This is a genomic window from Mesorhizobium sp. M0898, from assembly GCF_040319695.1.
GTDB lineage: Bacteria > Pseudomonadota > Alphaproteobacteria > Rhizobiales > Rhizobiaceae > Mesorhizobium.
The window spans coordinates 1-57671 of record NZ_JAMYOE010000028.1 but is presented as its reverse complement, the minus strand read 5'-3'; the positions used below and the strand labels follow the sequence as shown (position 1 = coordinate 57671).

Sequence of the window (57671 nt, the reverse complement as noted above, 5' to 3'; positions counted from 1 at the left end):
GGGATGCCAGTTCAGGGGATGGCAGGCTGATTGCGGCCATGCCGGCGACATGCCAATCTGCGCCGCAACGTTAGGCCTTCGCCTCCGCGGGCAATGGAAAAGGCGCTCGAATGGGCTCCTTTATGCTGTCCGTGATCTGGCATTCTGCCCGTGATTTGGCCTCATCGGACGACCCTGCAGGCCTTTGCGAGACATCCACATAGCGTGGCGTCGCCATCACCGAGGCATAGCAATGTGCGTCGGCGGAGAAATGGGACGGTTCGAGGTTTTCTGAACCTGCCTCACGACGACTGCGTCGTGTCGACGATCCGTTGGAACAGATGGCCTGGTGCTGGAACGTCAATCGTATTTGGCCAGGAAGCGCCCGACGGCGCTGAGGCAGTCGTGCTTTTCCTCCACATGCGGCATGTGGCTGGAATTCGGGAAGACCAGGCCTTCAACGCACGGGATAAGATCCAGAAAGGGCTGGACGCAGGCCTCGGTCGCTTCGTCGTAGAAGCCGCGGAAAACCAGGGTCGGCGCCTCGATCCGATGCAGGCGGTCAACGATGGTCCAGTTCCGCATCGTGCCGATGACGTGGAACTCATTCGGACCGTTCATGGTGTGATAGACGGTCGGATCTTCCTCGATTGCCGCAAATGTCCGGGCGACCTCTGGCGGCATCGGAACGACGCGACAGACATGACGGTCGTAGAAAGCCTTCGTCGCCGCAACATATTCGGGCTGATCGGTGGTTCCCGCCGCTTCGTGCCGGTCGAGCGCACTTTGCACATCGGCTGGCAACTCGGCGCGCAATTGCCGGGCTCCTTCCACCCACAGCGCCATCGAGGCCAGCGAATTGGCCAGGATCAATGCCTTCAGCCCCTCAGGGCGGCGCACGGCGTGCTCGGCCGAGAGTATGCCGCCCCAGGACTGGCCGAGCAGGGCATAATGGCCGGCAATGCTGAGATGGGCGAGCAACGCATCGAGTTCGCCCAGGAAGAAATCGACGGTCCAGAAGTCGCCGCCCTTGTCCGGCAGATGGGTCGATTTGCCGTTGCCGATCTGATCGTAGTGGATGACGGCTCGCCCGGTTCCGGCAAGCTCCTTGAATGAGTCCACATAGTCGTGGGTGCAGCCCGGTCCACCATGAGCGACGACCAGGGGCACCTTGCCCGACCCGATGTCCCCGGTCACACGGTACCAGGTGCGATAGCCCTTGTAGTCGCTAAATCCTTCGGTGATCGCATGTGCCGTCACAGTCCAAGCTCCGCATCATGGCGCGGCAGGAGCCACTTTGGTGCACCCCTCCCAAGCCTTGTTTGCGGCCGACGGTACTAAGCGGCCCAGCGCATTTACAGCTAGCACTATTTATAGGTTCGCCGGTTATGGGTTCGCCCGAGGCAAGGCCGATCGCCCGCAGGTCGCGAGCCTCAATGCTCCGGTTCGAGCAGCCGGTAATGGGCGGCGAGCGCGATGGCATGGAAGCGGTTGCGCGCGCCAAGCTTTCGCGTCGCCGCGTTGAGGTGCAGCGTTGCGGTAGGCACCGCGCGGCCAATCTCACGCGCAACCTGCTTGGCCGTCAGTCCGGCAGCGGCCAGGCGCAGGCACTGACGTTCGCGCGACGTCAGATGGACATGTTGGCAGGTGCGGATTCCGGCGTCGAAACCGGCGTAGGCGGAGTCATGCAGCAGATGACCCAGATCTCCGATCTCGGCGATCAAGGGTCTGGCTTCGAGCTCGAACCCGGCCTCCGGATCGGCACGGATCGCAGTGAAGGTGGCGAGATCGCCGCCGGCAAGGCGAATGGGTACGGTGACGCCGCAGGTCATCCTGGTGTCAAGCAAATAGCTGACCACAGGATCGTGCTTGGACTGGAGCACGCGCTGCATGACGGTGCTCTGAACGCCGCTGTGCGACCAGAGAAACGGTCTCGATACGGTGAGCGCGGCCTCCTGCACCGGGTCAAGCTGATAATATCCGCCCTTGCACCAGAGATCCTGCATGTCGCGCGGCACGTTGCGCAGAGCCATCAACGAGGGCGTGATAAGCTCGCCCTTGTGACTGACCGGCACGGGCGTATAGTCGTAGATGAATGCGGTGAAACCGATAGGCTCCAGCACCTCCGTTGCCACCGCCATGGCAGCGTCGATGCTCATTCCGGTTTGGAACCGGCTCTCTAGATCGCCTGGAAGGCTTTGCATCGGGCAAGCTTACCCGCTGATGATTGCTTGTCAAATAGCCATGTCGGCCGGCTGCTCAACAAATAGGCGGGGATAAGCCTGTCCGACCCTATCTATCTTAATAGCTATCCCGTCCGGCTTCGCTCGCCGTAGTCTTTTGCGATTGGGCCAAGTAGCGGACACCGTTCGCAAACCCAGACTGTTTCAGCCGCGCAATGGTCGATCGACCGGGCTCAGCGCGGCAAAAGCCGAGACGCCTCCATGAGGGAACAAATATGCGACCCCAAAAAGCATTTGCAGCGTTGATGCCCTGCCTGGCTCTGCTCGGCGTGTCCATGATGTCGCCGGCAAACAGTGCCCTGGCCACCGAGGGCAAGCCAGGCGGCACACTCCGACTGCTGGCCAATGCCGCGGCAGGCACCGCCGATCCGCACATCAACTACACGCTGCAGTATTTCCAGATCAATTATGTCCTCTACGATGGCCTGGTGACCTACAAGAAGGCCGGGGACAAGACCGGTTTCGAAGTCGTCGCGGACCTGGCGGAAAGCCTCCCGCAGGTCGAGAACGGCGGCAAGACCTACGTCTTCAAGCTGCGCAAGGGCATCAAATTCGCGGATGGCTCGGATGTCACCACGAAGGACGTGGTGGCTTCGTTCCAACGCATCTTCAAGATCAGCGGGCCGACGGCCGGGACCTTCTACAAAGGCATCGTCGGCGCGGATGCGTGCTTGAAGACGCCTGCGACGTGTACCCTCGAAGGTGGCCTGTCAGTCGACGACGCCGCCGGAAACATTACCTTCAATCTGGTCCAGCCGGATGCCGAGTTCCTGCAGAAGCTGGCTGTTCCGCATGCGTCGATCCTGCCGGCGAGCGCGCCGCCGAAGGACGCCGGCACCGATCCGATCCCGGGCACCGGACCCTACATGATCGCCAGCTACGATCCCAACAAGCTGATGAAGATTGTGCGCAACCCTCATTTCAAGGAATGGAGCAAGGAAGCGCAGCCGGCCGGATATCCGGACGAGATCGACTACGAATTCGGCCTAACCGACGAGGCGGCGGTGACCGCTGTCGAGAACGGCCAGGCGGACTGGATGTTCGACCCGCCGCCGTCCGACCGTCTCGCTGAACTCGGCACCAAATATGCCAAGCAGGTCACGGTTCATCCGCTGACAGCGATGTGGTACGCGCCGATGAACACCAATCTGGCGCCGTTCAACGACATCCGCGTTCGCCAGGCAGTGAACTTCGCGATCGACCGCGCCGCGATCGTCAAGCTGTTCGGCGGCAGCAATCTGGCGCAGCCGGCCTGCCAGATCCTGCCACCGGGCTTCCCGTCATTTGCGGCCTATTGCCCGTTCACCGCCAATCCAGGCGAGAAGTGGTCAGCACCGGATATGGACAAGGCCAAGCAATTGGTCGCTGAATCGGGAACCGCAGGTCAGGAGGTGACGATCATCACCGAGGACACCACGGTCTCCAAAGCGATCGGCGTCTACCTGCAGGATGTGCTCAACCAGCTTGGCTACAAGACGTCGGTCAAGCCGATCTCGCAGAACATACAGTTCACCTACATCCAGAACACCAATAACAAGGTGCAGATTTCGATCTCGCAATGGTTCCAGGACTACCCGGCGCCATCGAATTTCCTGCAGGTCTTGTTCAGCTGTGCCTCGTTTACGCCGGGCTCCGACGCCTCGGTCAATATTTCGGGGTTCTGCGACAAGTCGATCGACGCATCGATGGATGAGGCAGAGGCAGCCACCATCGCCGATCCGGCCAAGGGCGCGACACTCTGGACCGCCATCGACAAGGCTGTGACGGACAAGGCTCCGGTCGCTGTCCTGTTCACGCCAAAGCGCGTCGATGTGATCTCTTCCAGGCTGAAGAACTTCACCTTCAGCCCGCAATTCTACTGGATTGTCAGCCAGTCCTGGGTGGAATAGCCGACCGGAGCCAATGCAACGGAGTGCCGCTGGCTCTCCGTCGCATTTCCTTTTCCGGCGGATCAGCGCATCTTCCAGGCCGCGATTTTTCCCAGGCAATCCTGTTCATGGTCAATGTCATTGCGGATCAGCCTGCCATCCCGGTTCGCCGGGCCACCGATGGCCCGTGGCGCACCGCTTGGCGCAAGCTGAAAGGCGATCGTTCGGCAATATCTGCCTTCGCCGTGCTCGTCGTCATCGTGATCGCCTCGCTCGCGGCGCCGCTTTATGCGCGATACGTCTCCGGCACCGATCCATTTGTGACCAATCTCAATGGCGAGATCGTCGTCGATGGGGTGACCCAGCCGGTGCTGCAGCCCTCCACCGAAGGCCTTGGCCTCGGCATGACGCCGGTCGGGCCGACCTGGCGCATCGGACCCTATATGCTGGGTGCCGACAACCAGGGCCGTGACGTCGCGGCGCGGCTGCTTTACGGCGGACGGGATTCGCTGTTGATCTCGGGTGCTGCAGCCGTGCTGTGCCTTGTCCTCGCGACATTCCTTGGGGTCGTTTCCGGCTTCTTCGGCGGCATCGTCGACATCGGCCTGTCGCGCATTCTCGACGTGCTCTGGGCTTTTCCGATTTTCCTGTTGGCAATTTCATTGTCGATCGTGCTGATTGCGCAGAGTATCCAGATCGGTCCGTTCGAAATCCGCTCCGGCAGCCTGTGGCTACCGGTCTTCATCATCGGCATCGTCTATGTGCCCTATGTGGCGCGGCCGATCCGCGGCCATGTCCTGACCTTAATGCATGCCGAATTCGTCACCGCTGCGATCGGCCTTGGCGCATCGCCCTGGCGCATCCTTTTGCGCGACATCATGCCCAATGTGGTGACCCGCATCATCGTTTTCGTGCCGTTGATCCTGGCGCTCAACATGATGACGGAATCCTCGCTGTCGTTCCTGTCGATCGGCGTGCAGCCGCCGGATGCCAGCTGGGGCACGATCATCCAGGACGGCCAGGGCCTGCTCTATTCGCGGCCGGTCGTGGCACTGGCGCCGGGGCTAGCCATTGTGATCACGGTGCTGGCTCTAAACATTCTGGGCGACGGCGTGCGCGACGCGCTCGATCCGAAATCCTCGCCGAGGGGCGTCTAGTGGTTGCCGCGCTCGGCTTCCGGCTTGGCCAGATGGTGCTGGTTATGTTCGGTATCAGCGTCGTCGCTTTCCTGATCTTCTTTGCGACGCCTGGCGCTGATCCATCGGCGCGCATTGCTGGCCGCAATGCTTCGCAAGAGACGCTGATCCAGGTGCGCCACGATTTCGGTCTCGACCGGCCATTGCCGGTGCAATATGGGCTGATGATGAACCGGCTTTTCGTCAGCCGCGATCTCACCTCCTTCGTCAATCGCGGGCAGCGCGTCATTCCGACCGTGATAAGCGCCATTCCCGTGACGCTGTCGCTGGTCGGCGGCGCGGCAGTGCTGTGGGTGCTCGGCGGATTGATCGTCGGTGTGATCGCAGGCGCAACGCGCGGTACATTCATTGATCGCGCGCTGATGATCCTGAGCCTGGTAGGTGTGTCGATCCCGGTCTTCTGGCTGGGCGAGGTCGCCAACCTGCTGACGCAAAGCCGCTGGCACGACAACTGGCTGTTTTCCTGGGTTCCTCCGCTCGGCTACATCCCCCTGACCGAGAATCCCTGGGGCTGGTTCAAGGCGCTCGTCATTCCGTGGTTCACGCTGGCAACCCTTTATGTCGGCCTCTACGGCCGGGTGCTGCGGGCAAGCCTGATCGAAATGATGCAGGAGGATTTCATCCGCACCGCCCGGGCCAAGGGGATCGGCGAACGCCGGGTGCTGCTGCATCATGGCCTCAGGACCTCTTTGGTCGCATTCGTCACCATGTTCGGCCTCGATTTCGGTGCCTTGGTCGGCGGCGGCGCGCTGTTGACCGAAGTGGTCTTCGGATTGCAGGGTGTCGGAAAACTGACGTATGAGGCGCTGCAGACCCTCGATCTGCCGATGATCCTGGCCACGGTGATTTACGCCGCCTTCTTCGTGGTGATGGCAAACTTCGTCGTCGACGTCGTCTTCGTCATAATCGACCCGAGGGCGCGCAATGTCGGCTGATGCTCCCCTTCTGGTGGTCAAGGACCTCACTGTCTCCTTCCGCAGCGACGAAGGCCTGGTGCGGGCGGTGGGAGGTGTTTCGTTCTCCGTCGAGCAGCGCGAGATCGTCGGTGTGGTCGGCGAATCCGGTTCGGGCAAAAGCCAGACCTTGCTCGCCATTATGGGGTTGATCGACAGCCCCAACGCTATCGTCTCCGGTTCCATCCGTTTCATGGGACAGGAGCTGATCGGGCTCAAGCGGCGTGCGCTCGATGCCATCCGCGGCCGCCAAATCGCGATGATCTTCCAGGATCCGATGTCTGCGCTCACCCCGGTGCATACGATCGGCAACCAGATCGGCGAGCAGGTCCGCGCGCATGAAAAGGTGTCGGCGAAAGCGGCACGGGCGAGGGCCGTGCAATTGCTGGATGCGGTCGGCATCGCAAATCCGGATCGGGTCATCGACAGCTACCCGCACCAGCTTTCCGGCGGTATGCGCCAGCGCGCGGTGATTGCCATGGCGCTCTCGTGCAACCCGGCGCTGCTCGTCGCGGATGAACCGACTACAGCCCTCGATGTTACCGTGCAGGCGCAGATCCTCGAACTGATCGGACGATTGCGCGACCAGTTCGGTTCCGCTGTGATCCTGGTCACGCATGATCTTGGCGTCGTCGCCGAAGTCGCGGACCGGGTACTGGTTATGTATGGCGGACGCTTTGTCGAGGAGGGCGGCAAGAGCAGCGTGTTCCGGGCGCCGCTGCATCCCTACACATGGGGCTTGTTCGGCTCGATCCCGCCGATGGAGGGACCACGTCCAGCCCGGCTCGCTGCCATTCCGGGAATTCCGCCGTCGCTCTCCAACCTGCCGAAAGGCTGCGCCTTCAGCCCCCGCTGCGCCTTTCGCCACGACGCCTGTCTGGTTCAACTGCCGATCATGCAAGGCGAGAGCCATCGCGCCGCGTGCCTGTTGCCGGAGCCTACGCGCAGACAATTCGCTGCCCAGAGGCCTGGCGGCGTGGTGGAGATGCAACGATGAATGCCATGCCACGCGAACGTCCGCTGCTTCGTGCCGGCGACCTGTCGAAGCGCTATAGCGTCGGCCGCTCGATCTTCCCGGCGCAGCGCCGGACCGTGCATGCGGTTGATACGGTGTCGCTAGACATCTGGCCCGGGGAGACCCTCGGCATCGTCGGCGAGTCCGGTTGCGGCAAATCCACGCTTGGCCGGTGTCTGGTGCGTCTGACCGAAATCAGCTCGGGGTCGCTGGAATTCGAGGGCCGCGACATCAGCGACGCCTCCCAGCGCCAGCTTCGTCCGTTGCGGCGGCAGATGCAGATGGTCTTTCAGGATCCCAGCGCTTCGCTCAATCCGCGCCGGCGGGTCGGCGATCTGCTGGCCGATCCGTTCCGCATCCATGAACGCCTCTCGGCATCGGAAATGGCGGACCGCGTGGCCGAGCTCCTGCGCCGGGTCGACTTGTCGCCCCAGCACGCATCGCGCTACCCGCACGAATTCTCCGGCGGCCAGCGCCAGCGTATCGGCATCGCCCGCGCGCTGGCGCTGCGGCCACGGCTGATCGTGGCCGACGAGCCGGTCTCGGCGCTCGACGTGTCGATCCAGGCGCAGATCGTCAATCTGCTCGCCGACCTGCGCGAGGAGTTCAACTTGACCTATGTGTTCATCGCCCACGATCTTTCCGTGGTGCGTCAAATCTCGAGCCGTGTGGCGGTGATGTATCTGGGGTCAATCGTGGAGAGCGGGCCGACCGACGAGGTCTTTGCGGCGCCCAGACATCATTACACCGCGGCGCTGCGTTCCGCCGTGCCGATACCCAGCATCGACCGGGCGCGGCGCGGCCGGCTGGTGCTCAAGGGTGATCTGCCCAGCCCGATGAACCCACCCTCGGGGTGCCGGTTCCACACCCGTTGCCCAGCTGCCACCCCGATCTGCCGCAGCGAGCGCCCGCTTCTCCAAAGCATTGGCGAGGGCCGCCTGGTTGCTTGCCATCATCCAGCCGGCGGTTGACGAGGGAATTCTCGTTCAACGATATCCGGACCGTCAGCCGTGATCATTGCTTCGGCGAGAATAGAGGCCGATCTGGACTCCGCACGATCCGGCGCTATGTTGCGCTTCGGCGGCCGGGCATCGCGGATGCCTAATACTAAAGTAACTGTTCTCGCGTTGCCGAGCGATGCTACGATTTGAAGGACGGCGGCCGTACAGCGCTGCGTGATTTTGCGCCGGCGAGGACGGAATGTGGGAGGCCACTCTTCGTGCTGCAGCAGGCTGCCGCCGACATGTTGCTCGGTTGTCGACCATAAGGGAGGAAGTCACCAATGAAGATATCGTACCTGGTCTCGGCCGCGCTTCTGGCAGCGACCGCGATGCCTGCCGCAGCCGCCGAGATTTCCGACGGCAAGATCAAGATCGGCATTCTCAACGACCAGTCGGGCGTCTATGCCGATTTCGGCGGCAAGTGGTCGGTCGAGGCCGCCAAGATGGCGGTCGAGGATTTCGGCGGCAAGGTACAAGGCTCGCCGATCGAGATCGTCAGCGCCGACCACCAGAACAAGCCGGACATCGCCTCCAACATTGCGCGGCAGTGGTATGACACCGAACAGGTCGATTCCATCATGGAACTGACCACCTCCTCGGTGGCGCTCGCCGTCCAGGGAATTTCCAAGGAAAAGAAAAAAATTGACATCGTCACCGGCGCCGCGACCACCGAGCTAACCGGTAAACAGTGCTCGCCCTATGGCTTCCACTGGGCCTACGACACGCATTCGCAGGCAGTGGGGACTGGTGGCGCTCTCGTCCAGCAAGGCGGCGACAGCTGGTTCTTCGTCACAGTCGATTATGCATTCGGCTATTCGCTGAAGGAGCAGACCGCAAAGTTCGTCGAGAGCCATGGCGGCAAGGTGGTTGGCGAGGTGCGTTACCCGCTCGGCTCGACCGACTATTCATCCTTCCTGCTGCAGGCGCAATCGTCGGGCGCCAAGGTTATCGGCCTGGCGAATGCCGGCCTCGACACCTCCAACTCGATCAAGCAAGCGGCCGAATTCGGTATCGTGCAGGGTGGTCAGCGGCTTGCAGCACTTCTGTTCACGCTGGCCGAGGTGCATGGGCTCGGTCTCGAGGCGGCGCAAGGCGTGGTGCTGACCGAAGGTTTCTACTGGGATCGCGACGACAAGAGTCGCGAGTTCGCCCAGCGCTTCTTCAAGCGCACCAACCGCATGCCGAATATGATCCAGGCCGCCACCTATTCAGCGGTGACCCAGTATTTGAAGGCGATCGACAAAGCCGGCACCGATGGAACCGAGGCGGTCGCAAAGGAATTGCATGCGATGCCGGTGAACGATGTCTTTACGGCAAACGGCAAAGTGCAGGCCGACGGCAACATGGTTCATGACATGTATCTTTATCAGGTCAAGTCGCCGAGCGAGAGCACCAAGGAGTGGGACTATTACAAACCGCTCGCTACGATCCCCGGTAACGAGGCGTTTCTGAGCCCCAAGGAGAGCGGCTGTCCCATGGCAGGCGAGTGATTGGCGGACCGATGGCGCCGCCTGAACCGGATCGGCCGCGGGTGGTGCTTTCCGCCCGCGGCCTGCGGCGTGACTTCGCCGGCTTTGTTGCGGTCAGGAATGTCGATCTCGACCTCTACCACGGCAACATCCACGCGCTGATCGGACCCAACGGCGCCGGCAAGACCACCGTCTTCAACCTGCTCACCAAGTTCCTGCCGCCGACCAGCGGCAGGATCGAACTGCTCGGCCACGACATCACCCGCACCTCGCCGGCCAAGGTCGCGCGGATGGGCCTGGTGCGCTCGTTCCAGATCTCGGCGGTGTTTCCACATCTCAGCGTGCTCGACAATGTGCGTGTTGCGCTGCAGCGGCCGGGCGGGCTCAGCGTTCAGTTCTGGCGCTCGCTGTCTGCGCTCGATCGATTGACGCCGCGCGCCGAGGAGCTTTTGCGGTCGGTCGGCCTCGACGATGCCAAGAACAGGCCCGCCGCCGATCTCTCCTATGGCAGGAAACGCGTGCTCGAGATCGCCACGACGCTGGCGCTCGACCCGAAAGTGCTGCTGCTCGACGAGCCGATGGCCGGCATGGGGCACGAGGATGTGCGCACGGTTTCCGACATCATCCGCTCGGTCGCCAGGGAGCGTGCGGTGCTGATGGTCGAGCACAATCTGACTGTTGTAGCCGATCTTTGCGACTGGATAACCGTCATGCAGCGCGGCGAAATCCTTGCCGCCGGCGACTACTCCACGGTCAGCCGCGACGAGCGGGTGAGGATCGCCTATATGGGCACCGCCGATGAGTGACGCCGCGCCGCTTCTCGCAGTCCGCGGCCTCAACGCCTGGTATGGCGAGAGCCATGCGCTGCACGGCGTCGATCTTGAGGTCTTTCCAGGTGAAACTGTGACGTTGCTGGGCCGCAACGGCGTCGGCAAGACTACGACATTGCGCGCCATTATCGGGCTGATCCGCCAGCGGACCGGCCAGATTTTTTTCGACGGCAAGGATCTGATGCGCCTGCCATTGCACCGGACCGCGCATCAAGGCATCGGCCTGGTGCCGGAGGAACGCGGCATCTTTGCGACGCTGACCGTGGACGAGAATCTGGTTCTGCCGCCGATCGTCGCCGAGGGCGGCATGAGCGTGCAGGAAATATTCGATCTTTTCCCCAATCTGAAGGAGCGCCGCAACAGCCCGGGCACCAGGCTGTCGGGCGGCGAGCAGCAGATGCTGGCGATCGCGCGCATGCTCAGAACCGGCGTGAAAATGCTGCTTCTCGATGAGCCGACCGAGGGCCTGGCTCCGGTCATTGTGCAGCGCATCGGCGATCTGCTGGCGACGATGAAAAAGCGCGGCATGACGATCCTGCTGGTCGAGCAGAATTTCCGCTTTGCCAGCCGCGTCACCGACCGTTTCTACCTGATGGAGCACGGCAAGGTCGTGGCGGGCTTTCCGGTCGGCGAACTGCCGGATCGCATGACGCTGCTGCATGAAGTGCTGGGTGTATGATGGCGCCATGACGATGATCTTCGGGATACCCGTTCAGGCATTCCTCGGCCAATTGCTGGTCGGCCTCATCAACGGCTCGTTCTACGCAATGTTGAGCCTGGGCCTGGCTGTCATATTCGGCCTGTTGCGCGTCATCAATTTTGCCCACGGCGCGCTCTATATGCTCGGCGCCTTCGTCGGGTACCTGCTTCTCACCCGGTTCGGCATCGGCTACTGGCCGGCTCTGATCCTGTCGCCGCTGATCGTCGGCGGCTTCGGCGTCGTGGTCGAGCGCCTGGCGCTGTCGAGGCTTTACGGCATCGACCCGCTTTACGGGCTGCTTTTCACCTTTGGCCTCGCGCTCGTGCTCGAAGGGGTGTTCCGTTACTACTATGGCGTATCGGGAAGTCCTTATTCCGTGCCGCCGCTGCTCTCCGGGGGAACCAATCTCGGCTTCATGTTCCTGCCCAATTATCGCGGCTGGGTGGTGGTCGCCTCGATGGTCGTCTGTTTCGGCACCTGGGCGCTGATCGAGAAGACCAGGCTGGGCTCCTATCTGCGCGCGGCGACGGAGAACCCCGGCCTGGTGCAGGCTTTCGGCGTCAACGTGCCGTTGCTGCTGACCCTCACCTACGGCCTCGGCGCCGCTCTTGCCGGACTTGCAGGGGTTCTCGCCGCGCCGATCTATCAGGTGAGCCCGCTGATGGGATCTGACCTCATCATCGTCGTCTTCGCCGTCGTCGTGGTCGGCGGCATGGGATCGATCCTCGGGGCGATCGTCACCGGTTACATGCTTGGCCTCGCCGAAGGCCTGACCAAGGTCTTCTATCCCGAAGCCTCCAATCTGGTGGTCTTCGTCATCATGGCAATCGTGCTTCTGGTCCGGCCAGCCGGCCTGTTCGGAAGGGATGCCTGAGATGGCCGAACTGACACTTCGCGAGACGCGTGCCAAGAATTCGGCACGGCTTGAATGGGCGCTGGTCGGGCTCGGCATCCTGGCGCTGCTGGTGGCGCCTTTCTTCGTCTATCCGATCTTCCTGATGAAGATGCTGTGCTTTGCGCTGTTTGCCTGCGCGTTCAACCTTCTGCTCGGCTACACCGGGCTGTTGTCCTTCGGCCATGCGACATTCTTCGGCGGGGCGGCCTATTTCACCGCATACGCGGTCAAGGTCTGGGGCTGGCCACCGGAAGCGGGCATCCTGCTCGGTGTCCTAGGTGCCGCGCTGCTCGGCCTTGTGATGGGCTTCTTTGCCATCCGCCGGCAAGGCATCTATTTCGCCATGATCACGCTGGCGCTGTCGCAGATGTTCTTCTTCTTCTGCGTGCAGGCGCCGTTCACCGGAGGTGAGGACGGCATCCAGGGCGTGCCGCGCGGCAGGCTGCTTGGAATGCTCGACCTGAACGTCTCGATGAACATCTATTATTTCGTGCTGGCGGTCTTCCTGATCGGCGTGTTCGCCATCTGGCGCATCATCAACTCGCCTTTCGGCATGATCCTGCGTTCTATCCGGGAAAACGAGAGCCGGGCCATTTCGCTGGGCTATTCCGTCGCCAACTACAAGCTGGCGGCTTTCGTCATGTCGGCAACATTGGCCGGGCTGGCCGGCGCGCTCAAGGCGATCGTTTTTCAGTTTGCCACGCTCACCGACGTCACCTGGCAGATGTCGGGCGAGGTGATCCTGATGACGCTCCTCGGCGGCATCGGCACCATGGCCGGGCCGATCATCGGCGCCAGTCTGGTCGTCGGCCTGGAAAACATGCTCGCCACCTCGAACTTTCCGGTGACCATCGCCACCGGCCTGACCTTCATGGTCTGCGTGCTGGTTTTCCGGCGCGGTATTGTCGGTGAGGTCTATGCGCGGTTTCTCGGGCCAAAGGGTGACGCGAAAGACTGAACGGCTCAGTTCCGCCTCGCTAGGCGATGCGTAAGCCTTGCGCGTCGAGAAGCACGCAGCCCAGCGGGTCGAAGCAGACATCGACCGCTTCGCCTTCACGCAGCGGCTGGCCGTCGATCAACGTGTTGGCGCGCACCAGCGTGCCGGCGCCGATGTCGATCTCGTAGACCGCATTGCCGCCGAGATAGGAGGTCGAGGCGATCCGTCCCGCCAGCCTGTTGGCAGCACCGGCGGTACCGACGGTAAGCTTCTGCGGGCGAACGACGACGGTGACCACGCTGCCGGTCGCGAGCGCCTTCGGCGCGGCCGCCTTTACGATATGGCCGGTGGCCAGCGCGATCGTCGCCATCTTGCCGTCCATCACGGTCACGCTGCCGGGCAGCATGTTGGCCTTGCCCAGGAAATTGGCGACGAATGCGGTGGCCGGCTGGTCATAGACCTGCGCGGGGGAGCCGATCTGCTCGATCAGGCCGGCGTTCATCACGACGATGTGGTCGGACATCGACAAGGCTTCTTCCTGGTCGTGCGTCACGAAGATAGCAGTGATGCCCGTCTCCCTCTGGATTTTCTTGATCTCGACGCGCATGTCCTCGCGCATATTGGCGTCGAGCGCCGACAAGGGCTCGTCCAGCAGCAGCACTTCCGGCTCGAAGACGATGGCGCGGGCCAGTGCGATGCGTTGCTGCTGGCCGCCCGAGAGCTGTGACGGCAGCTTTGTCTCACTGCCGGGCAGCCGCACCATATCCAGCGCCTTCTTGACCCGGCGCACGATTTCCGGTTTCGGCACGTTTCGGTATTTCAGGCCGAATGCGACGTTGTCGAAGACGTTCTTGTGCGGAAAGAGCGCGTAGTTCTGGAACACCAGACCAATGTTGCGCTTATAGATCGGGATGTCGTCGACCCGCTTTCCGCCGATCGAGATCTGGCCACTGGAGATGTCGACCAGGCCCGCGATCGAGCGCAGGATCGTCGTTTTGCCGCACCCGGACGGCCCCAGCAAGGTGACGAAACTACCTTTGCGGATTGCCAGTGAAAAATCGCGCACAGCGGCGAACTTGCCGTAGAAAATATCGATGTCGCGAAACTCGACCGCAGGCTTTCCTATCGGCTGCCGCTCGCTCTGGGCGAGCGGGTCGCCATCAGCCCCGGCCGAAGCCGGCCGGGGCTGCTGGTCGTGGCTGTTGTCGTCATGCACCTTTCGACACCCTGTCCCATTGCTTGGTCCAGGCGTCTTCGTTCTTCGCCCAGTAGAGCGGATCGGCGAAGGTCAGCGATTTCATCGATCCAGTCGGGTCGAAGGCCGGAAGCGCCGCGATCTTGTCGGTCAGCTTCACCTTGGTGGGGTCAAGCGATGGCGGATAGTTCTGGCCCTCGGCGACGGCGATCGAGGTGGCAGGATCCAGCATGAAGTTGATCAGTTCCTCGCATTCGGCCATCGGCGAACCCTTGAGCACCAGCATGTCCTCCATCCACGCGTATGAGCCGGCAGGGTCGAGATAGCCGATCGGCTGGCCCTGCTGCTGCAGGGCGGCGACACGTCCTGACCAGGCGTCGGTGACGACGATCTCGTTGCGCGACAGGAGGTCCATCAGTTCCGCGCCGGAACTCCAGAATTTCTTGGCCAGATCGCGGGTCTCGCGAACCTTGGCCCAGACGACGTCCATGTCCTGGATGTTGTTGGGGTCCTGTTTCGTCTGCAGCGCCGCATACCAGACGCGCGTCGTCATATCGGCGTAGCCGCCGATCTTGCCGGCATATTTCTTGTCGGTAAGCAGGTTGGCGCCCTTTTCCTTGGCTTCCTCCGGCGAGATGACCTTGTTGTTGTAGGCGATGCCGGTGGTGCCGTAATCATATGGCACTGCCGACAGCTTCGGCGTGATCTTGCGGAACGGCTCGATCATGGCGGTCAGGACATTCGCCATGTTCGGAATGTTTGCCTCGTTGATCTCCGAATTGAAACCGCCATTGACGTATTTGATGTAGTAGTTGACGCCGGAAGAATGGACGATCTGGAAGTCGCCTGGTTTCGACGTCTTGATCTTGGTGATGATCTCGTTCTCGTCGCCAAAGGTGCCCTGGACGACCTTGACCTTGGACTTGGCGGTATAAGGCTGGAACGCGTACTTATCGATCGCCTCCTGCACCACGCCGCCCCATCCGTCGAAGCGCACTTCCGAAACCGCGGCCAGCGCCCGTCCCATCCAAGGCATGGAAAGCCCGGTGGCGGCGGCAGCGGCCGCCGTCAGCGTCAGGAATGATCGCCGGCTGATGTCGCCATTGGCATAGCGTTCGTTGAGCCGTTCCAGTCGTTTGGTGGTTGTCAGTTTCATTTCCATTCTCCCATTTTCATTTTCACTTGCCTGCCTTGAACCAGGTGAGGCTTTGCAGGATGAGCCCGCCTGCCAAGGGAATGCCGACCGTCAAAAGGATCATGACGGTTCCGAGCGCGTTCACCTCAGGGCTGATCGAGATCTTCAGCATCGAAAGGATTTGCGTCGGCATGGTCTCGACGCCGGCCGGCCGCCAGAACAGGCTGGCCGAGGTGTTGTCGAACGAAATGGTGAAAGCGAGCAGAACACTGGCAAGCACTGCGGGAATGAGCAGCGGCAGCGTGATTTCGCGGAATGTCGACACGCGCGGCGCCCCGAGCGAAAGCGCCGCCTCCTCATAGGAACGTTTTATGCCGACCATGCGCGCCTGGACGATCAGCACCACGTAGGGGAGCGTGAGCATAATGTGGCCGAGCACCAGCAGCGTCATGCTGCGCGGCTGGTCGACGGCTTTGATCATGACCAGCAGGCCGACGCCGAGTATCGTTTCGGGGACCAGCGCGGGAAGAATGACAAGCGTGTTGATCGCCTGCTTGCCACGGAACTCGAAGCGCACCAGCGCCAATGCCGCCATGATGCCGAGCAGCGTCGTCACCGTTGCCGTCACCAGGGCAATCCACATCGATGTCCGGAAGGCGTCGAGAACCGGCTCGTTGGTGAGCAGCTTTTCGTACCATCGCAGGCTGAAGCCGGTGAGGGGAAAGCCGCCGAACATCGAGGCATTGAAGGAAAGCACGACCGTGGCGAGGATCGGCGCAAACATGAAGACGTAGACGCACACCGTGATCGCGCCGGTCAGCCGCCACACCCATCTGCCTTCGCGATCGGGATGATCCGCTCTCATGCACTGAGGCCCTTCATGATCTGCGATAGGCCCATATAGCGGCTATAGGCGGCCGCGGCCGCGCCGAGCAGGACGAACAGGACGATGGAAAGCGTGGCGCCCATCGGCCAATTGAGCTGCCCCATGATGGTGTCGTAGATCAAGTTGCCGAACAGCGCATCGCGGCTGCCACCGAGCAGCTGCGGCGTCACATAGGAGCCGGCCGCCAGCACGAAGCAGAGCAGCAGCCCGGCGCCCAGCCCCGGCATCGATAGCGGCAGGGTCACTTCGCGAAACGCCTGCGCGCTGGTACAGCCCATCGAGCGGGCGGCGGCGATCAGCGTGCGGTCGATGCTTTCCAGGCTGACATAGACGTTCAGGATCATATAGGGCAGCAGAAAATGCAGCAGCCCCATGATGACGGCGCCCTCGGTGTAGAGCATCGGCAACGGCTCGTTGATAATCCCCAGCCCGATGAGCACGACGTTGATCAGCCCCTGTTCGCCGAGAATATGGATCCACGAGAATGTCCGGATGGTGAAGCTGATCCAGAACGGCACGATGAGCAGCAGCAACAACAGCCATTTGTGCCTGAAGGTCGTGGCCCAGATGAAATAGGCGGGGAAATAGCCAAGGATCGCGCAGATCACAGCGGTGATGGCGCCGACGCGAACGGTCTTCCAAAGAAAACCGTGATAGTAGCTGTCGGTGAGGAATTCCTTCCAGTTGTCGAAGGTCAGCACCGCCGACTCCACCCCCGCGGTGACGAAGGTGAAAAACGTGTAGACCGTCATCATCGCGATCGGCAGCAGCAGAAGCAGGGTAAGCAGTAAAAGCACAGGCGCGACGAGGACCCAGGCCAGTCGCTGATCGTATAATTTCCACCCTTTGGTCACGACCCGTCCAACCGCTTTATGTGCAAGCCGCCATCACCGGGCTCGGCTCCGGACTAGATTGGGCGATCGGCGTTCAGGTGTCCACTCTGCATATGGCTCCTGCACAAATTCTGTGCAGGGCCCCCGCGCGACCCTCGCCCTGCCGGATTCAACAAATTGCCCGACGTTCCGCCTGCACATTGATTAAATCAGATATCCCGATATACAGGGTAATTTCGGATATGGATTTTACATGGGCCGGGCAATTTCATGAGTCGCAATTTTCTGGTGATTGAACCTGAGGAAGGCATTGCCGTGCTCAAGGGGCTTGCCTCCTCGGCGCGGATCTCGATGCTGAAACTGCTGCATGAGAAGGGGCCGATGAATGTCAACGAAATCGCCGCCGTGCTGTCGCTTCCGCAGTCGACCGTCTCGACCAACATCCAGGTGCTGGAGGATGCGGGGCTGATCCGCACCGAGAACCTGAAAGCGAAGAAAGGCAGTCAGAAAATCTGTTATCCGATGGCGGAAGAAGTGCTCGTCGTGTTCAAGAGCGAATATCGTGCGGTCAAGAACGACGCGATCGAAGTGTCGATGCCGATCGGGCTTTATACCGGCTTCGAGGTTACCGCGCCCTGCGGCCTTTGTTCGCCGGACGGCATCATCGGTCTGCTCGATGTGCCGAACACTTTCCTCGATCCGGACCGCATGAAGGCCGGTCTGCTATGGTTCACGCGCGGTTTTGTCGAATACCAGTTCCCCAACAATGCCAAGCTCGCCAATGCCGAGATCACCGGGCTCGAAGTTGCGATAGAGCTGTCTTCGGAAGTGCCGGGCACCAGCGCCGATTGGCCCTCGGACATCACGCTGACGATCAATGGCGTCGATGTCGGCACCTGGACGTCGCCGGGGGATTTCGGCGACAAGCGCGGCGTCTTCACGCCCTCCTGGTGGAAGCTCAAGGGCTCGCAATACGGTAAGCTGAAGAACTGGCGAATTGCCAATGACGGCACCCATGTCGACGGCCTCAGGATTTCCGAAACCGGCCTCGCTGCACTCGATCTGAAGAGCCATCATTCAATCCGCGTCCGTATCGGCGTCAAGGACGACGCCAAGCGCCCCGGCGGGATCAATATTTTCGGCAAGGGCTTTGGAAATTACGATCAGGACATCCTGCTCAGGATCAAAACTGGTTGATATCATGAAACCAGGTTCTGAAGATAACGCAGCGATTTCAACGATCTGGCATTCTGCTGTGCCAAGGCGTTCGTCTAATTGTCCTACATTTGGCTATTTTGGCTTGACGAAGGGCTGCCAATTCCTCTTTGATATCGGGCAAGATGATTTAAATCATCGTTTGTGATATCGATGGGAGGAATGCATGAAGGCAGCCGTTACGGCTCATCCGCACTATGTTGTCTCGGAAATCGATCCGAGGCTCTACGGATCCTTCATCGAGCATCTGGGGCGGGCAGTTTACACTGGCATCTATGAGCCCGGCCATCCGACAGCGGATGCCAACGGCATGCGTCAGGACGTCATCGACCTCGTCAGGGAACTCAATGTTCCGATCGTCCGCTACCCCGGCGGCAATTTCGTCTCGGCCTACAATTGGGAAGACGGCATTGGCCCCAAGGAACAGCGCCCAGTGCGCCTCGACCTCGCCTGGCACACGTCGGAAAGCAACGAAGTCGGCCTGCATGAATTTGCCGATTGGTGCACCTCCGCCAACACCGAGATGATGCTTGCCGTCAATCTCGGCTCGCGCGGCCTCGATGAAGCCCGCAACCTGCTGGAGTACGCCAACCATCCCGGCGGCAGCAAATGGAGCGACAGGCGCATCGCCAACGGCCGCAAGGAGCCGTTCGACGTCAAGCTCTGGTGCCTCGGCAATGAAATGGATGGCCCTTGGCAGATCGGCCACAAGACCGCGGACGAGTATGGCCGGCTGGCGCATGAAACGGCCAAGGCCATGCGCGCCTTCTCCAAGTCACTCGAGCTGGTGGTCTGCGGCTCTTCGAATGCCAAGATGCCGACCTACCCTGAATGGGAAGCGACGGTTCTCGACCATACCTACAACGAGGTCGACTACATCTCGCTGCACATGTATTTCGACAACGAAGCCAACGACGCTCCGAACTATCTCGCCATGAGCGAAAAGCTCGACGACTACATTGTCTCGGTCGCCGGCGTCATCGAGTATATCAAGGCCAAGAAGCGCTCCAACAAGCAGGTCTACATCTCGTTCGACGAATGGAACGTCTGGTACCATTCCAAGGAGCAGGACAGGAAGATACTCGGCGGCAGCAACGGCTGGCCGTTCGCCCCGCCGTTGCTCGAAGACATCTATAATTTCGAGGATGTGCTGCAGGTCGGCCTGATCCTCAACACCTTCATCCGCCGTTCCGATGTCGTCAAGATCGCCTGCCTGGCACAACTGGTCAATGTCATCGCGCCGATCATGACCGTTCCGAATGGCCCGGCATGGCGACAGACGATTTTTTATCCCTATCTGTTTGCTTCTAACTATGGTCGCGGCAATGCGCTGGATCTCAAGGTGGAAAGCCCGACCTACAAATCCAGCGTTGCGGGCGACGTCGCCTATGTCGATGTTGCCGGCGTGCACGACAGGCAAACCGGCCACGTCACCTTCTTCGCCGTCAACCGCCATTCGAGCGAGGCAATCGAAACAGTGGTCGACCTCACCGGCTTCGGCGCAGCGGAGATCGTCGATCACCAGGTGATGGCACACGCCGATCTGAAAGCCGTCAATTCGGCCGAAAACCCTGGCAATGTCGGCCTCAGGAAGGGTGAGGGCGCCTCGCTCGCCGGCGGCAAGCTGAGCCTGTCACTGCCGGCCTATTCCTACCAGGTCATACGCCTGAGGCTCTGAGTTCAGGCGGATCATCGAGAAAGCGCAAACGCTGAGGAGGAGCGTCGACGTGACGGCCGATATCGAGATCAGGAACGTGAGCAAGCAGTTCGGTGCCATGACGGTGCTGGATCATCTGTCGCTCTCCATAAGGGCACGCGAATTCATCGTGTTCCTGGGCCCGTCCGGCTGCGGAAAATCGACGCTTCTTCGAATGATTGCCGGGCTCGAAGCTGTCGATAGCGGCGAGATTGCCATCAACAACGAGCGCATCGATCATCTGCCACCGGGCAAGCGCGGCATTGCCATGGTGTTCCAGTCCTATGCGCTTTATCCGCATATGACGGTGCGCGACAACATGGCCTTCGGGCTTGCGAATATCGGCGTACCAGGCAAGGTCATCGAGGCGCGCATCAACGAAGCCGCCCGCATCCTCGAAATGCCGCATCTGCTCGATCGCAAGCCGGGCCAGCTCTCCGGTGGTCAGCGCCAGCGCGTCGCCATCGGCCGTGCGATCGTCAAGGAGCCGAAGGCCTTTCTGTTCGACGAGCCGCTTTCCAATCTCGATGCGGCGTTGCGCACCCGCACCCGCATCGAGCTTGCCCAGCTTCACCAGCGGCTGCAATCGACGATGATCTTCGTCACCCATGACCAGGTCGAGGCAATGACGCTGGCCGACCGCATCGTCGTCATGAACAATCGCAAGATCGACCAGATCGGTACCCCGATGGAGATCTACGAACGCCCGGCGACCAAATTCGTCGCGGGTTTCGTCGGCGCGCCGGCGATGAACTTCGTCGATGCGACGCTTGACAGATCCGGCGAGAACGCCACGGCCAGGTTTGCGGACGGCGTCTCGGTGCAGACCGAGATCGCCTCCAGCCAACTGACCGATGGCAAGTACACTTTCGGCATCCGTTCTGAAGACGTGCGCATCGTTGCCGCCGGACAGGGCAATGCCGGCGGCGTGGTCGATGTGCTCGAGCGGCTCGGCGAACGCACCCTGATCTACGCGCGGCTGGGCGATGGCCAGCAGATCGTCGGCTCGGATGCCGGCAACAGCCGCGTCGCCGTCGGCGACAGAATCGGGCTCGCCTTTGACGGCCAGAAATCGCATCTGTTCAACGAGACCGGCCGCGCCTGGCATGCGAGAGAGGCCTGAGATGGCTGACCGGCTGGCGATGTCCCCGACCGCGACGCTTGCTGTCGGCGTCAGAGCCCCTACCGCCGACATCTATGCGCCGCAATGGCGAAACGTCATTTTCGTTGCGCCATTCTTGTTCTTCTTCACCACGCTGCTGCTCTTCCCGCTGCTCTGGGGGATGTGGCTGAGTTTCCACAAGGCCGACACGTTCTCGTCCGGAAATTTTGTCGGTCTCGGCAATTACGCCAGGCTGTATCACGACAAGGTCTTCCTGCAATCGATCTGGAACACCTTCTATTTCGTGCTTCTGACGGTGCCGACGCTGGCGCTGATCGGCCTTTTCCTGGCGCTTTGCCTCAACCGCCGCACGCGCGCTGCCGCGGTTTTGCGGACGCTGTTCTTTTCCTCGTCGGTGCTATCGGTCACCATCGTCACGCTGATCTGGCGCATCGTCTTCATTCCGAATGTCGGGCTGTTGTCGACGATTTACGGATGGTTCGGCGCAACGGCTCCGGCCTTCATTTCCGATCCCAGCCTGGCGATGGCCGGCATCGCCATTGCCACCATCTGGTGGTGCATCGGCCTGCCGATGATGCTCTTTCTCTCAGCACTCCAGCAGATCCCGCAGGACATTTACGAGGCGGCAGCGCTGGACAATGCCAATCGCTGGCAAACGCTGCGGTCGATCACGCTGCCGTCGATCAAGCGGACCTTCATCCTGGTGATCATCATCCAGATCGTGCTGCAATTCCAGCTGTTCGGCCAGGCCTGGCTAATGACGCGCGGCGGTCCGAACAATCTGACCAAGCCGATCGTGCTCTATATCTACGATACCGCATTCCGTCGCTGGGATCTCGGCCTGGGCGCCGCCGCATCGGAAATCCTGTTCATCCTCATCCTGGTCGCGGCCATGGCCCAGTACCTGGTGACACGCAGCAGGGGAGACCAGGCATGAGCGCCCCAGCAGCTTCCATCAAGGGCCGGGCATTTGGCGACCATTTGTTATTGGCCCTGGTCATCCTGCTTTCGATCGTCATGATCGCGCCGGTTCTGTGGGTCGTCGGTCTATCACTCAAGGACAATACGGAGCTGATGGCCGATCCGAACTCGGTGTTTCACGCACCCTATACGCTGAAGAACTACATCAACACCGTCGGCACCTCGTCGGTGTTCATCTGGGTGCGCAACAGCATCATCGTCTCGGGCGGATTGACGCTCGGCACGTTGATCCTGTCATCGCTCGCCGGCTACGGCTTTGCACGGCTGAATTTCCCCGGCCGAGACGTGCTGTTCGTGATCGTGCTGTTCGGCCTGGCGGTCCCGGAACAGGCCGTGCTTGTCGCCCGTCACCAGATCTTCAGCATGCTGAAGTTCCACAACACCTATCAAGGGCTCATCCTGCCGGGCCTTTCAGCTCCGTTCGGCGTCTTCCTGATGACCCAGTATTTCAAGGCCATCCCGAAGGAGCTGGACGAAGCCGCCATGCTCGATAACGCCAGCCGGCTCAGGATTTTCTGGAAGGTGCTTCTGCCGCTCACGCTGCCTGCGCAGGCGACGCTCGGCATCTTCACCTTTCTCGGCGCGTGGAACGACTACTTCTGGCCGCTGATTTCGGCGACGAAGAAGGACATGTTCACGCTGACGGTCGGCATGGCCTCGACCCAGACCAACTTCGCCCAGTCCGAAGGCATCGGCTTCCTGATGGCGCAGGCGGTGTTCGCCGGTGCACCGATCCTGATCGTCTACCTGTTCTTCCAGAAATACATCGTCACGGCGGTCTCCGGCGCTGCGGTGAGATAACGAAGATTGCCTGACGGCCGGGGGAATGCGCAGCAATTGAAGCACGAAAGCCAATCCAGGGTGGAGCGGCGGAAACTCAGTAGGAGGAACTAATATGAAACTGAAGAAAATACTGTTTGCCGCAGTCTCTGCGGGCGCAATGATGCTCGCAAGTCCAAGCTTCGCGGCCACGGAGCTGAGCGTGCAGCGCTTTTTCGGCGCCTGCGATGCCGATTTCGGCACCAACACCGATGCCACCAAGGCCGTTGGCGAATGCGGCATCATCACCTCGCTAATCAACAAGTTCAACGCCGACAATCCCGATGTCCATGTCAACGTCACCACCGTGGAATGGCCCGGCTATGATCAGCTGACCGCGCAGTTCGCTTCAGGCGACGCTCCGGACATCGTCACGATCCATGAATCCGTACTGTCGGATTATCAGTCGAAGGGCCTGTTGATGCCGCTCGACGATCTCTTGAAGTCGGTCGGCGTGACACCCGACGCCTTCACCGACGCGGCACGCAATGGCGCCACCAAAGACGGCAAGGTCTATGGCCTGCCGATCGACAGCTGGACGATGCTCTATCACGTCAACATGGATCTTTTCAAACAAGCCGGCCTCGTCAATGCCGACGGCACGCCGATTTTTCCAAAGTCGCCCGAGGAACTGCTCGCCCAGGCCGAACAGTTCAAGCAGAAGACGGGCAAGCCTTATTTCGTTCAGAACCTGACCAATGAGACTGCACTCTACACACGCAACCTCTACACCTATCTTTTCCAGCAGGATTCCGATTTCTTTGCCGATCCGAAGCACGTGAAGTTGAATACGCCGGAAGCCAAGAAGGTCGTCGAGATGTACAAGGCGATCTTCGAGAAGGGCTACACCACCAAGGATCTCGATTATGGCGGCTCGATAAACGCCTTCCTTGCCGGCGAGGGTGGCGTCCACCTTAACGGCACCTGGGTGGTCGGCGATTACAACGCCCAGTCCGAGACCAAGGGTACGGCGCTCAACAAGGGCGGCTATGCGGTCTATCCGTATCCGCAGCTGTTTGGCGGCGCCCATGCGCAATATGCCGACGGCCACACTTGGGCCGTTTCGCAGAAAGACCGCACGCCTGAACAGATCGCGGCCATCGGTAAATTCCTGAAGTTCTTCGCCGACAACGACTTCGAATGGTCACGCACCGGTCACCTGCCGGCCTATAAGGCCGTCATCACCTCGGACGCCTTCAAGGCCCTGCCGCATCGCAACACGATCTCTGCGGTCGCCGATCTCGGCAAGCCGCTGCCGTCCGCCGTACAGCGTCAGTTTGCGATCCAGGACATTATCGGCGAAGAGATGAGTGCAGCAATCAGTGGCCAGAAGGACGTCGACACCGCCCTTGCCGACATGGAAAGCCGCGTCAACGAATTGCTCGCCAACATTTGATCACGGGTTTCGAAAGGCCCCTCCCAAGGCCCCCCGCGGCTGGAAACGGCCGCGGGTTTTTGGTGAGGCAGTGATTATTGTCCTCGAATTGCGCGACTTGCCGGTGGCGACCGGGTCAAACACGCCAACCACGGCGCCGCAACCTCGGCAGCAGCCGACGCAGGCCCTGGCCGGAGGATTCCGTTAGCTAGAACGCCGCGGCCATGGGCATTGCGACCTTGTTGGGGATCTGGATGTCGATCTCCAATCTCGACGTCGTTTCGCCGTGATCCATGCTCACCTGCAGGAAATCCTGGTCGACCTGAACATGCCGGGCGATCACCGCCATGATCTCCTCGCGCAACACCGAGACGAGATCGGGCTGGTTGCGGCTTCGACGCTCGTAAGCCAACAGCAGTTGCAAGCGTTCGCGCGCCACCGGCGCGCTGCCGCGGCGCTTGAAGATATCGAGCAGGTTCATGCTGCCCTCCTTCCCAACAGCCGGTCGAGGAGGCCCCTCCGCTCGAAAGGCAGAATGACCGGCAGGTCCTCGCCCTCGAGTCTTCTTGCCGCGTCGATATAGGCGCGTGCGGCGGGGTTGGTGTTTTCGCTGAGCGTAACCGGCGCGCCCACATTGGATGCGCGCAGTACGTCCTGGCTCTCGGGAATTATTCCCAGCAGAGGCGTGGACAGGATCTCGAGCACGTCATCGATGCTGAGCATCTCGCCGCGGGCAGCGCGGGCAGCGTCGTAGCGCGTGACGAGGACGTGTTTGGCAATCGATTCACCTTGCTCGGCTTTCATCGTTCTGGAGTCGAGCAGGCCAATGATGCGATCGGAATCGCGGACCGAGCTCACTTCCGGGTTGGTGACGATTACCGCCTCGTCGGCAAAGCGCATGGCAAGTTGCGCGCCCCGCTCTATGCCGGCCGGGCTGTCGCAGAAGACGTAGTCGAAAACCGAGCGCAGCTTGTCGATGACGTCGGCGACGCCTTCCTCGGTGAGAGCATCCTTGTCGCGCGTTTGCGAGGCCGGCAGCAGGAACAGCGTTTCGAGTCGCTTGTCACGGATCAGCGCCTGCGAAAGCTTGGCGGTTCCCTGAATGACGTTGACGATATCGAAAACAACGCGCCGCTCGGCACCCATGATCAGATCGAGATTGCGCAGGCCGACGTCGAAATCGACGAGAGCCACCCGCTTGCCGGTTTTCGCGACCGCGGCGCCGAGAGCGGCCGTCGAGGTCGTCTTGCCGACACCCCCTTTGCCGGATGTGACAACCACTACCTTGCCCATATTTGTGCCTCCAATGTTGTTAGTTGAGCGGTGCGACGCAAAGTGCGCCGTCCTCGAGAAAGGCCTGTACCGGCCTTCCTCGCGAGGAGGCGTCCATCTCCTCGGCAGTGCGGTACCAGCCGTCCACCGCCAGAAGTTCGGCTTCGTTTTTCCGGCAAAAGATGCGAGCCGCGGAATTTCCCGTGGCGCCGGCGAACGCACGTCCACGCAGCGTGCCGTAGACGTGGATCGATCCTCCGGCGACGATCTCGGATCCGGAACTGACGGAGCCGACAATGACCACATCGCCATCGGGATGAAAGATCGACTGGCCGGAGCGGATCGGTGCCTTGATCATCAATGAGTTCGGCGCCTGCGGCTCTTCCGTCTTGGCCTCAGCTGCGGCCTTCGGGTCCGGCTGCACGTAAAGCGCGTCGGCGGTGGCCTCCTTGGCGCCAACGAGGAGCGGCGGCAGATCGGCACCGAGAGCAACATTGCCATCGGCCTCGATCGCGTAGATCCGAATCCCGCGCTCCGCGAGTTGTAAGACCAGATCCCGCATCTCGCCCACCTCGGGCTTGAGTATATTCAGATCGAGCACGACCGGGCGGCCGGCAAAGAAGCCGGGAGAGTTTTCGGTCCAGTGATCGAGGCTTTGCAGCCATTCCCCTAGCGGGGCCTCAGGGGTGAGGGTGAAGGCTACAAACGAGCGCGCTCGAAAGCGTATGGACTTGTTTTGGATGGGGGCGACGCAGGTCACAGAGGCGAGTCCTTACTGATTGGTTAAGGCTAGCCCGGCATGGTTAACGAAAAGTTAATGGCGGCTTCCCGAGGCGTTGGCGGAGGCATTCTTTTTGCCCCTGATCGCCCCGCCGGCGCCCTGCTTCCGGTGCACACGAGGTGGTCCTCGCGGCTGCCTGGAGGCGCCTCCAGTTCACGAGGTCGGCCGACCGGTATATTGTTGTCGGAACGGCGGGCCTATTAAGGAGTTATCGATTTGACAAGTGTTGCCAAGGGGCCTGTGGCGGATCGCGGTCGCGCTACCTATGACCTTGGCGCGACCGCCATCTTTGCTTCCAAATCAGACGCGCGCTTTCACTATTGCCTGTATGTGCCTCCCGCGGTTGGGAAAGGGGCCAAAGTCGATCTGATGGTCGCTGTCCATGGCACCGGCCGCACCTCTTTTCTTGGATTCCGCGACGCGTTTTCCGAGTTCGGACGCTGGAACGGCTGCGCCGTTTTGTGTCCGCTGTTTCCAATCGGCGTTCTCGGGGATGATGCCCGCAGCGGGTACAAATATTTGCTCGAGGGCAACATACGCTACGATCAGGTGCTGCTCGCCATGGTTGAGGAGGTCAGCGCCAAATACAGTCAGGATTGGAGCCGCTTTGCCATGTTCGGATTTTCCGGCGGCGGGCATTTCACGCATCGTTTTGCTATCCTGCATCCCGACAGGCTCTGGGCGGCCTCAATCGGCGCGCCAGGCTCGGTGACCTTGCTCGATCCGAGGCATGACTGGTGGGTGGGCATTCGCGATCTGCCGGAGAAGTTCGGCATCACCTTCGATGCCGCAGCGCTGGCAAAAGTGCCTTTCCAGATGATCGTCGGCGACGCTGACCTGGAGACTTGGGAAATCACTCATGTCCAAGGTAGCATCCATTGGATGCCAGGCGCCAACGATGCCGGGCGAACACGGCCGGAACGCCTCATGGCATTGTGTCGATCGTTCGAGGAGGCGGGTGCGCGCGTGCGCTTCGATTTGCTGCCAGGCATATCTCATGAACGGGACGCGGTTCTCGATTCGGTCAAGGATTTCCTCGCCCAACAACTCAAGGAACGAGGGAACGCCTCACGATGAATTCGTTGCGCCCCAGCCCGTGAAGAGATTATCGCAATCAAAGCCCGACCACGTCGACCGCATCCAACCGCGATCTGCTGGCAGTGCGTAACGACTAGAGCAACGCTTCGTATTGATCGCCAATCTTGTCGACTGTGAAATCCACCGCCCTGTTTTTCAGCACGGCAGCAGGGGTGGGGTGGTCCAGCATCTCGGCCATCGCCTTCGCCAGGGCCGCGGCGTCACCGACCGGCACCAAGGTGCCGAAGCGGCCGTCACCGAGTATTTCGCGCGGGCCATGCGGAGCATCGGTGGAGATTACGGGGACACCGGCGGCCATGGCCTCGACCAGCACATTGCCGAAGCCCTCGCAGGTCGATGACAGAACGAACAGATCGGCCGCGGCATAGCAAGCCGCGGGATCGTTGACGTAGCCGGCAAAGAGTACGTCCTGGCCAATGCCGATCTGCTCGGCACAGGCGTGCAATTCGGCAGCCAGCGGACCTTCGCCGAAGATGACAAGCCGGGCAGGGCGGCCGGCGCGCAGGGCAGCGAAGGCCCGCAGCAAAGTCCGGTGGTCCTTGACCGGCACCAGGCGTCCCGCGGTGGCGATGACCGGGCCATCGCCCATCGCCGCCAACGCTGCCTGCCAGGCATAGGAATTCCTCTGCGGTGCTACAGCTGGCGGCAGCGGGTTATTGATGACGACAACCTTCGATTCGGGGAAGCCTCGGGCGATGATGTCACGGCCGACACCCGCCGAAACGGCGATGGCCTTGGTTGCGCGCGCTGCAACCAGCGCGGAAAGCCAGATCGCCAGCCTGGCGCCGAGGCCGCTGGCAGGCAGCGAGGCCGCGGCATGGAAGCTTGGAAAGAATTTTGCCCGGCTTCTGGCCAACATGAGTGACAGCGCCATCACCAGATTGGCGAATTCCGGGGCGCTATAGACCGCATCAGGATCAAGGCGGCGGAACAAATTTGCGCTTCGCACGATGCCTTTCAGCGTCGCCGACTTGGCGTAACCCTCGCCGCGCAAGGGAAGGCCGAAGTCGACCAGATGCACGGCAGCGGAACGCAGCGCGGCGTTAGGGCCTTCCGCGTTCCAGGTAAAAAGCGTGACCTCGTGGCCACGCGATGCCAGTTCATTTGCCATCAGGACGAAAACACGTTCGGCGCCGCCGCCCCTCAGGCTGGCGATGTGGAAAACGATGCGCTTCACCATGCCTTGCTTCAGGCTCGGCTGGCGGCAACGCCTGATCGGTTCGGCGGCCGGCGCATGTCGCGGATGATGCCCATGCCGATGGCCAGCAGCATCCCCAGGGCAAAGCCTGCGAACGCTCCGGCGCCTGCCACCAGGGCAGTGCGCGGGGGCCATGAGCGTGCGGGCGGGGGCACTGCGGTCGAAATCACCTGTACGTTTGTGGTGTCGATCTGCTCGCGCTCGCTGATTTGGCGCGCACGTGACAGGAAGCTCTCATAGACCGCTCTCTTCGACGCGGCATCGCGTTCAAGTTCACGCAGGGCGACTTCGGATTCGCTGTCGGTGAATACATTGCCCTTCAGATCGTTCATCCTGGCGTTGAGAGAAGCCAACGAGGCCCGGGCCTTGTCCAGGCTGGCCTTTGCCGTGCCGACGGTGCGGGAGAACTCGGCCCGGAGTTGCGAGTTGACGGTCTCGAGTTCCGTCCTGAGCCTGACAATCGTCGGGTGGCGCGGACCGAAGGTCATCGACTGTGAGTCGATCTGCTGCCGCAGGCTGTTTGACCTGTCGCGCAGCGCAGCGAGCGCTTCCGAAACCGTGGGGTCGGGATTGGCCCCGTTGATACCGGAGGCAACCAGGGCGTCGTAGCTTGCCTGCGCGGCGATGACACGCGATTGCGCATCGACGATTTCGCCATTGAGCTGCGTCAGCGTCTGCGAACTGACGAGCTGGCCATTGCTGGACGACAGGTTGTGGCTGCGCCTGTAGCTCTCGACCTTCTCTTCGGCTGCCTGCACGTCGCTCTTGAGTTGGCCAAGCCGGCTGTCAAGGGCAGCCGCGGCACGGCTGGCGCCGGCAGCTTCGGCCTTAGCCAGTTCTTCCTGGAAGTTTTTGACTATGGCCTGCGAGATCAGGATCGCCTTGGCGGTGGTTTCCGCAGATACCGAGAGGGTTGTGACAAACGAGGTCGGATCCGCGATGGCGTCTACCCGGTCCGCCAGGTTCTTCAAGGCGATGAGCCTCGGGTCGGGCTTCGCCACAGCGCCGGACGAGGATGTGCTCCGGTCCGGATCGAAAAACTCCGGATCGTGAGTCAGATTCAGTTCGTCCACCACACGGGAAAGCACGTTGCCCGAGGTCAGGATGCGCTGCTTGCTGCGCGTGCTGAGCAACTGGCTATCGACCTGGCCCGGTTGCGAGTAGAGGTCGTTTTCCACAACCTGCAAATTGGATGGGTTGATGAGGACCTCGGTCGTGACGGTGTAACGCTGCTTGCTCAGCAATGCATAGGCGCCGCCGACAATGCCGCCGACTACCGCCAGCATGAAGGCCAGGGCGAGGCCGGCCCGCAGCCAGACGAACAGACGCCGAAAATCGAGCTCAAGGAAATCGCCGATCTTGTCCAGGGTCACCGTTGCGACAGGCTCTGGAGGTTGCGGCGTCACCGGCGCGGAGCTTAGCCCCGCGACTGGGCCATGCTGTTGCAGCAATGCCCTGCGCCGTGCATTGGCGATACGCTCGAATGCACTGTTATTGGAAGCCGTCGCGGAGATAGGGGGTGTGCCGGAACCGGCAGACATGGTGACAACCCTTGTTAAATCATTACGCTTGGCCTGCTCTACAGAAACATCGTTAACATCTTATTTTCCAAGTTGGCCCATTTTACCGCTCTCGCTGTCCGTCCGGCGGACGTTGAAGGGGTCTCGTTGCCCGGAATGCTGTTTGAATACCTTCACCTGGATGGGCCATGAGCTATCCCGCTGCCGCATCGGAACGATTGTTGCCCAGTCGAGCGCGCCGTGAGAACGCGCTGTCGCTGCTGTTTTTCCTATGCGCCGCCTTCGCGCTCCTGCTTCGCTTTACGGTGTCGCCGCAGGTGATGAACATGGTCGTCGACTATACGGCCCAGGGGGGCTCGTTCTACGAGAAGCTGCATTTCGGCACCTATGCGATCTTCCTGGTCCTTGCCGTCGTTCTTTTCAGCCGACCGTTTCTGCTGCAGGGCGACGAAATTGGGATATTCAAAGCGTTGATTCGCTTTTCGGTGCTGATGTTCGCGCTGGTGCCCTATCTGTTCGTCACCGGCCGTGCGGGCTCCTCCGGGTTCATCATCGATTCTTATCTGGTGGCCGGCGCCGCAGGCCTGTTGATGCTGGCCTTGAACGCGGAAGTGCGGCGGGCGTTGGGCGACGTCGTGCTTGGAATGGTGATCCTCAGCGCTGTGCTCGGCACGATCGAAGCGGTGACTCAACATCGATTTATGCCTTACGGTCTCAACGAACTGCAGTTCAGGCCAATTGGCCTATCGGCGCACCCGCTGGCGCTAGGCGCGCTCTGCGCCACAGCCATCGGATTCGTGCCGCTGACGCGCTGGCGCATATGGGTGCGGGTGGCATCGATTCTCGTGTTGCTCGTCGGTTGTGCTGCGTCAGGCGCCCGCGCCGCCCTGATGCTCGCTGCGGGAGAAACCCTCATTCTGCTGCTGTTCGTGCCTTGGCCGCGCCTGACTCTCAAGCACCAGCGGCAGGCCAAGTCCGTCGTGCTGCTGTTCGCCCTGGTGAGCGGCGCAGTGCTGGTGGCCATACTATTTTCGGGCGGGCTGCTGAATCGATTCGGCAACACGATCTTTGACGAGAATTTCATGGCGCGGGTGACGATCTACCAGATATTCGGACTTGTTAGCTGGAAAGACATCCTGTTTGGCATGAACGTCGACGACCTCCTGGCGATCGTCAAAGAGAAGCTGCATCTGCCCTATATCGAGAGCGCTCCGGTGGTCATCACCATGCTCTTCGGCTTGCCGATAGCTGTGCTCTTCATAGTGCTGGTATTCTGGTTCATTTTTCGGCTGCTGCGCGCGGCGCCGCTGCCGGCATGGATCGGCACCATGACCTTCCTGCTTGCTGCGCTGTCGAACAACGCGCTCTCGTCAAAAGCGCCGGATATTACGACTATCGTGGTGTTGCTGCTTGCCTATAGAAACGTGCCGTATAGAAACCAGCCGAAGAGCACGTCTTCGACCGCTGTCGCATCCGAGCCGAAACTGGATCGGCTTGGATAAGCGCAGGCTCCAGACGCATCAGCCGGCGCTATCCACAACCTCGACATTGCCTGCGCGATTGAGCGTGTGGATGCCCGCCCGCGCCCATGCCGGTCCTGGGCCGATCGGGTGGGGCGGTGCAAACAGGACATCGAAGTCGTCAAGGCGATCCAACCGCATCAATCCCAGGCCGCCGCCATAGGCTCTAGACCCGTTTTGCACGGGCAGTAGCAAAGCGTCGCCCTGGCGGATGAAAGCGCCGCCCGGCCGAGTGGCCGAGTGATCGACGGCGACGGGATTGAGCGCGTGCGCAGCCCACGGCCCACGCAGCGCCGGGGCGGAATAGACGGCCATCGTGTCGGACGCGCTGCCGTAACCGAACCGCCCCGTCCCCAACAGCCAGAAACGGCCGTCGGATTCGAGCAGCGTGGCGTCGTTGAAATCCCTGTCCGTCATCAGCACCGTATCGCGTACCCAGCGATCCGGAAACTGCACGGCACGGTAGAGCACCAGTTCTCGCGCCGTAGCGCTTTCAGGGATCATGAAAATCTCGCCGGAGTGAGCGAACACCTGCGGATATGACAGATGATGCGCTTCCTCCAGCACCACTTTCGGTACGCCGAAAGTGCCGTCGGTGCCAAGTTCAGCGACGGAAATCACCCCGCGGCCGGTGGAGTAGGGAAACTCCTCGACAAACAGAAAATGACGGCCGTCGCGCTCGAGAACGAACGGATCGGCGTAGAAGCGCTGCCCGTCATCGGCAAGCACGGTGAAGGGCTTACCATCCAGCAGTCCGGTTTCGGCGACGCCTGGACCGTCGATCAGCCGATAAGCAACCTGCCAATAGAAGGGACGCCGACCACGTCGCAGTTTTTGCACGGCGCGGTCGACTAACCCCCTGCCGAAAAAGGGCAGATAGTGCCCGATAAATCCGCCTTTCTGCAGGGGCGGCGCCGGGCTCTCGGCAATCGGCGCAAGTTTGCCCGCGGAAAAGCGGGCGACACATTGGGCAATCAGGGAGATGGCGCCGGCGAGCAGGTCGTTGCTGGTTCGGGACAGCCACAACCGGTCGCTGATCATCGGCCGCGCCCTGGCGACGGCAACGCCGTCGAGGCGCGCGGTGAGTTCGGGCAGCCGCCCGCTCGCCAGCATCTCGGTCATGCCTGCGGCAAAGCTGCTTTGGCCGCAAAATTCGAGCGTCAGGACAGGCGTGCCGCGTCGTGCGGCGGTAGCCGTGAGATCGACTATAAGATCGACTGGGCCGGTGTCGCCGGACGGCAACGGCCGGGAACGGCTTGCCAGTGAGGGGCCGAAGCGCCGGCCCTCGAGCGCCAGCACATTATCCATCGTGCGCGCATTGGGTTCAGGCGTCGGCGCGCGGCAACTCGAAACCGCATGTCCAGCCGCACTCAACCGCGCCAGAAGCTCATTTTCCCAGCGCCGGGATGGGTCGGCGTGGCCGATGATTAAAATATTAGTCAATCCAATATATTCTTTTTCAAGACTACTGCCATAGACTACTTGTCAGCCCAACCTTTCACAAGAGTTAAACCGGGAGAACGCGGCCTTGGTTGTTAATCATATATTAAGAATTGAGATCACGAAGGCGCTTTCCGGCGCTATTATGACTCTTGCGGGCAATAGTCGGCATGTCCCGAAGGCTGCAGGCGACCAGGATCAGCGATGAACGTCCTTTCACGTCCAAAACTGCCATCCAGGCAGAAACTGCTGATCGTGTTCGGCACTAGGCCGGAGGCACTCAAATGCTTTCCAGTGGCGCGTGCCGCCCTCGCTCATCCAGGCTTCATCACCGAAATATGCATAACCGCCCAGCATCGTGAAATGGTCGACCAGGTTGTCGAGCTGACCGGCTTGCCTGTGCACCACGATCTCAACATCATGCAACCCGGCCAGTCGCTGTTCGATGTGACCTCGCGCGTGCTCCTGGGCATGGCCGAGGTGTTGGACAAGGCGAAGCCCGATATCGTCATGGTACAGGGCGACACCACCACGGCAATGGCCGCGGCTCTTGCTGCCTTCTACAAGCGTATCCCCGTCGCTCATGTCGAAGCAGGATTGCGCAGCCACAACATCAACTCGCCGTTTCCTGAAGAACTGAACCGCAAGATTGCCGGCGACATCGCCACCTGGCATTTTGCGCCGACCGTTCAAGCGCGCGACAATCTCATCGCCGAAGGAAAGGCCGAAAGCACCATCTTCGTGACCGGCAACACGGTGATCGACACGCTGTTGCATTTTTCAAGCGCGATCGATGCCGACAGGCTGATGAAGGCGAAGCTCGCTGCCAGCTTCCCCTTCCTCGACCCTTCCAAGAAGATGATCCTCGTCACCGGACATCGCCGCGAGAATTTTGACGGCGGCATCCAGCGCATCTGTACGGCGTTGAAGGGATTGGCGGCGCGCGGAGACGTGCAGATCGTCTACCCTGTCCATCCAAACCCCAATGTGCGCTCGGTGGTCAACGCAGAGCTGGAAGGCGTGCCGAACATCCATCTGGTCGAGCCGCAGGACTATCTGCCGTTCCTGTACCTGCAGAAGCAGAGCTATCTGGTGCTTACCGATAGCGGCGGCGTGCAGGAAGAAGCGCCTTCGCTCGGCAAGCCGGTGCTGGTGATGCGCGAAAATACCGAGCGACCCGAGGGGATCGTGGCCGGCACCGCCCGCCTTGTCGGCACCGATGTCGAGAAAATCCTGTTCAACGCCAATCGCCTGCTCGACGATCAGGCTGCCTATCGCGGCATGGCGGAACGACACAACCCATATGGCGATGGCCGGGCCAGTAACCGGATTGTTGAGGAACTGCTGCATCATGGCTGAAATCAAAACCGTTTCCGTAGTCGGCATGGGATATATCGGCCTGCCGACCTGCGCCATTTTTGCCAGCCGCGGGCTCAACGTCATTGGCGTCGATGTCAACGGAGCGGTGGTCGAGAAGGTCAATCGTGGCGAAATCCACATCGTCGAGCCGGACCTTGACGGTCTGATCCAGAAGGTCGTGGCGAACGGCAAGCTCATGGCCTACAGCACGCCGCAGCCGGCGGACGCCTATATCATCGCCGTGCCGACCCCGATGACCCACGATCATAAGCCGGACGTGACCTACGTGCTCGCGGCGGCACGAAGCATCGCCCCCGTGCTGAAGCGCGGAGACCTTGTGGTATTGGAATCGACATCGCCGGTTGGAACCACGCGTATCATGACCGGGCTGCTTGCCGAGTTGCGGCCTGATCTCAAATTTCCTGTCCAGCATGGCGAAGACGCCGATGTGCTGGTCGCCTATTCCCCCGAGCGTGTGCTGCCGGGAAAGGTGCTGACCGAGCTGATCAACAACGATCGCTCGATCGGCGGATTGTCCCGCAAATCGTCGGAGCGGACCGCGGCACTCTATTCGACCTTCGTCACCGGCGACCTGTTCATGACAACGGCCGAAAGTGCTGAGCTGGTGAAACTGACGGAGAACGCGTTCCGCGACGTCAACATCGCCTTTGCCAACGAGCTTGCCGCCGTGTGTCAGGATCTGTCGCTCAATGTATGGGAAGTGATCGATCTCGCCAATCGACACCCTCGCGTGAACATCCTCCAGCCGAGCCCGGGCGTTGGCGGTCACTGCATTGCGGTCGATCCATATTTTATCATCGACGCCGCACCCAACAGCACGCGGCTGATGGCTTCGGCACGCCGGATCAATTCCGAACGGCCCATGTCGGTGGTCAGGGATATCGAGGCCTTGCTCGACCCCTCCCGCAAACAGACGATCGCCTGTCTTGGCCTCAGCTTTAAAGCCAACATCGACGATTTGCGCGAGAGCCCGGCCGTCGAGGTGGTGAAACTTCTGTCCGATATCCCCAATGTGAAGATCATTGCGGCTGAACCCAACACAAATGCGCTGCCGCATGAGCTCGAGGGCAGGGGCATCGTGTTCACCGACGCACTTTCGGCCATCGACAAGTCCGATATCGTCGTCCTCCTGGTCGACCATCGGCAGTTCAATCTGGTCGACCCCGAAGCGCTCAAGGATAAGAAGCTCGTCGATACGAGGGGTCTGTGGACATGGCGCAAGGCACGCAAGCCCGACGCCCGCATCGAAGGCAAGAAACCAGAGGTCGCACAAGTGACACTTGCAAGGGAGCAGGCCGCATGAACGCGCACGCCCCGGCATGGGCGCAGCATTCCCTGTTGGCATCACGGCGCCGGGAGTTCCTTGGCGCACCGATCCATGCGCTGACCATGGCCGAGACACTGGCCATCGCCGACGAGGCGATGACCCTGGGGCGGCCGCTGCATCATGTGGTCGTGAACGTCGCCAAACTGGTGACCATGCGCCAGAATGCCGAGCTGCGCGAGGACGTGGCCGGGGCGGACGTGGTCAATGTCGATGGCATCGGCGTGCTTTGGGGTGCACGTCTGTGCGGCGTCGCGCTGCCCGAGCGGGTGGCGGGCGTCGACATCATGATCAATCTGCTGAGCCTCTGCGCGAAGCGTGGATTCAGGCCGTATCTGCTGGGGGCCGAACAGCACGTTCTCGACGCGGTTGTAGTGAGACTTGCCAAGGACCATCCGAGCCTCGTCATAGCGGGAATGCGCAACGGCTATTTCAAGCCGGAGGACGAGGCCGGGATCGTCGCGGCGATCAACGCCTCGGGCGCCGACTGCCTGCTGGTGGCCATGCCGACACCGCGCAAGGAACGCTTTCTCAAACGCTACCGCGATGAACTCGCCTCAAGTTTCGTGATGGGCGTGGGCGGCAGTTTCGACGTCTATGGGGGCAAGGTTGCCCGCGCGCCGAAGCTGATACAAGCGGCCGGCCTGGAGTGGCTGTTCCGCGTCGTCCAGGAGCCGCGACGCTTGTGGCGCCGCTACTACGATACCAACACTGCCTATGCGGGACTGCTGTGCCGGGAGTTCTGGGAGCGTCGCTGGCGCCGAAACGCCGGTTTATAGTTTCGCCTACGGGGCTCCAGCGGCGCGGCGCCTAATGTCCGGAACGCAGGCGTCGCCCCCTTTCGACCACAGGCTTAGGATCGCGAAGACTGTTCCAGGCCAGAGCGCTTTCCAACGCCGTATATTTCCCGGTTGCGATCTCCTGGCATATTTTCATTAGTGCTCCGCCAGCGGCGCGCGCAAGTGAGCCGCCCACGCTTATCCGCCGTACACCGGCCTCGGCAATCTGCTCGAATGTGAGACCGGAAACACCTTGGCCAAGGACATGATTCACTGGTGCACTGACAGAGCTGCAAATCTGCTCGAGAGACGCCAGGTCCGGGACGCCCGGCGCATACAGCACCTCAGCGCCAAGAGCTTCGAAGGCCTTCAGGCGGCGAATTGCCTCGTCGAGACCATATACGCCTTTACCCATCCCATCGGCGCGGGCGGTGAGTACGATGTCGTATTTTCGAGCAGCCGCAACCGCCGCCGCTACACGTGCCATCGCGGTATCAAAATCGCGTATTGGCTGGCCGGGATTTGGTTGTCGATCTTCGATCGAAAGTCCAGCCAATCCCGCTTCGGCGGCAAGCCGGACGGTTTCAGCCACGCCTTCTGGTGTGTCTTCATAACAATCTTCCAAATCGGCAGTGACCGGCACGGTCGTCGAGGCTGCGATCTCGGCGGCATATGCCAAGCTTTCGGCGCGGCCGACTTCCTTTGCTCCGTCCTTCTTCCCCTTCGAAAAGGCGTAGCCCGAAGAGGTGGTCGCCAGCGCCCTAAAACCCAGACCAGCCATCATCCGCGCGCCGGCTACGTCCCAAGGGTTTGGGATCACGAAGCAGCCGGATTTATGAAGAGCGCGAAATTGTTTAACCTTCTTGGATCGGGAAATCACATTGCCCCCTCAGACTTGGACAAGAAGCCGGGTTCGACTAAATGCCGATGATTGCAGCTTTTCAATCATCCGTTTCTCGCCCGACTGCGATCCCGCGGATTCGTTGGCATTTTTCCGCCGAGCGCGACGTGCGGACCATTATGGCGCCTCGCTCTCATGACCCGAACACCCGGAGACCGAATGTCGGATATGCAACGAGCCCGTCCCCGGCAAGGTACACCATGTGTTGTAAGCCTCAGAAATACCTGCTTACAGATCGCTTGGAAATTACGCGATCCGTAGCCGCGCTCGCAGCTGGGCGACGAATTGCGTCGCTGCCACGGGGTGGAACAACGAGGTCAGCCCGAAGAAAACCGCGGCGCCGGTGGTGCCGCCGGCGACAAGCGAGAAGATCGCCGGCAGGTCGCCGGCCACCATGCTGGCAAGCTTGGCGGCCACCCCCGTGCTGAGCGAGATGATTACCGAAACACCGATGTCGCGCCACGGCACCGGCACCGGTGTGAGCCGCTCGCTGATGATGATGCAGGTTATGGAGCCCACCACCGAGCCGCCCGCCAGCGCCAAAGCGGCGCCGATCTCCGCCATCGGGGGGATCAACAGCAGGGACAATGCGATTGTTGCCACCGAGCCGAAGAGATTGGCGATGATCAGCAGCCACGGCCGCTTGTGCGCGTGCACCACGACGCCATAGACGAAGCTGGTGAGGTTGGCGCACAGCACGCTGAAGGCAATGATCGGAAACAGCAGGCCGAAGCGGCCGTGATATTGCGAGGGCAGCATGAGCTCGGTGATATCGCTGCTGAGCGCGACCAGCATCGCTGCAATCGGCAGGCAAAGCCGCATCATCAAGGCCATTAACTGCGACAGCAACCGACCCGATGCCGCGGGCCCATCCTCGTCGAACCGGCTAACCACCTCGGGAAAGGCGCCCATGTTGATGGCGTTGGCGACCATATCGATCGGCTGGCGGGCCAGCGCATAGGCTGCGGCGAAGATCGCCACGGCGCTGGCATCGTAATAGAACTTGAGGAACAGACGCTCCGCGCTGTTGAGCCCGAAGCCAACCAGCGCCATGATGATCAGCGGCACACCGAGCGCAAAGAAGTCCCTGTGGGTGAAACGCGGCGGACCGGCAACGAGCCGTCGCGATGCCATGATGCCCGCCACGATGCCGGCAATCAAGGCGCCGAGGCTCGAGCCGAGCGACACCGTCAGAAAGCTATCCTGAAAGACAAGGATAGCGCCGATCGGTAACGCGAGTTGCAGCAGGGCACGCAGGGCTTCTAGCATCGAATAGACCGAATGGCGCTGCTGCATCTGCAGCACCGTCAACGCGAAGCGGCTGATGGACCCGGCGACCAGATAGCCGCAGACTGCGATCGCGAACTCGATCCAGCGTTCAGGCACGATCACCGCCGACGCGCCTACCGATATGACCAGCGCCAGTGCCGTGGTGGCAAGCAACACCTGCCCGGCCAGCATCAGGCTGCCGCGGCTGACTTCGCCCTTGCCGCCAAGCCTGAGCAAGGCGATGCGCAGCCAGTTGGTGACGGCAATGTCGGTCATTTCGCCGACGGTCACCACCAGGGTGAGCAGGCCATACTCGGTCTGGTCGATCAAACGCGTCACGACGACCAGCAGGAGCAGCGCCGAAATTCGCGTCAGCAGGATCGCCGGAGCATAAATGAGCGTGGAACGGAGCAGCAAGGGCGTGTCCCTGGAAAACTCACCTTCGACTAGCCGCCGACTGGCGGAAAATCCAGCCCGATGACGCCGAAGGGTGAACAGATTCAGTTTGAACTAAAAGATTTGCCGTAAAACTTATCGGGAACGTTTGCTTTGCAGTTACCCGGTCTGTGTTATTTAGAGTACCATCATGTTGCAGCGCCTCATATCCGATCGAAAAATACATGTCCTGGTCGCGACGCCCTCGGGCGTTTCGGGGCAGGGCGGCATCGACCGCATCATGGGCGCGCTGAAGCAGGAGTTCGAACGGCAAGAAATCGCCGACATCGATGTGTGCTTCCTTGCCAGTCGTGGCCCGGGGCATGTCGGACTTTCGATCTTCTATATGCTCGGTTTTTGCTTACGGATGCTTAAAGCGCGTCTGGCTGGACGCGCCGATGTCATTCATATCAACATCTCAGTTTCCGGCAGCACCTACCGCAAGATGGTGATCGCCGCCTGCGCACGGCTGCTGTCGATACCCTATGTCCTGCATTTGCACGGGGCGCAGTATCAGACATTCTGGAAAGCCGACCGCGGTTTCATTAGCCGCCGTATCAAAGCTCTGTTCGAGCATGCCGATCGGGTGATCGTTTTGGGCAGGCTTTGGCGCGATTTCGTCGCCAGCCGGGCGCCGGGCGCAGCCGGCAATATCGTGATCGTGCCCAATGCGACCGAAGTCCCGTCGCTGGCGCATGTCGGCGGCGGCGACCATGTGCATATCCTGTTCCTGGGCCGCATCGGCGACCGCAAGGGCGTACCGCAATTGCTCGAGGCACTGCACCGCATGAGCCCTGTCAAGAATTGGCGTGCCACGATTGCCGGCGATGGCGAAGTCGAGGCGGCACGGGCAAAATCGGCCGCGCTGGGGATTGCAGACCGGATCGCCTTTCCGGGTTGGGTGGGACCGGACGATGTCGCATCGCTGATTTCTTCGGCCGATATTCTGGTTCTTCCATCCTTCGCCGAAAATCTGCCGATGTCGGTGATCGAAGGCATGGCAGCCGGTTTGGCGGTGGTGGCGACCCCGGTTGGCGCCGTCGAAGACATAATCACCGACGGGCAATCCGGGCTGCTGGTGCCGCCAGGCGATGTTACAGCGTTGACCGAGGCGCTGAGCCGCCTCGTGGAGAACCCGGCACTGCGGGCAAGGCTTGGTGCCGGTGCCATGGCCGTGCATCGGGAACGGCTTGAGCTCGCCCCGTTTGTTGGCGCAATCTGCGATGTCTGGCGGTCGGCCGCGTCAAGCCGTCAACCGGTCAAGCGCTGAGGCCGACGATCGCGGCGGCGCGTCGAGCCTGAATTCGCGGTGGAATATCTCCAAATTCAACAGCGCCCATATCAGCTTTTCGTGGTCTGCAGCACGCGTTGTGTGTTCCGAGACGATTTGATCTAGCTGTTTCGGACTCAGATAGCTGCGAATGACGGAGTGAGGCGAGCAAAGATGGTCATGCACGTAGTTCCTCATCGATCCGCGAAACCATTCGGCGACCGGTACCTTGAACCCGACCTTGCGGCGGCTGAGAATTTCCTCCGGGAGGATATTGGCCATGCTGTCGCGCAGGATCTGCTTGCTGTGCAACCAACCCAGCCTGTAGCGATCGGGCAATTTGCTAACGAATGAAACCAGGTCTCGATCGAGGAACGGCATTCTTCCTTCGATTGAACCGGCCATCATCATGTGGTCGCCTCGTTCCAGGAGATTGTCAGGCAGCCACGATGTCTGATCGAAAAACAGCACGCGGCGAAGATGGGAAGCCGCAGCGCTTGACGAGAACGGAAAGTCGTTGCGCTCATAACGGCGATTTGCGGACGCGCCGATCAGGCAGGCGCTCTGCTGCGCCGAAACGGCTCCAAACCAGGAGACCATCCGGGCGGCAAAGTCCCTTTCGCCCGCGGTGCGGGCAAATGTATCGACCTTGGCCGACGCGCCCGGCATGGCGCGTGCCAAAGGGGAAAGGACGTTATCGTGCAGCGAGGCTGGAACAAGCGACTGGTAGATCCCGGCCAGTGATTCCGCGCGATGCTTGGGATAGCCGCCGAGAATCTCGTCGGCTCCTTCTCCGGTGAGCACCATCTTGACGTCTTGCGAGGCTCGCTCCGACATCAGGTAAATTGGAATATCGCTGCTTTGCGAAACAGGTGCCCCGCGTTGGCGAACCATCGTCGGCAGATGATCCATCAGATCGCCTGGCTGGATTACAAGTTCGCAATGATCGGTCTTGAAATGATCGGCAACGCGTCGGGCGAATGCAAATTCGCTATAGGCTGCGTTGTCGAACCCGACGGAAAACGTGCGAATGGGCGTGGCGCTGTGCCTGGCCATCAGCGCGACGATAGCCGAGGAGTCGAGCCCTCCGGAGAGAAAGGCCCCAAAAGGTGCATCGCTGCGCATCCTGATCTCGACGGAATGGTCGAGCAATTCCAGAAATCGCCGCTTGGCGGTTTTTCCGTCGATCCGCTCGGTAACGGCCGCCTGGTCCGGAGGCGTATAGTAGCGCGTTTCCTTGACTACCCCTTGCGACCAGACAGCATAGCTTCCGGGATTGAGTTTGCGGATCTGTTTGAAGAGCGTGCGCGGTCCCGGCACATAACGCCAGTTCAGATACTCGTGCACGGCATCCAGATCGAGTTCCTGAGCATCTTGCTGCGATGACAACAATGCGTTGATCTCCGAGGCAAATAGCAGCAATTTTTCGCTTTGCATGAGGTAAAGCGGCTTTTCCCCGAAGGGATCCCGGGCGAGGATCAATTCCTGCCTCTGAGCATCCCAGAGTGCAAAGGCGAACATGCCGCTCAGCCGGTCGAACATTGACAAGCGCCACTGATCGTAGGCTCGGAGCAGCACCTCGGTATCGGAGCGCGTTCGAAAATGATGGCCAAGGCCGATCAGTTCCTGGCGCAGCTCGATGTAGTTATATATCTCGCCGTTGAAAATTATTTTGAGACGACCGTCCTCAATCTGCATCGGCTGATTCGACTCGGGCGCTAGGTCAATGATCGCCAGACGGCGATGAACCAATGCCAATTGTTGCTCGCCGGTATTCAGGTCCAATATCTCGGTGCCTTCGGCATCGGGACCGCGATGCCGCAATGCGTTTGACATTTTGGCGGCCCGCTCTTGTGGATTTTTAGCCCTTCGCCCGATCCATCCGGCAATTCCACACATTGTTCCCCCCTAGGCGCGCGCATTCCCCACTCAGTACAACAAATGTGTTAAACACTTCGTGCCAATACAACCCAACCGGGAGAAAGCTGCCACGGGCCGTTCCTCGATCGAGTCTGGCCGTCAGGGGTTGCCACCGGTTGTTCGCTGGTGAGGGCGAGTGATGGCACCTATGGCAGGCCCAATGCCTGCAGCATCTCCGGGTCGGGAACTGGGGGACCATCGGGCGGGATGAGGCTCATCCCATAGGGATTGGAGAACTCCCAGGCAGACCATGGGATCGCGAAGCGTTCGGCCTCTTGGCGCACTGCCTTGAGATAGCGCGAACGGTCGGCCTCAAAGGCGCCCATGCGGCCGTCCGCGGACATGAGGATAGCGCCGAATTCGCCCATGAAGAGCCGCCGGCTGGGAATGCCATGGCCTTCAGCCCAGTCGACAGCCTGGCGAAAGCTCGCCTCCAGTTGGCTCTGGCCCCAGTTCTGCTCGAAATAGTTCGCGATTGCTTGGCGCGCGGTGGCCATGTTCATGACCTGCTCGACCCTGCTCAAGCCGGCAGCGTCCATCCGCGCTCTAAGGGTTTCGGTCACCACTTCGGGTGTACTGCTGTCGGCCGGCCAGGGAAGTCCCGAAGCAAAGCTGATCGTGTCATCGGGCCGCTGGTGGGTGAAGCTGTGCGGCTCATACATATGGAAGCTGTAATAGAGGTTTGGGTCATCAAAGCCGGGGCTGAGGTTGACCAATCCGGCAATGCTGCCGCCGCAGGCGCCGGTTGCAACGATGGTAAGTTCGCTGTTGACCGCTCGAATGTCGTGGACGGTCCCTGCCATGATCCGCTGCCAGTGATCGCTGCCGCTCGCATCGCAAGGGTAGTATGCGGGCTCGTTGTAAGGTTCGAGGGCGACTTTGTCGGTGCCTATCTTGACCAGCATGGCGGCGACCGCCACAACCATGTGACGATAGCGGGCAACGCCCTCGCTGTCGGCGCCGCCATAGATCATCTCCATGCTGTAGTCGGGAACCTGAGTGACGCCATGCAGGTCGAAAACCACCTTGAGGCCGGTCGACGTGATCCGCTCGACGGCGGCGGCAAGTATGTCCAGCGCCTGCTGCCGCTTGGCGTCCCCGCTGGCAAGCAGCGGGCCGGGATCGACGCTCAGCCGGACGAAGTCGAAGCCCATCGATCGGATGTGGGCAAACACCTCCCCGGCCGGCCAGTCGGTGAGCGGCCTGCTTTCCGCAAGCCACTCCTTTTCGCTGCGATAGGGCGGCCAAACGTAGGTTCCGTCTTTCGCCACCGGCGACCAGTTGAGCCACTGATGCACGCCAACGCCGCGCTTGAGAGGGATGGGCTCTGCCTCGGCCGCCACAAGCAAGGCGAGCACCCAGGCAACAAAATACACCGCTTTTCGCATCGCTCCCTCCGCATGCTCGCGGGAGATATTAACCGCAACGAACGGGAAAGAAGATTGCCGGCCCGCAGCTTTTCGACGGCATGGTATACAAGGACCGAAACGTTGACGGGGCGTGCATGAGAATCGGCTGGTACATCAACCGATTGCGCAGCATGGGACCGGCCGAGGTGTTGCACCGGCTGGGCGAGCAACGTCGAAGGATCGCGTCGCGCCGCCGCGATGATGGGTGGGAACGCTATCCATCGCCGCAGTTGCACCCAGTGCTGCCCGGATTTCGCCATGCTGCGCTGGCAGCGACCGACGCTCAACGGCAGGCCATAGCGGCGGCCGCGCAAGAGATGCTTCATGGCCGGTTTTCGGCACTCGGGCGGACATGGCCAAAGCGTGAGCCCGATCGTTTGTTTCCTGCTGAGCTTTGGCGTCTTGATCCGGTAACCGGCAGGCTTTGGCCTGGCGCCGAGGCTCATACTTTCGATATCGATTTTCGCGATGGCGGCGACCTTGGCGATATAAAATATGTCTGGGAGATCAACCGGCTGCAGCAATTGCCAGTACTGGCTGCACACCTGCTCCTCAGCGAGGACAATCGATCCAGGAGTGCCATTGAGGCGGCAATCGGCAGTTGGCATTCCGCCAATCCGCCGTACCGAGGCATTGGCTGGGCTTCCGGCATCGAAGTAGCGCTGCGAGCCATCAGCCTCATCGTCACCCTGGACCTTATCGGTGACCGGCTTGACCCGGCGACGCTGCGGAAAGCCGGTGAGATACTCGCGGCAAGCGCCTATTGGCTGCCGCGGTTTCCGTCGCGATATTCCTCCGCCAACAACCATCTCGTCGCAGAGTTGGCTGGCGAATATCTGGTTGGCCTGGCGCTCGGGGCCGAATCCGAAATTGCCCGCAGCGCCCTCTTAAATGAGACGCACAAGCAGATTCTTGCCGACGGCGCCGGTGCCGAGCAAACGCCGACCTATGCAGCCTTCAGCGCCGAACTCATCTTGCTGTGCGCCGCCGCGGCGCGCCAGGCGGGAACGCCGTTTCCCTCGGCCGTCGAAGCGCGTCTGGGCGCCTTCGCCAATTTCGTCGGCTGGCTGCCACAGAAAGCCGCCCGCTTCGGCGACGACGATGAGGGCCATGTGCTGAAGCTGGGCGACGAGCCGAACTATATCCGATCCGTCGCGGCCGCCATCCACGGCTTACTGGGGACGCCGGGCAACGCGCCGGAGCCTGACGATTTTCGTTCGCTTTTCTTTGGTGCGCCGTCAGGCCCGGCGCCCGCGGTGCATGGCTTGCAGACATTCACGCAAGGCGGGCTCTCCGTCTGGCGCGGAGCAATGAATGGCCGCAATGTCGAACTGACGTTCGACCATGGACCGCTCGGCTATCTCTCGATAGCGGCGCACGGCCATGCCGACGCGCTGTCGCTCACCCTGTGCATCGACGATGAGCCGGTGCTGGTCGATCCCGGCACTTGGCTCTACGGTTCGGGAGGCGCATGGCGCGACTGGTTCCGCTCCACACCGGCGCACAACACGCTGAACATCGAGGGCAAGAGTCAAAGCACCATCGCTGGAAATTTCAACTGGTCGCACAAGGCAGTCGCAGCGCTGGTGGAGAGCGAACCGGAACCGCACTGGAGGCTGAGCGCCCGGCATGACGGCTATAGAAGCCGCTTCGGCGTCGTGCATCAGCGCACTTTGGCGCGCCAGGCCGATGGCATCCTCATCACCGACCAACTGCTCGGCGGCAGGCGCCAGTCCGAGATCGTCTTCCAACTGGCCCCCGGCCTCCATGCCGACCGGCACGAAGATACGGTCGCGGTATTGCGCGGCGACGAGGTACTGTTGGCCATCCGCTTTCCTGATGCTGTGCTCGATATCGGCGCCGGCGGTGACATGCCGGGCCAAGGCGGTTGGGTTTCACTGCGTTTTGGCAGCAGGCAGCAAGCCGAACGCCTCGCCTGGCACGGTGAAGTGGGCGAAGCCGGGATCGATATCCATCTTGCCCCAATTCACCCGCCGCGACAGCAAAAACCGGTGCCAACGTAGAGTTGCCGCGTGAGTTCCAGCCGTATTCGACATTAATTACGTTTGGACATTTAGCGGTTTCGTTACCGTTGATCTGCTAGTCTCGCACCATCCAGCCTGCTTTGCCCGCTGCGCCCCGCAACAGCCACTGGTTGCAGGCGGCGTAGCGAGTTTGGCGGGAATTTTGTGCTTTGCTATTCGCCAGATCGCCTTCTTACGACCCCCAGACTGCCTTCTTACGACCAGGAGCCGCTGCATCAATGTTTTCCGAATTTGCCAGAGCGATTGTGGAAAAGCTTTCGAACGTCAATCTGACCACGCTCGGCCTGCTTCTCCTCACCGCACTGGGCAGCGCGGTGATCGCCTACTGGCGAACTGCCGAACATAAGTCCCTCAGGGACTTTTTCGACTTCGCCTTCCCACAGGAAGTCATCCTGCACCCGTCGGCGCGAGCCGACGCCATGTTCTGGATCACGAAACGGGCGATGATGCCTTTCCTGCTTATTCCTGCCGGCGTCACCTTCGTCGTCGCGGTGGGCTATGGCACACGCGAGGCAATTGGCTGGCTCCTTAACATCCACGCGCCGCTTCTCGGCGCCCCGGCGGGACCGGTGACGATCGTCATCTTCACCGCAACCATGCTGGTCGCCTATGATATTTCATACTACCTCTACCACGTCGCCCAGCACCGTTTCCCGTTCCTGTGGGAATTGCACAAGGTACATCATTCGGCCGAGGTGATGGTGGGGATCACCAAGGACCGGGTTCATCCGCTGGACGATCTGATGAACCGTATGTGGGATGGCGTCATCCCGGGCATCTGCTTCGGGATCTGGAGCCTGATCGCACTCGATCCGGTAGAGGTCGCTATCTTCGGCATCAACGTCTACGTCATCCGCAACATCCTGATGATGGACTTTGTTCGCCATACGCATCTCAAGATATCGTTCGGCCCGTTGAACAACATCATCCTGTGTCCGCACTGGCACCAGGTGCATCACAGCATCGACCCTCGTCATTATGACAAGAATTTCGGCCTGCTTTTTTCGTTCTGGGATCGTCTGTTCGGAACGCAATTTGTCCCGGAGCCCGATGAAGACCTGAAATTTGGCCTGGTCGATCGCGATGTGCGCGATTACCAGTCGCTCTTTGGGCTCTACATCCTGCCGCTCAAGAAGATGGCAAGGCATGTCATGCGACTGTTTCACAGACGGCCCAATGTGGTCGCGCAGCCACAGGACAGTTCTCCTTCATGAACACCGCTGTTTCCATCGACGTCCTAAGCGCGGAGCGCCTGGAAATCGTCCGTTCGGCGGATCGCCTGGCTGCGATCGAAGCCGCTTGGATGGAGCTTTGGCATCGTACCGACGGGCTGATCTTTCAAAGCCATGCCTGGATTTCGGCATGGTGGAGTACCGTACAACGCCGTGACCAGCGCGCGTTGCGGATCGGCCTGGTCTGGAAGGGCGAGAGACTCGTTGCTGTCGTTCCGCTGGCGATCGGCAGGCGCAGGGGGCTGCGGTTTCTCGAATGGGCGGCCGGCAGCTATACCGACTATGGGGATATTCTCGTTGCTCCGGAATGCTCGTTATCGGCGCTGCAGGAGCTATGGACCCAACTCTGCGATGCCGGCGGCTTCGACCTTGCCTTGATCAGTCGTCTCTCGCCGGATGCGGCGGCCCGCAAAATTTTCACGCCGGGAGCTTCCGGCGGCATCAGGCTTCGTCCGTTTCACCGAACGGAAGTCAGCTATCGCGTTGCCGGACAATGGGAAAGCGGAGCGGCATGGTTCGCGGGCCAGTCGAAAAAGACGCGCCAGAACTATCGGCGCGGCATCAAAGCGCTGGAAGAAACCGGAGAGGTGAGATTTCGCCTGCTTGCCCCCGACGAGCCGCTGCAACCGGTACTGGAGCGCCTCGCGGCCTTGAAGCGGAAATGGCTGACCGAGCGCATGCGTGAGTCAGACCTGTTCGAAGAGGGCGTCCCGGTACTCGCCGCGCTCGTCGGTGCGTTGGCGCGCGCCGGCGTGCTGCATATCTTCGTCCTCGAATGCAATGGCGTGATGGTCGCGGTGTCGATCAATTTCGTCCAGCACGACGTGATGATGGCCTTCGTGACGACGTTCGATCCGGATTTCGGCCGGGCGTCGCCGGGTGTGATCCTGTTGATGGATTACGTGCAGTGGTCGATAGATCACGGTTTGAGCATGGTCGATTTCCTCTGTGGCGCAGAGTCGTTCAAACACAAATTCTCAACGCAGGCGGTTACGCTGGAATCCGTCATCGGGACGCGCACGGCACAGGGCGCGCTGGCATTTCTTGCCGATCGTGTCCTCCAGACGGTCAGGCATATGCGCGAGCGGTCATCGGCACCACCAGAGGGACGCGATGCGCCCGCTCAAGCCGAAGCAGCCTTGGACTAAAGCGCGTCGCGTTCGATCGGCCTCATGCAACGCGCTTTAGATTCTTGTTTTATACATGTCGTTATCGCAAAACCGCTGCACACTTTTGCGCGACATGCTTTAGAACGGTTCATCGTTTCACGGAAACGGCCCGCTCGCAAAAAGCTCAAATGAAGCGCGGTATCGGACCGTTTTGCGGCGTGGTGCGGTCGCCGAGGTCGAGGAAGATTTCGTCGATGTAGCACCATCCCCAACCTTCCGGTGGATCGTAGCCTTCGATGACAGGATGGCCGGTTGCCCGAAAATGCTTGGTGGCATGACGGTTGGGCGAGTCGTCGCAGCAGCCGACATGGCCGCATGTGCGGCAGAGCCGCAGATGCACCCACTGCGAACCGCTCTTCAGGCATTCCTCGCAGCCGAGCGCGCTCGGTGTCACGTCGCGAATGTGCCCGGCGTGCCTGCATTCGTCTGCCATCATACGCTCCTGACCAGTTGTGGCGCCACGGCAAGACTGCCGTTTCGCGCGAGATATGCATGCAGCGCTGCAACCACCTGGGCGCCTTCGCCGACGGCAGCGGCGACGCGCTTGATCGAGCCGGAGCGGACATCGCCGATGGCGAACACCCCGCTGCGGTTCGTCTCCAGCGCACCACGTTCCTGGCCAATGTCAGGCCCGGTGCGAACGAAGCCCTTCGCGTCCAACGCCACGCCGCATTGCGCCAACCAGTCGGTGTTCGGATCGGCGCCGATGAACAGGAAGAGGTGGCGGATCGGACGTGCTGTCTCGGTGTCGCGGTTGCGCCAGCGCACTTTGCCAAGATTGCCGTCGTCGCCTTCCAGTGCCGCAATCTGCGTCTCAGCCAGCACTTCGATGTTCGGCTGTGCCCTGACGCGCTCCACCAGATAGCGCGACATGCTCGCATCGAGGCTGCTGCCGCGCGCCAGCAGCCATACCTTCTTCACATGCGCCGCCAGGTAGACGGCAGCCTGACCAGCCGAATTGCCGGCGCCGACCAGGGCTACCTCTTGCCCGGCACAAAGCTGCGCTTCGATCGGCGAAGCCCAGTAATGCACGGAGGTTCCCTCGAATTGCGCCAGGTTTGCCATGTCGAGGCGGCGATAGCGCGCTCCGCTGGCGATCACCACCGACCGTGCCCGCACGGTCTCCCCGCCGCCGACGGCGAGCGTATAGTGGGCACTGGACGTGTCACTTGCGCTGCCCAGCCACTTCGCCTCGTCCGGTATCACCATCTCGACGCCGAATTTCTGCGCCTGGTTGTAAGCGCGCGCCATCAGCGCCATTCCCGAAATGCCGGTCGGAAAACCGAGGTAGTTCTCGATGCGCGAGGAGGCACCCGCCTGTCCGCCGAAGGCACGGCAATCGAGCACGATCGTCGACAACCCTTCGGAAGCCGCATAGACGGCCGCCGCGAGGCCGGCCGGTCCGGCGCCGACAATGGCCACGTCGTACAGCCTGCCGGCGTCGATCGGCCTCACCAGGCCGATGCAGCGGGCAAGCTCGTTCTCTCCGGGATTGAGCAGCAGCTTGCCGTTCGGACAGAGCACGATCGGCAAATGGTGGATGTCGACATGGAAGCGTTCGATCAGGGTCCTGGCGCAGGGATCGGCAGCCGAATCGAGAATGCGATGCGGCTGACCGCTGCGAGCCAGAAAACCTTGCAGCCTCAAAACGTCGCCGCTGTCGACCGGTCCGACAATGATCGGGCCGGCTGTGCCGCTCTCGAGCAGGCCGACACGGCGCAGGATCAGCGCCCGCATGACGCGCTCGCCGAGGTTTGCTTCCTGCACCATCAGGTCCCTCAGTCTTTGCGAGGGGATGACGAGCGCCTCGACCGGCTCGACCGCCTCCACATCCACCAGTGAGGGTCGGGCTGAAAGCTGCGCCAACTCGCCGACGAAATTGCCAGCACCGTGCGTGACGATTGTTTCGCGCCGGCCGAAGCTGCCGCCCTGGATGATATCCACCTTGCCGGACAGGACCACGATCAGACCGGGCGCCAGCTCGCCGGCTTTGACGATCTGTTCGCCTGCAGCATAGGACACGGCTTCGCCGAAACGGCCCATGCGGTCCAGGTCCGCCTCAGCCAGCACTGGAAACATCTGATCGCGACGGGCAATGGAGATCGGATTGGCGGGTTGAGACATGGTTCGAACCTATCGCCGGTTTCCGACAGTTTGAAGCGGTTTTTGCGGCTTGCGGCCGGTAGGAACCTGGCCCGCCTGTCGGTAAACGCTATGTCCTTCGCTTCGCAGTTAACTGATCGCAGCCGTGCGACGGTGTCGTCGCGACGTGCCTCACGATCCGTTGCATCTCCTTGATTTGTTTGATTTGCGCATCCCGGCAAACCCGGCGCATGCTGCTTTAGCCGGCACCTGCCTAAGCCGGCCAGGCCCGGCGGGCCGTCCTGTGTCAAACTCTCGGCCGCCGGGCTTCTGGACAGCAGAAAACGGCCTGTGTCCGAGCACTCCGCAAACTGGCCCGCGGCCTGTTGTTCGGCGAGTGCTCAGGCAGCTACCTGAAGCACAATCTTGCCGCGCGTGTGCTGCTTCTCGAGCTGTTCCTCGGCCCTGACGACTTCCTCAAGAGGATAGATTGCCTGCACGAATGGCCTGACCTTCCCGGCGTCGATGAGGCGGCTGATCTCGGCAAGCTGCGCCGCGTTCGGCTTGGTCAAATAGGAAACGCCGCGAGCCCGATGCAGGCGGGCCTTCTCCGCCGACGGTTCGGAAAGCGTTGAGACGAGCGTCCCGCCGGGCTTGAGCACGTCCCACGAGCGGTCCTGTGTTTCACCCGCTACCAGGTCGAAGACGAGGTCGACGTCCTCGACAAGCTCCTCGAAGCGCTGGTTCTTGTAATCGACCGCCTGGTCGGCGCCAAGCGCGCGGACGAAATCGAAATCCTGCGCGGACACAGTCGTCGCGACAAACGCGCCCGCGGCCTTTGCGAACTGCACCGCCAGATGACCGACGCCGCCGGCGCCGCCATGGATAAGGACCCGCTGCCCGGATTTGAGGCCGCCGTGATCGAAAAGGCCTTGCCACGCGGTAAGGCCCGCAAGTGGCACGGCGGCGGCTTCGGCGTGGCTTAAGCGTTGCGGCTTCGCCGCCGCCTCCGTTGCCTTCACGACGACATATTCGGCGTTGCCGCCGCGGTCGTTGCCGAGCATGGCATATAGCGGATCGCCCTTCTTCAGCGTATGGGCCCGCGTGCCGCACAGTTCCACCACGCCGGATACGTCGCGGCCGAGCGTGATGGGCAGATCCGCGCCCGAAGAGCCCTCGCGAACCTTGTAGTCGACGGGATTGACGCTTGCCGCGTAGACCTTGAGCGTGACCTCGTCGTCATGCGGCTGAGGCAACGGAACCGCGTCCAGCGAAAGAACCTCCGGTCCACCAAAATCGTGGATACGGACGGCCTTCATCGTAATCATGGCTTGCTCCTCGTCGGGTTGCAGTCCAGTTCGCTCTGAACAGTTTCGCCGGCAGGCCGGCGTCTATCCAGCCGGCGGTTCGGTCGTAGCAAAGGCCGGCCGGTGGTGCGCCGTCAGTGTATCGTTTGCGAATGCTCGCCGCCGGGTTGCGAGATGCCGCTCAGCGCTTCACCTGCTGTCGCCGTCTCGCTGTTGGTGGCGAGGTCGCCCAGCGAAACGATGCCGACCAGGCGCTTGTCGCGGTTCAGCACCGGCAAGCGGCGCACTTTCAGGTCAGCCATGTTACGCAGAACATCCTCTGCGTCTTCGTCTTCGAAGCAATACCTGACCTCGGTGCTCATCACTTCCCGTACCTTGGCGTCAGGTGTCTTGCCTTGGGCGACGCCGCGGATTGCGATGTCGCGATCGGTTACCATGCCGACAAGCCGATCGTTCTCGCCCACCGGCATTGCGCCGGCGTCGAGGCGACCCATCATTTCAGCCGCATCGCGCAGGGTTTGCTGCGGACTGGCGATCTCGACGTCCTTTGTCATGCAGTTGCCAACTTTCATTTTAACCTCCCTTGGTTGCAGGGCCCGCCGCCGGTTTCCAGGATGAAAGGGTGAATGAGCGCCAGCGCAAAACGTTCCATGGCAAGACCCGTTTCGAGCGCTTCGCCGAAATCACCCTTGCCATCCTCCACCCGACTGCCCTTCAGGCGGTCGGCCCGGGAAAGGTCGGTTCCGAAGGAATTTCGGAAGGCGTGCCGGGAGGAACTCCGATCGGCTCCTGGTCCGGCGTCGGAATTGGATCCGGCGAGGGCGGGGGTACGCCTGGAGGTTCTCCCGGCGGAGTCTCCGGCGGGGCAGGCGGCCGGGCCGGCTCCGGATTGGGATTGTCCGGCAGTGGATTCGGGTTGTTCGGATCGGGGTTGTTCATCGATCACTCCCTGACATCTGTGGCCTGATCTCCGCCAGAGCGGGGGTGCCGCAGCGGCGAGCAGGCTCTCTTGTCCTAAACCGAGGGGAAGCAAAAGCGTTCCCGCATCCGATGCCAAGCGCGGTGCCAATCTATCGGGCTATCGGGCGGTTCCCAGGCTGGCATACATCCCGTTGGTGCGGAACTGCGTCGGGTTGATGCCGTAGAGGCGGCGGAAGACCTTCGAAAAATAATTGGCATCCTCGAAGCCGCACATGATGGCGACTTCCTTGACCGGCAGGAAATCGGCCTTCGTCAGCAACTTCGCCGCGAGCTGCAGTCGCTGCTGCAGCACGAATTCGGCGGGCGGAAGTCCCTCGCTCTCGGCGAAGCAGCGCGAGAAATGCGCGCGGCTCAGGCCGCTGATCTCAGCGAGATCGGCAACGCGGAGCGGCCTGTCGAGATTGGCCCTGATGTGATCGATGACCGGCTGCATGGCGCTCTTGTCGTCGGTGACGGCATGCGAGCCGAAGACATCGTCGTAGAGCGCCATGGCTGCTTCATAGGCGACGGCCGAGGCGGCTCCCGGCGAGACCGCGCCCGTGATCAGGCGCACACTGCAATCAGCCAGATGATCGATCGTCGAGGGCTGCAGCCGCAGCACCGGACCGACGGCGGCAAGGATCGACTTGTGGATGCGCAGTGCCTCCTCGCCGTTCATCGATATCCAGAAGAACTCCCAGCGTTCGCCCTTGGCCAGCCAGTAACGGTGGTTGTGCGGCACGAGAACCAGCAAAGTGTCGCCCTTTTGCAGGCGGTAGTTCCGGTTCTCGTAGCGCAATCGGCCGGTGCCGCTGATCGTATGCTGGAGCACGGTAAACGGCGTCAGGCCGCGCTTGCGCCCATCCCAGTCGTAGACCTCGTTCTCGCGCACTTCATAGCCGGTGCTTGTCGGCATGGTGTGTAGGCGCTGGCGCCCGCGCGGCAGCGATACCGTCCTGCCCGCCGGCCCGATGTCGATCAAGTTCCGCAGCACAAAATTACCCCTAAAAGCATAATCCTTCTCTGGTCGCGTGCCGAATAAGGCGCATAATCCCTCGAGAAAAGCAAAAGAAACCGCGGTCAAAGAGCGGATGGGAGGAAGTGCTGGATTCCGGCCTGCATAGCGTCGCAGGCGGGCCAGCCTCCTTTCGCCGCCTTTGCCCTAGCGTTCGATCAGGTCGAGGTGAGGCTGATGAGTTTCAAGATCGCTATCATCGGTGCGGGAAGCGTCGGGTTCACCAAGAAGCTCTTCACCGACATTTTGTGCGTTCCTGAATTCAGGGATGTCGAATTCGCATTGACCGATCTCAGCGAGCGCAACCTCCAGATGATCAAGTCGATCCTCGACAGGGTCGTCGAATTCAACAGGCTGCCGACCAAGGTTACGGCAACGACAGACCGCCGTGCTGCCCTCGAGGGCGCACGCTACATCATCAGCTGCGTTCGCGTCGGCGGTCTCGAAGCCTATGCGGACGACATCCGCATTCCCTTGAAGTATGGCATCGACCAGTGCGTCGGCGACACGATCTGCGCCGGCGGCATCCTCTATGGCCAGCGCAACATTCCGGTGATCCTCGATTTCTGCAAGGATATCCTCGAAGTCGCCGAGCCTGGGGCGAAATTCCTGAACTACGCCAATCCGATGGCCATGAACACCTGGGCGGCGATCGAATATGGCAGGGTCGATACCGTCGGCCTCTGCCACGGCGTCCAGCATGGCGCCGACCAGATCGCCGAAGTGCTCGGCGCCAAGTCGCGCACCGATCTCGACTACGTCTGCTCCGGCATCAATCACCAGACCTGGTTCATCGACCTGCGTCTCAACGGCCGCAAGATCGGTAAGGACGAGCTGGTTGCCGCCTTCGAGGCGCATCCGGTCTATTCCCAGCAGGAAAAGCTGCGCATCGATGTCCTGAAGCGCTTCGGCGTCTATTCGACCGAAAGCAACGGCCATCTTTCCGAATACCTGCCCTGGTATCGCAAGCGGCCGGACGAAATCACCCGCTGGATCGACATGTCCGACTGGATTCACGGCGAGACCGGCGGCTACCTTCGTTATTCGACCGAAACACGCAACTGGTTCGAAACGGAGTTCCCGCAATTTCTGGAATCCGCCGCCAGGCCGATAGACCCCGCCAAGCGCTCCAACGAGCATGCCAGCCACATTCTCGAGGCGCTGGAGACGAACCGCGTTTACCGCGGCCATTTCAACGTCAAGAACAACGGCATCATCACCAACCTGCCGCAGGACGCGATCATCGAGTCGCCCGGCTTCGTCGACCGCTTCGGTATCAACATGGCCTCCGGCATCACGCTGCCGGAGGCCTGCGCCGCCACTTGCATTTCCTCGATCAACGTCCAGCGCATGTCGGTTCATGCGGCGATCTCCGGCGATATCGACCTGCTGAAGCTCGCGGTCCTGCACGACCCGCTGGTCGGCGCGGTTTCGACGCCGGAAGAGGTTTGGCAAATGGTGGACGAAATGGTCGTCGCCCAGGCTCGCTGGCTGCCGCAATATGCCGATGCGGTGCCGGCCGCGAAGGAACGGCTTTCGAAATCCAGGATCAAGACCCGCGAATGGGCCGGTGCGGCAAGGCGCGACGTCCGTTCGATCGAGGAATTGCGTGCGGAAAAAACGGCTCTCAAGCAGGCCGTCTGAATTTCGCCAGAACGGATCGCGGCAAGCTTTCGGGAGGATTTTCCGCACCCGTCTGTACATTCGTTCGAGGAGAAATGGAGCGGCGTCAACGCGCTCCTGAACAACAGGGAGGAGAGACGATGAGGAATTTTCGAAACATTGGCATTCTCGCCGGGCTGGCGCTTAGCGTCTCGGCCTCGGCGCTGAACGCGTATGCATCCGAGCCGACCGTGCCGCCGGTGCCCGCGCAATTTCCCGCCGAGGGAAAGATCAAATACGTCGCGCGCGACTCCATCCTGGAGTTCAAGGCACTTCCGGAATACCACGAACCCGATTGGGTCACCGACAAATACGTCAAGGCAGGCAAGCTGCCGCCGGTCAAGGACCGGCTGCCGAAGGAGCCGCTGGTCTTCAAGACCGGCAATATGCCGGACGGCGTCGGTGTCTACGGTGATACGATGCGTCATGTCATCGGCGGCCGGCCGGAGGGCTGGAACTACGGCGCCGGCCAGACGCAAGGCTGGGGCGGTATCGACATCGGCCTTTCCGAATGCCTGACGCGCACCGCGCCGCTGTTCCAGGTCGAGGCCAAGGACACGGAGCCGCTGCCGAACCTCGCCAAGAGCTGGAACTGGTCGAAGGACGGCCACACGCTGACGATGCATCTGGTCGAAGGCGCCAAATGGTCGGACGGCGTTCCGTTCAACGCCGACGATGTGATGTTCTACTGGGACGACGAGGTGATCGACCCCAATGTGTCGCCGCTGAACGGCGCGACGCAGGAGACCTTCGGCGTCGGCACGACGTTGAAGAAAATCGACGACTACACCGTCGAGTGGACGTTCAAGGACGCCTTTCCGAAACAATACCTTTACGCCATGGCTTACGGCACCTTTTGTCCGGGCCCGTCGCATATCCTCAAGCCGCAGCATCCGAAATATTCGAAGAACACCTACGAGCAGTTCAAGAACGCGTTCCCGCCGGAATATATGAACATGCCGGTGATGGGTGCCTGGGTGCCGGTGGCATACCGCCCCGACGACATCATCGTCATGCGTCGCAATCCGTACTATTGGAAGGTCGACGAGAAGGGCAACCAGCTGCCGTATCTCAATGAACTGCACTACAAATTGTCGACCTGGGCCGACCGCGACGTTCAGGCGGTATCGGGGGCGGGCGACTTCTCCAATCTGGAGCAGCCAGAGAACTTCGTCGCCTCGCTGAAGCGCGCGGCGCAAAAAGACGCACCGGCACGGCTTGCGTTCGGCGCGCGGCTGATCGGCTATAATCTGCGCATGAATTTCTCAGCCAATGGCTGGGGCAACCCCGACGAGCGCGGACAGGCGATACGCGAGCTGAACCGCAACGAGGACTTCCGCAAAGGCGTCACCATGGCGCTCAACCGCAAGGCGCTCGGCGACTCGCTGGTCAAGGGTCCGTTCACTGCCATCTATCCGGGCGGCTTATCCTCGGGCACGAGCTTCTACGACCGGAAGTCGACGGTCTACTACCCCTTCGATCTCGAAGGCGCTAAGGCGGAACTCGCCAAGGCAGGCCTGAAGGACACGGATGGCGACGGCTTCGTCAATTTTCCTGCAGGTACCGCCGGCGGCAAGAATGTCGAGATCGTGATGCTCGTCAACAACGACTACACCACCGACAAGAGCCTTGCCGAAGGTGTCGTCGCCCAGATGGAAAAGCTAGGGCTGCGGATCGTGCTGAACGGACTCAACGGCACCCAGCGCGATGCCTCGCAATACTCCGGCCGCTTCGACTGGCTGGTACGGCGCAACGATCAGGAGCTGACTTCCGTCGTCCAGAATACCGATCAGCTGGCCCCGGTCGGTCCACGAACCAGCTGGGACCATCGTGCGCCGGAAAACGGCGAGGTCGATATGATGCCTTTCGAGAAGGACCTCGTCGACATCGTCAACAAGTTTGTCTCGTCCGCGGACAATGACGAGCGCGCCAGCCTGATGAGAAAGTTCCAGAAGATCTCGACCGAGCACGTCTACAATGTCGGCCTGACGGAATATCCCGGCGCGCTGATCATCAACAAACGCTTCTCCAACATCCCGCAGGGCACGCCGATCTTCATGTTCAACTGGGCCGAGGATTCGATCGTCCGCGAGCGGGTCTTTGTCGCTGCCGACAAGCAGGCCAAGTACGAGCTGTTCCCCGAAGAGCTTCCCGGCAAGCCCGGAGACAAGGGCCCGATGAACTAGGTTTACCTCCCCTGACTGAGAACTCCGGGCGCCCCCCGTGTGGGGGGGCGGCCCAAACAAAACCACGAAACGGCAAAAAAAACCCCCCGCCCCCAACGACACCGCCCCCCCCCCGGTTGGGGTTGATGGAAACCCCCGAACCGCGGGGCGCAC

General features: G+C 61.3%; 49 protein-coding genes. 27 read left to right on the top strand and 22 right to left on the bottom strand.

What is annotated here, in order from left to right:
- Positions 1-339: 339 nt before the first annotated feature.
- Together NKH90_RS24255 and NKH90_RS24250 are read right to left on the bottom strand one after the other, a co-directional pair.
- Positions 340-1239: a proline iminopeptidase-family hydrolase gene (locus NKH90_RS24255; protein WP_352472479.1), complete on the bottom strand. Its 900-nt coding sequence runs from the start codon at positions 1237-1239 to the stop codon at positions 340-342.
- Positions 1240-1412: 173 nt separating this feature from the next.
- Complete coding sequence (locus tag NKH90_RS24250) at positions 1413-2138, bottom strand: LuxR family transcriptional regulator (RefSeq protein ID WP_245274646.1); 726 nt, start codon at positions 2136-2138, stop codon at positions 1413-1415.
- A gap of 299 nt (positions 2139-2437) precedes the next feature.
- Here NKH90_RS24250 and NKH90_RS24245 point away from each other — a divergent pair, with 299 nt between their 5' ends.
- From NKH90_RS24245 to NKH90_RS24200, 10 genes are all read left to right on the top strand, one after another.
- The gene (locus tag NKH90_RS24245) at positions 2438-4111 is read left to right on the top strand and encodes an ABC transporter substrate-binding protein (RefSeq protein WP_352472480.1); all 1674 of its coding nucleotides are present in this window, start codon (positions 2438-2440) and stop codon (positions 4109-4111) included.
- Between the two features lie 107 nt (positions 4112-4218).
- Positions 4219-5247, top strand: a complete 1029-nt coding sequence (locus NKH90_RS24240) for an ABC transporter permease (protein ID WP_352449667.1) — start codon at positions 4219-4221, stop codon at positions 5245-5247.
- Positions 5247-6221, top strand: a complete 975-nt coding sequence (locus NKH90_RS24235) for an ABC transporter permease (protein WP_352541714.1) — start codon at positions 5247-5249, stop codon at positions 6219-6221. Before NKH90_RS24240 ends, NKH90_RS24235 begins: the two co-directional genes overlap by 1 nt.
- Positions 6211-7236 (top strand): ABC transporter ATP-binding protein, encoded by a 1026-nt coding sequence (locus NKH90_RS24230; protein WP_352472482.1) that lies wholly within the window; start codon positions 6211-6213, stop codon positions 7234-7236. The genes NKH90_RS24235 and NKH90_RS24230 overlap by 11 nt, the downstream gene beginning before the upstream one ends.
- Positions 7233-8225: an ABC transporter ATP-binding protein gene (locus NKH90_RS24225; RefSeq protein WP_352472483.1), complete on the top strand. Its 993-nt coding sequence runs from the start codon at positions 7233-7235 to the stop codon at positions 8223-8225. Before NKH90_RS24230 ends, NKH90_RS24225 begins: the two co-directional genes overlap by 4 nt.
- 311 nt (positions 8226-8536) lie before the next feature.
- Positions 8537-9745, top strand: a complete 1209-nt coding sequence (locus tag NKH90_RS24220) for an ABC transporter substrate-binding protein (protein ID WP_352821408.1) — start codon at positions 8537-8539, stop codon at positions 9743-9745.
- Positions 9746-9756: 11 nt separating this feature from the next.
- A complete protein-coding gene (locus tag NKH90_RS24215) occupies positions 9757-10530 on the top strand; it encodes an ABC transporter ATP-binding protein (RefSeq protein ID WP_352472485.1) in 774 nt (257 codons plus the stop codon).
- A complete protein-coding gene (locus tag NKH90_RS24210) occupies positions 10523-11233 on the top strand; it encodes an ABC transporter ATP-binding protein (RefSeq protein ID WP_352472486.1) in 711 nt (236 codons plus the stop codon). The genes NKH90_RS24215 and NKH90_RS24210 overlap by 8 nt, the downstream gene beginning before the upstream one ends.
- Before the next feature lie 7 nt (positions 11234-11240).
- On the top strand, positions 11241-12128 hold the full coding sequence (locus NKH90_RS24205) for a branched-chain amino acid ABC transporter permease (protein WP_352472487.1): 888 nt from the start codon (positions 11241-11243) through the stop codon (positions 12126-12128).
- A 1-nt stretch (position 12129) separates the two neighbouring features.
- Positions 12130-13107, top strand: coding sequence for a branched-chain amino acid ABC transporter permease (locus tag NKH90_RS24200; protein ID WP_352501368.1), 978 nt, complete (start codon positions 12130-12132; stop codon positions 13105-13107).
- 19 nt (positions 13108-13126) lie between these two features.
- Here the strand turns inward: NKH90_RS24200 and NKH90_RS24195 are convergent, their stop codons facing one another.
- The 4 genes from NKH90_RS24195 to NKH90_RS24180 are packed head-to-tail and all read right to left on the bottom strand — an operon-like array spanning position 13127 to position 17156.
- Entirely contained in the window at positions 13127-14302 is a 1176-nt protein-coding gene (locus NKH90_RS24195) for an ABC transporter ATP-binding protein (RefSeq protein ID WP_352769403.1), read from the bottom strand.
- Positions 14295-15437, bottom strand: a complete 1143-nt coding sequence (locus tag NKH90_RS24190) for an extracellular solute-binding protein (protein WP_352683178.1) — start codon at positions 15435-15437, stop codon at positions 14295-14297. Before NKH90_RS24190 ends, NKH90_RS24195 begins: the two co-directional genes overlap by 8 nt.
- 22 nt (positions 15438-15459) lie before the next feature.
- The gene (locus NKH90_RS24185) at positions 15460-16281 is read right to left on the bottom strand and encodes an ABC transporter permease (protein WP_352821405.1); all 822 of its coding nucleotides are present in this window, start codon (positions 16279-16281) and stop codon (positions 15460-15462) included.
- Entirely contained in the window at positions 16278-17156 is an 879-nt protein-coding gene (locus NKH90_RS24180) for an ABC transporter permease (protein ID WP_352501364.1), read from the bottom strand. The genes NKH90_RS24185 and NKH90_RS24180 overlap by 4 nt, the downstream gene beginning before the upstream one ends.
- 249 nt (positions 17157-17405) lie before the next feature.
- On the opposite strand from NKH90_RS24180, the gene NKH90_RS24175 reads away from it, so the two are divergent.
- The 6 genes from NKH90_RS24175 to NKH90_RS24150 all read left to right on the top strand — a co-directional run bounded on the left by NKH90_RS24175 (position 17406) and on the right by NKH90_RS24150 (position 24365).
- Complete coding sequence (locus tag NKH90_RS24175) at positions 17406-18332, top strand: ArsR/SmtB family transcription factor (protein ID WP_352449660.1); 927 nt, start codon at positions 17406-17408, stop codon at positions 18330-18332.
- A 184-nt stretch (positions 18333-18516) separates the two neighbouring features.
- Positions 18517-20028 carry an arabinosylfuranosidase ArfA gene (gene arfA, locus NKH90_RS24170; RefSeq protein WP_352769405.1) on the top strand — a complete coding sequence of 504 codons (1512 nt, stop codon included), beginning with the start codon at positions 18517-18519 and terminating at the stop codon, positions 20026-20028.
- 49 nt (positions 20029-20077) lie between these two features.
- Complete coding sequence (locus NKH90_RS24165) at positions 20078-21169, top strand: ABC transporter ATP-binding protein (protein WP_352449658.1); 1092 nt, start codon at positions 20078-20080, stop codon at positions 21167-21169.
- A gap of 19 nt (positions 21170-21188) precedes the next feature.
- A complete protein-coding gene (locus NKH90_RS24160) occupies positions 21189-22106 on the top strand; it encodes a carbohydrate ABC transporter permease (RefSeq protein ID WP_502895679.1) in 918 nt (305 codons plus the stop codon).
- On the top strand, positions 22103-22951 hold the full coding sequence (locus tag NKH90_RS24155; RefSeq protein ID WP_352541703.1) for a carbohydrate ABC transporter permease: 849 nt from the start codon (positions 22103-22105) through the stop codon (positions 22949-22951). Before NKH90_RS24160 ends, NKH90_RS24155 begins: the two co-directional genes overlap by 4 nt.
- Before the next feature lie 94 nt (positions 22952-23045).
- Complete coding sequence (locus NKH90_RS24150) at positions 23046-24365, top strand: ABC transporter substrate-binding protein (protein ID WP_352449655.1); 1320 nt, start codon at positions 23046-23048, stop codon at positions 24363-24365.
- 187 nt (positions 24366-24552) lie between these two features.
- Here the strand turns inward: NKH90_RS24150 and minE are convergent, their stop codons facing one another.
- From minE to minC, 3 genes are read right to left on the bottom strand one after another with little or no spacing between them, the layout of a single operon-like run.
- Complete coding sequence (minE, locus tag NKH90_RS24145; RefSeq protein WP_023677151.1) at positions 24553-24825, bottom strand: cell division topological specificity factor MinE; 273 nt, start codon at positions 24823-24825, stop codon at positions 24553-24555.
- A complete protein-coding gene (gene minD / locus NKH90_RS24140; RefSeq protein ID WP_254819515.1) occupies positions 24822-25637 on the bottom strand; it encodes a septum site-determining protein MinD in 816 nt (271 codons plus the stop codon). The genes minE and minD overlap by 4 nt, the downstream gene beginning before the upstream one ends.
- A gap of 19 nt (positions 25638-25656) precedes the next feature.
- Positions 25657-26376: a septum site-determining protein MinC gene (minC, locus tag NKH90_RS24135; RefSeq protein ID WP_352449654.1), complete on the bottom strand. Its 720-nt coding sequence runs from the start codon at positions 26374-26376 to the stop codon at positions 25657-25659.
- Positions 26377-26613: 237 nt separating this feature from the next.
- Between minC and NKH90_RS24130 the strand changes: the two genes are divergently transcribed.
- Positions 26614-27474: an alpha/beta hydrolase gene (locus tag NKH90_RS24130; protein WP_352821402.1), complete on the top strand. Its 861-nt coding sequence runs from the start codon at positions 26614-26616 to the stop codon at positions 27472-27474.
- 94 nt (positions 27475-27568) lie between these two features.
- Here the strand turns inward: NKH90_RS24130 and NKH90_RS24125 are convergent, their stop codons facing one another.
- Together NKH90_RS24125 and NKH90_RS24120 are read right to left on the bottom strand one after the other, a co-directional pair.
- On the bottom strand, positions 27569-28675 hold the full coding sequence (locus NKH90_RS24125; protein ID WP_352821400.1) for a glycosyltransferase: 1107 nt from the start codon (positions 28673-28675) through the stop codon (positions 27569-27571).
- An 8-nt stretch (positions 28676-28683) separates the two neighbouring features.
- Positions 28684-30234, bottom strand: a complete 1551-nt coding sequence (locus NKH90_RS24120) for a GumC family protein (RefSeq protein ID WP_352472503.1) — start codon at positions 30232-30234, stop codon at positions 28684-28686.
- Positions 30235-30401: 167 nt separating this feature from the next.
- Here NKH90_RS24120 and NKH90_RS24115 point away from each other — a divergent pair, with 167 nt between their 5' ends.
- Positions 30402-31715 carry a VpsF family polysaccharide biosynthesis protein gene (locus NKH90_RS24115; protein WP_352472504.1) on the top strand — a complete coding sequence of 438 codons (1314 nt, stop codon included), beginning with the start codon at positions 30402-30404 and terminating at the stop codon, positions 31713-31715.
- Positions 31716-31733: 18 nt separating this feature from the next.
- On the opposite strand, the gene NKH90_RS24110 is transcribed toward NKH90_RS24115, so the two are convergent.
- Positions 31734-33176, bottom strand: a complete 1443-nt coding sequence (locus NKH90_RS24110) for a glucosamine inositolphosphorylceramide transferase family protein (RefSeq protein ID WP_352821397.1) — start codon at positions 33174-33176, stop codon at positions 31734-31736.
- A 201-nt stretch (positions 33177-33377) separates the two neighbouring features.
- Here NKH90_RS24110 and wecB point away from each other — a divergent pair, with 201 nt between their 5' ends.
- From wecB to NKH90_RS24095, 3 genes are read left to right on the top strand one after another with little or no spacing between them, the layout of a single operon-like run.
- The gene (gene wecB / locus NKH90_RS24105) at positions 33378-34532 is read left to right on the top strand and encodes a non-hydrolyzing UDP-N-acetylglucosamine 2-epimerase (protein ID WP_352472506.1); all 1155 of its coding nucleotides are present in this window, start codon (positions 33378-33380) and stop codon (positions 34530-34532) included.
- Positions 34525-35856, top strand: coding sequence for a UDP-N-acetyl-D-mannosamine dehydrogenase (gene wecC, locus NKH90_RS24100; RefSeq protein ID WP_352501359.1), 1332 nt, complete (start codon positions 34525-34527; stop codon positions 35854-35856). The genes wecB and wecC overlap by 8 nt, the downstream gene beginning before the upstream one ends.
- Positions 35853-36656: a WecB/TagA/CpsF family glycosyltransferase gene (locus tag NKH90_RS24095; RefSeq protein WP_031211886.1), complete on the top strand. Its 804-nt coding sequence runs from the start codon at positions 35853-35855 to the stop codon at positions 36654-36656. Before wecC ends, NKH90_RS24095 begins: the two co-directional genes overlap by 4 nt.
- 31 nt (positions 36657-36687) lie before the next feature.
- Here NKH90_RS24095 and NKH90_RS24090 read toward each other — a convergent pair whose 3' ends face one another.
- Together NKH90_RS24090 and NKH90_RS24085 are read right to left on the bottom strand one after the other, a co-directional pair.
- Positions 36688-37536 carry an isocitrate lyase/PEP mutase family protein gene (locus NKH90_RS24090; protein ID WP_352541697.1) on the bottom strand — a complete coding sequence of 283 codons (849 nt, stop codon included), beginning with the start codon at positions 37534-37536 and terminating at the stop codon, positions 36688-36690.
- 267 nt (positions 37537-37803) lie between these two features.
- Positions 37804-39243 (bottom strand): lipopolysaccharide biosynthesis protein, encoded by a 1440-nt coding sequence (locus NKH90_RS24085; RefSeq protein WP_352541696.1) that lies wholly within the window; start codon positions 39241-39243, stop codon positions 37804-37806.
- A 169-nt stretch (positions 39244-39412) separates the two neighbouring features.
- Between NKH90_RS24085 and NKH90_RS24080 the strand changes: the two genes are divergently transcribed.
- On the top strand, positions 39413-40531 hold the full coding sequence (locus NKH90_RS24080; protein WP_352541695.1) for a glycosyltransferase family 4 protein: 1119 nt from the start codon (positions 39413-39415) through the stop codon (positions 40529-40531).
- Here the strand turns inward: NKH90_RS24080 and asnB are convergent.
- Together asnB and NKH90_RS24070 are read right to left on the bottom strand one after the other, a co-directional pair.
- Positions 40505-42430, bottom strand: coding sequence for an asparagine synthase (glutamine-hydrolyzing) (gene asnB / locus NKH90_RS24075; RefSeq protein ID WP_352683199.1), 1926 nt, complete (start codon positions 42428-42430; stop codon positions 40505-40507). The genes NKH90_RS24080 and asnB overlap by 27 nt on opposite strands.
- Positions 42431-42597: 167 nt before the next feature.
- Entirely contained in the window at positions 42598-43839 is a 1242-nt protein-coding gene (locus NKH90_RS24070; protein WP_352683201.1) for a glycoside hydrolase family 5 protein, read from the bottom strand.
- 116 nt (positions 43840-43955) lie between these two features.
- On the opposite strand from NKH90_RS24070, the gene NKH90_RS24065 reads away from it, so the two are divergent.
- The 3 genes from NKH90_RS24065 (at position 43956) to NKH90_RS24055 (ending at position 48285) form a co-directional block, all read left to right on the top strand.
- A complete protein-coding gene (locus NKH90_RS24065) occupies positions 43956-45884 on the top strand; it encodes a heparinase II/III family protein (RefSeq protein ID WP_352821392.1) in 1929 nt (642 codons plus the stop codon).
- 239 nt (positions 45885-46123) lie between these two features.
- Positions 46124-47119: a sterol desaturase family protein gene (locus tag NKH90_RS24060; RefSeq protein WP_352821389.1), complete on the top strand. Its 996-nt coding sequence runs from the start codon at positions 46124-46126 to the stop codon at positions 47117-47119.
- Positions 47116-48285: a GNAT family N-acetyltransferase gene (locus tag NKH90_RS24055; RefSeq protein ID WP_352472515.1), complete on the top strand. Its 1170-nt coding sequence runs from the start codon at positions 47116-47118 to the stop codon at positions 48283-48285. The genes NKH90_RS24060 and NKH90_RS24055 overlap by 4 nt, the downstream gene beginning before the upstream one ends.
- Before the next feature lie 145 nt (positions 48286-48430).
- On the opposite strand, the gene NKH90_RS24050 is transcribed toward NKH90_RS24055, so the two are convergent.
- The 6 genes from NKH90_RS24050 to NKH90_RS24025 all read right to left on the bottom strand — a co-directional run bounded on the left by NKH90_RS24050 (position 48431) and on the right by NKH90_RS24025 (position 53649).
- Positions 48431-48742 carry a UBP-type zinc finger domain-containing protein gene (locus NKH90_RS24050; RefSeq protein WP_352821385.1) on the bottom strand — a complete coding sequence of 104 codons (312 nt, stop codon included), beginning with the start codon at positions 48740-48742 and terminating at the stop codon, positions 48431-48433.
- On the bottom strand, positions 48739-50430 hold the full coding sequence (locus NKH90_RS24045; protein WP_352821382.1) for an FAD-dependent oxidoreductase: 1692 nt from the start codon (positions 50428-50430) through the stop codon (positions 48739-48741). The genes NKH90_RS24050 and NKH90_RS24045 overlap by 4 nt, the downstream gene beginning before the upstream one ends.
- Before the next feature lie 359 nt (positions 50431-50789).
- Positions 50790-51716, bottom strand: a complete 927-nt coding sequence (locus NKH90_RS24040) for an NADP-dependent oxidoreductase (protein ID WP_352821380.1) — start codon at positions 51714-51716, stop codon at positions 50790-50792.
- 113 nt (positions 51717-51829) lie between these two features.
- Positions 51830-52267 carry a CBS domain-containing protein gene (locus tag NKH90_RS24035; protein ID WP_352472517.1) on the bottom strand — a complete coding sequence of 146 codons (438 nt, stop codon included), beginning with the start codon at positions 52265-52267 and terminating at the stop codon, positions 51830-51832.
- A complete protein-coding gene (locus NKH90_RS24030) occupies positions 52264-52398 on the bottom strand; it encodes a hypothetical protein (RefSeq protein WP_352501351.1) in 135 nt (44 codons plus the stop codon). Before NKH90_RS24030 ends, NKH90_RS24035 begins: the two co-directional genes overlap by 4 nt.
- A gap of 375 nt (positions 52399-52773) precedes the next feature.
- Positions 52774-53649: an AraC family ligand binding domain-containing protein gene (locus tag NKH90_RS24025; protein ID WP_502895678.1), complete on the bottom strand. Its 876-nt coding sequence runs from the start codon at positions 53647-53649 to the stop codon at positions 52774-52776.
- Positions 53650-53847: 198 nt separating this feature from the next.
- Here NKH90_RS24025 and NKH90_RS24020 point away from each other — a divergent pair, with 198 nt between their 5' ends.
- Together NKH90_RS24020 and NKH90_RS24015 are read left to right on the top strand one after the other, a co-directional pair.
- Positions 53848-55314: an alpha-glucosidase/alpha-galactosidase gene (locus NKH90_RS24020; protein WP_352472519.1), complete on the top strand. Its 1467-nt coding sequence runs from the start codon at positions 53848-53850 to the stop codon at positions 55312-55314.
- 119 nt (positions 55315-55433) lie between these two features.
- Positions 55434-57518 (top strand): ABC transporter substrate-binding protein, encoded by a 2085-nt coding sequence (locus tag NKH90_RS24015; RefSeq protein ID WP_352821377.1) that lies wholly within the window; start codon positions 55434-55436, stop codon positions 57516-57518.
- Positions 57519-57671: the final 153 nt, after the last annotated feature.

Coding starts and splice junctions, on each gene's coding strand:
- NKH90_RS24155 (WP_352541703.1), top strand. CDS start 22,103: ATGAGCGCCCCAGCAGCTTCCATCAAGGGCCGGGCATTTGGCGACCAT.
- NKH90_RS24125 (WP_352821400.1), bottom strand. CDS start 28,675: ATGGTGAAGCGCATCGTTTTCCACATCGCCAGCCTGAGGGGCGGCGGC.
- NKH90_RS24055 (WP_352472515.1), top strand. CDS start 47,116: ATGAACACCGCTGTTTCCATCGACGTCCTAAGCGCGGAGCGCCTGGAA.
- minD (WP_254819515.1), bottom strand. CDS start 25,637: ATGGGCAAGGTAGTGGTTGTCACATCCGGCAAAGGGGGTGTCGGCAAG.
- NKH90_RS24150 (WP_352449655.1), top strand. CDS start 23,046: ATGAAACTGAAGAAAATACTGTTTGCCGCAGTCTCTGCGGGCGCAATG.
- NKH90_RS24220 (WP_352821408.1), top strand. CDS start 8,537: ATGAAGATATCGTACCTGGTCTCGGCCGCGCTTCTGGCAGCGACCGCG.
- NKH90_RS24160 (WP_502895679.1), top strand. CDS start 21,189: ATGTCCCCGACCGCGACGCTTGCTGTCGGCGTCAGAGCCCCTACCGCC.
- NKH90_RS24060 (WP_352821389.1), top strand. CDS start 46,124: ATGTTTTCCGAATTTGCCAGAGCGATTGTGGAAAAGCTTTCGAACGTC.
- NKH90_RS24210 (WP_352472486.1), top strand. CDS start 10,523: ATGAGTGACGCCGCGCCGCTTCTCGCAGTCCGCGGCCTCAACGCCTGG.
- wecC (WP_352501359.1), top strand. CDS start 34,525: ATGGCTGAAATCAAAACCGTTTCCGTAGTCGGCATGGGATATATCGGC.
- NKH90_RS24215 (WP_352472485.1), top strand. CDS start 9,757: ATGGCGCCGCCTGAACCGGATCGGCCGCGGGTGGTGCTTTCCGCCCGC.
- NKH90_RS24230 (WP_352472482.1), top strand. CDS start 6,211: ATGTCGGCTGATGCTCCCCTTCTGGTGGTCAAGGACCTCACTGTCTCC.
- NKH90_RS24045 (WP_352821382.1), bottom strand. CDS start 50,430: ATGTCTCAACCCGCCAATCCGATCTCCATTGCCCGTCGCGATCAGATG.
- NKH90_RS24240 (WP_352449667.1), top strand. CDS start 4,219: ATGGTCAATGTCATTGCGGATCAGCCTGCCATCCCGGTTCGCCGGGCC.
- asnB (WP_352683199.1), bottom strand. CDS start 42,430: ATGTGTGGAATTGCCGGATGGATCGGGCGAAGGGCTAAAAATCCACAA.
- minE (WP_023677151.1), bottom strand. CDS start 24,825: ATGAACCTGCTCGATATCTTCAAGCGCCGCGGCAGCGCGCCGGTGGCG.
- NKH90_RS24115 (WP_352472504.1), top strand. CDS start 30,402: ATGAGCTATCCCGCTGCCGCATCGGAACGATTGTTGCCCAGTCGAGCG.
- NKH90_RS24015 (WP_352821377.1), top strand. CDS start 55,434: ATGAGGAATTTTCGAAACATTGGCATTCTCGCCGGGCTGGCGCTTAGC.
- NKH90_RS24040 (WP_352821380.1), bottom strand. CDS start 51,716: ATGATTACGATGAAGGCCGTCCGTATCCACGATTTTGGTGGACCGGAG.
- NKH90_RS24200 (WP_352501368.1), top strand. CDS start 12,130: ATGGCCGAACTGACACTTCGCGAGACGCGTGCCAAGAATTCGGCACGG.
- NKH90_RS24120 (WP_352472503.1), bottom strand. CDS start 30,234: ATGTCTGCCGGTTCCGGCACACCCCCTATCTCCGCGACGGCTTCCAAT.
- NKH90_RS24250 (WP_245274646.1), bottom strand. CDS start 2,138: ATGAGCATCGACGCTGCCATGGCGGTGGCAACGGAGGTGCTGGAGCCT.
- NKH90_RS24225 (WP_352472483.1), top strand. CDS start 7,233: ATGAATGCCATGCCACGCGAACGTCCGCTGCTTCGTGCCGGCGACCTG.
- NKH90_RS24190 (WP_352683178.1), bottom strand. CDS start 15,437: ATGAAACTGACAACCACCAAACGACTGGAACGGCTCAACGAACGCTAT.
- NKH90_RS24175 (WP_352449660.1), top strand. CDS start 17,406: ATGAGTCGCAATTTTCTGGTGATTGAACCTGAGGAAGGCATTGCCGTG.
- NKH90_RS24050 (WP_352821385.1), bottom strand. CDS start 48,742: ATGATGGCAGACGAATGCAGGCACGCCGGGCACATTCGCGACGTGACA.
- arfA (WP_352769405.1), top strand. CDS start 18,517: ATGAAGGCAGCCGTTACGGCTCATCCGCACTATGTTGTCTCGGAAATC.
- NKH90_RS24245 (WP_352472480.1), top strand. CDS start 2,438: ATGCGACCCCAAAAAGCATTTGCAGCGTTGATGCCCTGCCTGGCTCTG.
- wecB (WP_352472506.1), top strand. CDS start 33,378: ATGAACGTCCTTTCACGTCCAAAACTGCCATCCAGGCAGAAACTGCTG.
- NKH90_RS24070 (WP_352683201.1), bottom strand. CDS start 43,839: ATGCGAAAAGCGGTGTATTTTGTTGCCTGGGTGCTCGCCTTGCTTGTG.
- NKH90_RS24205 (WP_352472487.1), top strand. CDS start 11,241: ATGACGATGATCTTCGGGATACCCGTTCAGGCATTCCTCGGCCAATTG.
- NKH90_RS24080 (WP_352541695.1), top strand. CDS start 39,413: ATGTTGCAGCGCCTCATATCCGATCGAAAAATACATGTCCTGGTCGCG.
- NKH90_RS24065 (WP_352821392.1), top strand. CDS start 43,956: ATGAGAATCGGCTGGTACATCAACCGATTGCGCAGCATGGGACCGGCC.
- NKH90_RS24020 (WP_352472519.1), top strand. CDS start 53,848: ATGAGTTTCAAGATCGCTATCATCGGTGCGGGAAGCGTCGGGTTCACC.
- NKH90_RS24185 (WP_352821405.1), bottom strand. CDS start 16,281: ATGAGAGCGGATCATCCCGATCGCGAAGGCAGATGGGTGTGGCGGCTG.
- NKH90_RS24035 (WP_352472517.1), bottom strand. CDS start 52,267: ATGAAAGTTGGCAACTGCATGACAAAGGACGTCGAGATCGCCAGTCCG.
- NKH90_RS24095 (WP_031211886.1), top strand. CDS start 35,853: ATGAACGCGCACGCCCCGGCATGGGCGCAGCATTCCCTGTTGGCATCA.